We start from the raw sequence: 56,929 nt of genomic DNA on the forward strand, positions 1-56,929 counted from the left end.
AACAAGCCCAACGTGATCGGCTCGACCTTGAGCGCCATGGAGTGGGTCAACCTGTTCGCCCTGGCGGTCAACGAAGAAAACGCCGCTGGCGGGCGCATGGTCACGGCACCGACCAATGGCGCGGCGGGGATCATTCCGGCGGTGTTGCACTACTTTATGAAGTTCAGCGAGGTGGTGACCGACGCCAACGTGGTCGACTATTTCCTCAGTGCGGCGGCGGTAGGGATTCTGTGCAAGAAGAACGCTTCGATTTCCGGTGCCGAAGTCGGTTGCCAGGGCGAAGTCGGTTCGGCTTGCGCCATGGCGGCGGCCGGGTTGGCGGAGATTCTGGGGGCGACACCGGAGCAGCTGTGTAACGCGGCGGAAATCGGTCTGGAACACAACCTCGGCCTGACCTGCGACCCGGTGGGCGGGTTGGTGCAAGTGCCGTGCATCGAGCGCAATGCGATTGCCGCGGTGAAAGCCATCAACGCGGCGCAGATGGCGCTGCGTGGCGACGGTCAGCACTTTATCTCGCTGGATCGGGTGATCCGCACGATGCGTGATACCGGCGCGGACATGCATGACAAATATAAAGAGACATCGCGCGGTGGATTGGCGGTTAGCGCGGTTGAGTGTTGATTCAGTAAGACCGAGTTGTCTGCTTCGCGAGCAAGCCCGCTCCCACATTCGACCGCATTACCCTGAGAGAACTCGGTCACCTGTGGGAGCGGGCTTGCTCGCGAAGGCGTCAGACCAGTCAAAACTGCGCGCAAAATGAACACCCGATTCAAAACGCGCCACGTTTTGGCGCGTCGCTTACAGACAAGCGGCTTCACCTGGATCACGGATCCAGGTTGGCCATTACCGCCTGTCACCTGTGCTTGCGGTGACACTCTTCACCAGGTCGCTGTAGCCCTGTTCCCACAAGTGCTACCGATTTGCTCACGCCCAACGAGGCAGAGCGTCTCCCGCCGATAATGGCACTTATATCCCCTACTCGCGACGCGGCTTATATAGACGCGGCGCGACGTCGTTTTCAGGAGTTATTGAACAGCCATTCAACTTTAGGCATGGCATTTGCTCTGTCATTACAAAGCCCGTCTCCCACGCGAGAACGATGGCAATAACAAGAGCCTCCGCCTGAGGCCATCACCCGCTTTGTGTGAGGAGATACCGCGATGACGACGTTCAACTCCGGGGCTCAACCCCAGAACCGTGCGCCTCAATCCATCGGCTTTTTGCTGCTGGACAATTTCACGCTTATTTCTTTGGCCTCCGCAGTAGAACCCCTGCGTATGGCCAACCAGTTGTCCGGTCGTGAGCTGTATCGCTGGACCACGATCACAGTCGATGGCGGTCAGGTCTGGGCCAGTGACGGTCTGCAGATCACCCCCGACTGCTCCATGCACAAAGCACCCGCCCTGGACACCATCATTGTCTGTGGCGGTATCGGCATCCAGCGCACTGTTACCCGGGAACACGTTTCGTGGCTGCAAAGCCAGGCGCGTCAGTCGCGCCGTCTCGGTGCGGTCTGCACCGGCAGCTGGGCCCTGGCGTGCGCCGGCCTGCTGGATGGTTTCGATTGCAGCGTCCACTGGGAATGCCTGGCCTCGATGCAGGAAGCTTTCCCGCGTGTGGCCATGAGTACCCGTCTGTTCACCCTCGACCGTAACCGTTTCACCAGCTCCGGTGGCACCGCGCCGCTGGACATGATGCTGCACCTGATCAGCCGCGATCACGGTCGTGAACTGTCGGCCGCGATTTCGGAGATGTTTGTCTACGAGCGTATTCGCAACGAGCAGGATCACCAGCGTGTGCCGCTCAAGCACATGCTCGGCACCAACCAGCCGAAGTTGCAGGAAATCGTCGCGCTGATGGAGGCCAACCTCGAAGAGCCGATCGACCTCGACGAACTGGCGGTGTATGTCGCCGTGTCGCGTCGTCAGCTGGAGCGGCTGTTCCAGAAATACCTGCACTGCTCGCCGTCGCGTTACTACCTGAAACTGCGCTTGATTCGCGCCCGGCAGCTGCTCAAGCAAACGCCGATGTCGATCATCGAAGTGGCGTCGGTGTGTGGTTTCGTGTCCACGCCGCACTTCTCCAAGTGCTACCGCGAATACTTCGGCATTCCGCCGCGTGACGAGCGCGTAGGTTCCAACACCACGCAACAAGTGGCGATGATGCCGCTGCCGCAAGCACTGGTGCTGTCGCCGTTGTCCGGGCCGTTGTCGGCGTTGAGTCAGGCGCGCAATGAGTCGACGTTTGCCAGCGTAAGGCTCTAAACCGAGGCGCCTGCTTCGCGAGCAAGCCCGCTCCCACATTTAACCGAGTTCTCTCTGGGGGAATGCGGTCAAATGTGGGAGCGAGCTTGCTCGCGAAGACGGTTTATCAGGCGCTACGGCTCTGCTGATACTCCGCCAACGCGGGCAGCAATTGCTTGTCGATGGCCTGGCGCACGGCCGGCAGAATGGTCGCGCTGCTGGTGTACATCTGCTTGACCATAGTCCGCAGCGTCATCGCCCGTTCATCGTTCAAGCCTCGCACTGCACATTCGCAAGCCTGCTCAGCTGTAGAGCCACTCGGTACTTGAAAACCCAACGATTTCAGCTGGCCCAACAGGTCTTCCTGGTCAATCAAATCAGCGTGCATCATGACGCAATCCTTCTTCAGGGAACGGTGTCGTGGCTCGATTCTCGTAGGGGGGCGGGGTGGCGGCAAGGACGATTTGTCGCAATGGCCGCAATACCTATGAACAGGTCGTTTTCGGCTAACTTGCTGCGGATAGGAGTGGGCACACTGGAGTCAGCTGGCTTCACGAAGGTTTGGTCACCCTCGCGCAACGGCTCCTCAACAGTACCCACCTCTGCCCCGATCCTGTCACGGCTTGATCGGGGTTTTTTTTGCCTGTGAATCAGGGATAGAGGTGGTGTCTGGGCTGACGCCTTCGCGAGCAAGCCCGCTCCCACATTCGACCGAGTGCTCTCAGGAGAATGCGGTCAACTGTGGGAGCGGGCTTGCTCCGGGCGGCGTTCCGACGAAGAACGATTACGCGGTTTTAGCGTTGCAATACGAGGATGCGCGACAACAATTCATCACGGTCGACATAGCAACCCTGAAAATGCCGGGCGCCGGTGGCGGGGTCGAAGGCGTTGCGGGCGTGGAGGGTGCGGCGGTTGTCGAAACACCACATTTCGCCGGGGTTTAACCGCGTCATCACCCGGAATCGTGTTTCCCGGGTCATCGCAATAAAGCGGCGGTAGGCGTGATAGAGAGCGGGCATCTGCTCGACCGACGCATCGAACGGACCGCGCAGAAAGTTCGCCATGCGGATTTCCGAAACCTGCCCAAAGGCATCCAGCGCGATGATCGGCGCGAGACGGCGGTAGTCGCTGTGGCGGTCTTTGTTGCGGAACTCCACAGGTATTTCGCAAAGGCTTTTGAACGCCTCGGGATCTTCATCGCGCAAGGCTTCGGCAATGGCAAAACCGTCGACGAAAATACTCTCGCCACCGTCAGCGTCATTCACCAGGCAATGCAGAAACTGCAGCCCCGGTTGCAACTCCCGGGTCGGCAGGTCGCTGTGCAGCGGCAGGTTGAAAGCGGTGTAGGCGTTGCTGTCGGCATCAGCCTTGGATTGCACGTTGAACAGCACGCCAAAATTGCTCTCGCGGATGAAGGAAATCCGCTGGGCGATCAGCTTCAACGAGCCCGGCTCGGTGGGCACACCGCGGACCTGGGTCAGGCCGAGATCGCGCACGGCCAGCAGCCATTGCAGCAAGGCGTCGTTGTCGTTCATCAACGCCTGGTAGTCGAATACCGGCAGCTTCAGGTTGCTGTTCCAGAGCTGGCTTTTGGGCTTGGATGCCCGGCGTTCGGCGCGGGACTGATCATCGTAGGCGTGGGCCCGTAACCAGCCAGGATCGAAGCGGCTGAGGTGGCCGTCCTGCCAATCGACACGCAGGCAGCCTTCGGCATCAATGCTGACGTTCGAGGGCTTCAGGTTTTCGGCGACGTCGACGATTTCCAGCACTTGCTCGCGGGTGACGGTGTAGACGCACAGCGGGCACGGGCAGTTGTCCCGCAACCACTGATGATGAAACGGGCTGACACGGTCATCGGCCCACTTCACTTGAATTCGGTCCGCCAGGGTGTGTACGGCGGTCAACGCGCTGATCAACGGGTAGGTACGGAAGTCGGCAAAAGCGGCGGCGGTGTTCAATGGCGATCTCCTTGTTATTTTTTAGGGGGTAACGCGATCACTCGGCCAATGTAGTCGGGGGCGGGAAGGTCGGTTTGCTCGGCGACGATGGCTTGCAGCTTGCTCAAGGTGTCTTCGCTGAACGGTGCGGAGCGCGGCCCGGCGAGGTCGACGTGCAGCAGCATTTGCTCGTTGCCCGCCAGCTCCTTGTCATCGCCTACCCAATGCAGGCTGTGATAGAGGTGCAGGCGTTTACTGTCGTGGCCGATGATTTGGGTGTGCACTTCGACGTCGGCGTCGAGCTTCACTTCGTGCAGGTAATTGAGGTGCAATTCGAGGGTGAACAGCGAGTTGCCGCTGGCTTCGCGGTTGTTGCTGTCCATGCCCAGACGATCCATCAGCGCGTCGGTGGCGTAGCTGAAGATGAGCAGGTAGAAGGCATCGCGCAGGTGGCCGTTGTAGTCGACCCAGTCGGGGATGATTTTGGTTTGGTAGGTGGTGAGGGTGGGCATGATTCTCTCCAGACATGATCGGGGATGATCGTTCCCACGCTCCGCGTGGGAATGCAGCCCGGGACGCTCCGCGTCCCAAGAGCGGACGCAGAGCGTCCATTGAGGCATTCCCACGCAGAGCGTGGGAACGATCAGAGGGGAGGTTTACTCGCTGAAAGCCATCCCATGCTTCTCTTTGGTGGTCTTCACCGCTTCCAGCACCGCCAGCAAGCAATCATCACGATAGCGCTCCAGCGCCGAAATGCTGTGCGTGCCCAGCTGATCGCTGGTGCCATCCACCACATCATCAATCAACTTGTCGGTCAGCTCCGGTGCCGGCAGATACGTCCACGGCAACTGCAACGCCGGCCCGAATTGCGCCATGAAGTGCCGCATGCCCGCATCGCCACCCGCCAGGGTGTACGTCAAGAATGTGCCCATGAACGACCAGCGCAGACCCGCACCAAAGCGGATTGCATCATCGATTTCACCGGTGGTCGCCACACCGTCGTTGACCAGGTGCAGTGCCTCACGCCACAGCGCTTCGAGCAAGCGATCGGCGATAAAACCGGGTACTTCCTTGCGCACATGCAACGGACGCATGCCCAAGGATTCATAGACTTTCATTGCTGCTTGAACGGCTTCCGGGGCGGTGTTTTTGCCGCCAACCACTTCCACCAGCGGCAGCAAATAAACCGGGTTGAACGGGTGGCCGACCACGCAACGTTCCGGGTGTGTCGAACTCTCGTAGAACTCGCTCGGCAACAGGCCGGAAGTACTGGAGCCGATCAAGGCATTGGGCTTGGCCGCCGCGCTGATTTTGCTGTGCAGTTCCAGTTTCAGGTCCAGACGCTCAGGGGCGCTTTCCTGAATGAAATCCGCGTCGCGAACGCATTCTTCGATGGTTGCGACAAAGCGCAGCCGATCCTGCGATGCACCCGGCGCAAGGCCCTGTTTCTCCAACGCGCCCCAGGCATTGGCGACGCGTTTGCGCAGCGCGACTTCGGCACCGGGCGCCGGGTCCCAGGCCACCACGTCGAGGCCGTGGGCGAGGGCGCGGGACACCCAACCGCTGCCGATGACACCGCTGCCCAAGGCTGCGAAGGTTTTGATTTCAGTGATAAAGCTCATGGCGACGTCCTAAAAGAATTCGGTGATCCCCTGTGGGAGCGGGCTTGCTCGCGAAAGCGGAGTGTCAGTCGACAGAAATGTCGAATGTACCGGCCTCTTCGCGAGCAAGCCCGCTCCCACAGGGTTAGGTGTAGGCGTGGGTTAACCGCGCTTGGTCAGGCCCATTTTTGCCCGGCCTTCCGCCGGCGTCAGAACACGGGCGCCGAGACGGCTGAGGATTTCCGAGGCGCGTTCGACCAGTTGGCCGTTGGTCGCCAGTACGCCCTTGTCCAGCCAGATGTTGTCTTCCAGACCGACCCGCACATTGCCGCCGAGCAACACCGCTTGCGCAGCCATCGGCATTTGCATGCGACCGATGCCGAAACCGGCCCAGACCGCATTGGCGGGCAGGTTGTCGACCATGGCTTTCATGGTGGTGGTGTCGGCCGGCGCACCCCACGGGATGCCCAGGCAGAGTTGGAACAGCGGGTCGTCGAGTAACCCTTCCTTGATCATCTGCTTGGCAAACCACAGATGGCCGGTGTCGAAGATTTCCAGCTCGGCCTTCACGCCCAGCTCTTGAATTCGCTTCGCGCCGGAACGAAGTTGCGCCGGGGTGGAAACGTAAATGGTGTCCCCGTCGCCGAAGTTCAGGGTGCCGCAATCGAGGGTGCAGATTTCCGGCAGCAGTTCTTCAACGTGGGCCAGACGGGTCAGCGGGCCGACCAGGTCGGTGTTCGGGCCGAACTCCATCGGGTTCTCGCCCGCGCCGATTTCCAGGTCGCCGCCCATGCCGGCGGTGAGGTTGACGATGATGTCGACGTCCGCCTCGCGGATGCGCTCCATCACTTCGCGATACAGCGCGACATCACGGCTGAATTTGCCGGTTTCGGGGTTACGCACGTGGCAGTGGACTACGGTGGCGCCGGCCTTGGCGGCTTCCACGGCGGCAGCGGCGATTTGTTTCGGGGTGACCGGCACGTGTGGGCTTTTGCTGGTCGTGTCGCCAGCACCGGTGAGTGCGCAGGTGATGATGACGTCGTGGTTCATGAGGCGGGTTCCTTGCAGGCGTGATGATTCCGTTCGCAGCCCGGACGGGCTGCGAGTCGGTGGTTCAATCGGGTTTATTTAGTGGTCAGTTTCAGGTTGTCAGCCGCCGGTTTGCCATCGAAGGTGGTCACGCCTTCGAGCCAGCGTTGCTTGTCTTGCGGGTGATCTTTCAGCCATTGCTTGGCCGACTCGAAAGCGTCCTTGTGATCCAGCAGCGGCTGCATCATCCGGCTCTCGTCTTCGGCGGTGTAAGTCAGATTGCTCAGCAAACGACCGATGTTCGGGCATTGCTGTGCGTAGTTTGGCGAGGTGACGGTCCAGACCGTGGCCATGCCTTCGTTCGGGCCCAGAGCGTCTTCGCTGCCGGTGAGGTAAGTCATCTGCACGTTGACGTTCATCGGGTGCGGCGCCCAGCCGAAGAACACCACAGCCTCTTTGCGTCGCACGGCTCGATCCACCGCCGCGAGCATGCCGGCCTCACTGGACTCGACCAGCTGGAACTTGCCGAGGCCAAACTGGTTCTTGGCGATCATCGCCTTGATCTGGGTGTTGGCGCCCGAACCAGGCTCGATGCCGTAGATTTTGCCGCCCAGTTCCTTTTCAAACTTGGCGATGTCGGCAAAGGTTTTCAGGCCCTTGTCGGCGAGATACGTCGGTACCGCGAGTGTGGCGCGGGCATCTTTCAGGCTTGGCGCCTCAAGCACCTTGACCTGATTGGCCGAAACGAACGGCGTGATGGTCTGGGTCATCAGCGGGTTCCAGTAGCCCAGGAACAAGTCCAGGCGCTGGTCGCGGATCCCGGCGAAGATAATTTGCTGGGAAGCGCTGGTTTGTTTGGTGTTGTAGCCGAGGCCATCAAGCAGGACTTGGGTCATGGCACTGGTGGCGATCACGTCGGTCCAGTTCACGACGCCCATGCGCACGTTCTGGCATGAAGCAGGTTCGGCCGCCATGACGCTGGCGCTCAGGAAAGCGGTACCGCTGAGTGCAAGAACACAGCTGCTGATCAGTCGTTTCATCTCAGGTTCCTCGGCAGACGTTATTGTGGGTTCCGGCATCTTTGTGCGCCGGTGATGCCAAGTTACGCAGCTTAAGGCCCGCTAAAGCGCACTGCGGCGACCAGCTCTTGCACTGCAGCGACCTGCGCTCTTGAATGCCGCGTGCAAGTGGCGTATCAACGTCAACACGCTACCCGCCCTCTCGCTACCTGCCATCGAGTGCGCTCAATGTCCCAGGATTTCTACTTCATGTTGATGCCGGGTTTCTCGGCCATCGGTTTTATCTCGGCCATCGAGCCGCTGCGGGTCGCCAATCGCTTTCGTGGCGAGCTCTACCGCTGGCATGTGCTCAGCGCGGACGGCGGGGCGGTGCTGGCCAGCAACGGCATGTCGGTCAACGCCGACGCGGCGCTGGAGCCGCTGAAGAAAGGTGCAACCCTGCTGGTGGTCGCCGGTTTCGAACCGCTGAAATTCGCCACGCCCGCGCTGGAACACTGGCTGCGCCGCCTGGACAACGAAGGCGTGACCCTCGGCGCCATCGACACCGGCAGTTTTGTCCTCGCCGAAGCGGGCCTGCTCGACGGCCATCGCCTGACCCTGCACTGGGAAGCCATCGACGCGTTCAAGGAATCCTACCCACAGCTCAGCGTCACCCAGGAACTGTTCGAGATCGACCGCCGACGCATTACCTCCGCCGGCGGCACCGCTTCCATCGACCTGATGCTCGACCTCATCAGCCAGGCCCACGGCCCGGAACTGGCGATCCAGGTCAGCGAACAATTCGTGCTCGGCCGCATCCGCCCGCGCAAAGACCACCAGCGCATGGAAGTCGCCACGCGTTATGGCATCAGCAACAAGAAACTGGTGCAGGTGATTGGGGAGATGGAGCAGCACAGCGAACCGCCGCTGAGCACGCTTGAGTTAGCCGAATCGATCAAGGTGACCCGACGTCAGCTGGAACGCCTGTTTCGCCTGCATCTGAATGACACACCGAGCAACTTCTACTTGCGCCTACGCCTGGAGAAGGCGCGGCAGTTGCTACGCCAGACCGATATGAGCGTGCTGGAGGTAAGCATTGCTTGCGGGTTTGAATCGCCGTCGTATTTCACCCGAAGCTATCGGGCGAAGTTTGAGCGGTGTCCGCGGGAAGACAGGCGCACCGCCAAGGCATGAACAGCAGAAAAACCTGTGGGAGCCGGGCTTGCCCGCGATGAGGCCGCCACTTTCAACATTGATGTTGACTGACACACCGCAATCGCGGGCAAGCCCGGCTCCCACAGGTTCTATGTGTTGGCGGTAATTGAGTTACTTCTTCATCAACGCCGAGCAGGCCGCTTTAAACGCTTCATGCTGATACTTGTTCAGCGTTGCCGGAAGTTCGAAGTCGAATTTCTTGTTCTGCGCATTGATGGTTTGTGGCGACAGCAGCGTGACCTCGCAATTTTCCAGCAACTGGAAAACGCCCTCGATCTTGAACGTGGTCGGCCCACCGGCGAACTCGCCTTTCTTGCTGCGCTTCTTGATCGCAATCCGGTCGATGGAGTTCTCGCGTACAAACGACGCCACCTGAGCGGCAAACACTTTGACGTTCGCGGCTTCGTCGTCATCGTCGAGGGCGATTTTCTTGGTGGCCAGGGCGACGTGGCTCAGCGCCTGACCGTCGAGAGAAGCCACGGCGATGATCGCTTCGCTGCCTTTGATTTCGATGCCGCAAATTTTCATGTAAATCCCTTTCTCGGATGGTGGCATGCAGCTTACAGCTCAAGCTGATCGGCGTTGATGCCAAAAGCCGCGGCAATTTTCTCACGGGTCGCCTTGCGAGGCTTGGCGACGGTCTCTTGCTGGGCGAAGGCTGGTTGGGAAATACCCATGCGTTTGGCGACTTCGTCTTGGGTCAGGTTCAGGTGCTCGCGCCAAGCCCGAATAGGCGTTGCTCCGTTGACGATACGACTGACCACCTCGTGGGGAATAAGATCGGGTTCAATTCTCTGCGCCACATATTGCGCATAGGGAATGACCACGAATGCAGGGTTTCCATCTGCGTCATTGATGATCTGAACGTCAGTAGGTACGTTCATCGTGTTTTTGGTCTCTCGAATATAAGTCTTTTATAAGATTATGAATCTTTACTTATATTTTGCTATCGGCCAATTAACGAAGCATGTCGGGATGTTGCCCGACCACAACATCACTCCTGCCCAATCGACTCCAAAAACTCCGACCGCTCATCGCTCATCCGCGCCACGCAATCATTCTGCGCAATCGTGAATGCCTTGCTACCGGTCGTCGCCGGAAACGCCTCTACCGCGCAATCCGCATCCCGGGTCTTCAGCCACTGCTGTTGAGCTGCCTTGAGCTTGGCGGTGATGTCGGTCAGTTGTGCCGGGTTCTTGCCGTAGAGCGTTTGCATGCGCTCGGTCAGGCTTTGGTAGTTGGCTTTCAGCAGGTCTTCGGCGGTGGTTCTGCTGTAGGTCGAGCATTCCAGGGTCTGGACTTCGTTTTCGACTTTGTCGCAGGGGTTATCGTCGGCCTCTTCAGCCGCGTGTACGCCGGTCGCTATCAGTGCCAAAGCCAGGAAGATCGATTTCATTGCGCCGCCGCCCCTTATTCCAGTAAAGCATCCAGTGAAACATCCAGTAATGGCGCGAATTCTGGCCCATGCGCAGGCCCTTGAACAGGTGCTCCATGACGTCCGTCGACGACCCTTTGTCGCGGATTGACGCTTTCGGCAAACCCCCTGTCGTTTTTGCACCCGGCTGCCCCCTCCCTCAGGCATATGCTGGCCCCAAAGCGCCGGCACACGATTCGGCGCATGAATCGCTAATAGGGGACAGCCTGATGAGCCCAGCCGAATTGCACGCCGACAGCATCGTTATCGACGGTCTGATTATTGCCAAGTGGAACCGTGAGCTGTTCGAAGACATGCGCAAGGGCGGTCTGACCGCGGCCAACTGCACCGTGTCGGTGTGGGAGGGCTTTCAGGCCACTGTGAACAATATCGCCGCCAGCCAGAAGCTGATCCGCGAAAACAGCGACCTGGTGATTCCAGTGCGCACCACCGCCGATATCCGCAAGGCCAAGGAGCAGGGCAAGACCGGCATCCTCTTCGGCTTCCAGAATGCTCACGCCTTTGAGGACCAGATCGGCTACGTCGAGGTGTTCAAGCGGCTGGGCGTCGGTATCGTGCAGATGTGCTACAACACCCAGAACCTGGTCGGCACCGGTTGTTACGAGCGTGATGGCGGCCTGTCGGGTTTCGGTCGCGAAATCGTCGCCGAGATGAACCGCGTCGGTGTCATGTGCGACCTGTCCCACGTAGGTTCGAAAACCTCCGAAGAAGTCATCCTCGAATCCAAGAAGCCGGTCTGCTACTCCCATTGCCTGCCGTCGGGTCTGAAAATTCACCCGCGCAACAAATCCGATGAAGAACTGAAGTTCATCGCCGATCACGGCGGTTTCGTCGGCGTGACCATGTTTGCGCCATTCCTGGCCAAGGGCATCGATTCGACCATCGACGATTACGCCGAAGCCATCGAATACACCATGAATATCGTCGGCGAAGACGCCATCGGTATCGGCACCGACTTCACCCAGGGCCATGGCCAGGACTTCTTCGAATACCTGACCCATGACAAGGGCTACGCCCGCCGCCTGACCAGCTTCGGCAAGATCATCAACCCGCTGGGCATCCGCACCGTCGGCGAGTTCCCGAACCTGACCGAAACCCTGCTCAAGCGCGGCCATTCCGAGCGCGTGGTCCGCAAGATCATGGGCGAGAACTGGGTGAGCGTCCTGAAGGACGTCTGGGGCGAGTAACGCCACTTTCAAACAACAAATTCTGTAGCAGCTGCCGAGGCACGAGGCTGCGTTGCGGTCCGCAGGACCGCCCTCGGGGGGCTGCTTCGCAACCCAACGCAGCCTCGCAGGCTCGGCAGCTGCTACAGGGCTAGCACGACAACACAACGAATTTTTCTGGAGTTAAGTTTCCATGGCCAAGATCGCCCCGCAATTGCCAATCGAAGTCGACAGCGAAACCGGTGTCTGGACCTCCGACGCCCTGCCAATGCTGTATGTGCCGCGTCATTTCTTCGTCAACAACCACATGGGCATCGAGGAAGTGCTGGGCGCCGACGCCTACGCCGAAATCCTCTACAAGGCCGGCTACAAATCCGCCTGGCACTGGTGTGAGAAAGAAGCTGAATGCCATGGCCTGGAAGGCGTTGCGGTGTTCGAGCACTACATGAAGCGCCTGTCGCAGCGCGGCTGGGGCCTGTTCAAGATTCAGGACATCGACCTCGACAAAGGCACTGCCAGCGTCAAGCTTGAACACTCGGCGTTCGTCTACGTGTACGGCAAGGTCGGGCGCAAGGTCGACTACATGTTCACTGGCTGGTTTGCCGGTGCCATGGACCAGATTCTGCAAGCCCGTGGCAGCAAGATCCGCACCGTTGCCGAACAGGTTTACGGTGGCTCAGAAGAAGGCCACGACGACGGCCTGTTCACCGTCAAGCCGTTGTAAGTCGAGGAACCCGCCATGGCTTTCGAAGCAATGTTCCAGCCGATCCAGATCGGCAAACTGACCATCCGCAACCGCGTGCTCAGCACCGCGCACGCCGAGGTCTATGCCACCGACGGTGGCATGACCACCGACCGGTACGTCAAGTATTACGAAGAGAAAGCCAAGGGCGGGATCGGCCTGGCGATTTGCGGCGGTTCCTCCAGTGTGGCCATCGACAGCCCGCAAGGCTGGTGGAAGTCGGTCAACCTCGCCGACGACCGGATCATTCCGCACTTCCAGAACCTGGCCGATGCCATGCACAAGCATGGCGCCAAGATCATGATCCAGATTACTCACATGGGCCGACGCTCGCGTTGGGACGGCGAGCATTGGCCAACCCTGCTGTCGCCGTCGGGCATCCGCGAGCCGGTGCACCGTGCGACCTGCAAAACCATCGAGCCGGAAGAGATCTGGCGGGTGATCGGCAACTACGCCAGCGCCGCCGCGCGGGCCAAGGCCGGTGGCCTGGATGGCGTCGAGCTGTCCGCCGTGCACCAGCACATGATCGACCAATTCTGGAGCCCACGCGTCAACAAACGTACCGACGAATGGGGCGGCAGCTTCGAGAACCGCATGCGTTTCGGTCTGGAAGTGATCAAGGCTGTGCGGGCTGAAGTCGGCCCGGATTTCTGCGTCGGCATCCGTCTGTGCGGTGATGAATTTCACCCGGACGGCTTGTCCCACGAGGACATGAAGCAGATCGCCAAGTACTACGACGACACCGGCATGATCGACTTCATCGGCGTCGTGGGTTCGGGTTGCGACACGCACAACACCCTGGCCAACGTTATCCCGAACATGAGTTATCCACCGGAGCCGTTCCTGCACTTGGCCGCCGGTATCAAGGAAGTGGTCAAGGCCCCGGTGCTGCACGCGCAGAACATCAAGGACCCGAACCAGGCGACCCGGATTCTGGAAGGCGGCTACGTGGACATGGTCGGCATGACCCGCGCCCACATCGCCGACCCGCACCTGATCGCCAAGATCAAAATGGGTCAGGTCGACCAGATCAAACAATGCGTCGGCGCCAACTACTGCATCGACCGTCAGTACCAGGGTCTGGACGTGTTGTGCATCCAGAACGCCGCGACCTCCCGTGAATACATGGGCGTGCCGCACATCATCGAGAAATCGACCGGTGTGAAGCGCAAAGTTGTGGTGGTCGGTGCCGGTCCTGCCGGGATGGAAGCCGCTCGCGTGTCGGCCGAACGTGGCCACGACGTGACCCTGTTCGAGAAGAAAGAATTCATCGGCGGGCAGATCACCACCGCCTCGAAAGCCCCGCAACGGGACCAGATCGCCGGTATCACTCGCTGGTTCCAGCTTGAGCTAGCGAGGTTGAAAGTTGACCTGCGCCTGGGCGTGGCGGCCGATGCGGCAACCATTCTCGACCTGCGTCCGGACGTGGTGGTGCTCGCCGTTGGCGGTCATCCGTTCCTGGAGCAGAACGAACACTGGGGCGCGGCTGAAGGCCTGGTGGTCAGCAGCTGGGACATCCTTGACGCCAAGGTTGCACCAGGCAAGAACGTGCTGGTCTACGACACCATTTGCGAGTTCACCGGGATGTCCGCCGCGGACTTCCTCGCCGACAAGGGCAGCCAGGTCGAGATCGTCACCGACGACATCAAACCGGGCGTTGCGATTGGCGGCACCTCGTTCCCGACGTACTACCGCAGCATGTACCCCAAAGAAGTGATCATGACCGGGGACATGATGCTGGAGAAGGTCTACCGCGAAGGCGACAAGCTGGTGGCGGTGCTGGAAAACGAATACACCGGCGCCAAAGAGGAGCGGGTGGTGGACCAGGTCGTCGTCGAAAACGGCGTGCGTCCGGACGAAGAAATCTACTACGCCCTGAAGGAAGGCTCGCGCAACAAAGGCCAGATGGACATCGAAGCCCTGTTCGCGATCAAGCCGCAACCTTCGCTGAGCCAGGCGGGCGACGGCTACTTGCTGTTCCGCATCGGCGACTGCGTGGCGCAGCGCAACACCCACGCGGCGATCTACGACGCGTTGCGGTTGTGCAAGGATTTCTAAGAGCTTGTGGATAACCCGTAGGAGCAAGGCTTGCCCGCGATAGCGTTGGAACATCCGATGCATTCCTGGCGGTAGGAATACCGCCATCGCGAGCAAGCTTTGCTCCTACAGGGAATCGAGCAAGGCATCCAGGTCGTCAGGCCTGCAAGACCCGAGGTCTTTGGGAGCTCCACCATGTTGAACACCCTTCTTCCAATCCTGTTGTTCGCAGCCCTGGGCCTCGCTGTCCTCGGCGCGTTGCGGCGGGTGGCTATGTGGCGCCGAGGCCGGGCTTCGAAAGTCGACCTGATCGGCGGCCTGTTCGCCATGCCCAAACGTTACATGGTCGATTTGCACCATGTGGTCGCGCGGGACAAATACATCGCCAACACTCACGTCGCCACGGCTGGCGGTGCGGTGGCGTCCATTGTGCTGGCGATCCTGGTTCACGGTTTCGGCCTGCAGAGTCGCATTCTCGGTGTTGCCCTGTTGATTGCCTCGGCGGTGATGTTCGTCGGTGCGATTTTCATGTTCCTGCGTCGTCGCAACCCACCAGCTCGCCTTTCCAAAGGGCCATGGATGCGCCTGCCAAAAAGCTTGCTGGCGTTCTCGGCGTCGTTCTTCCTGTTGACCCTGCCGGTCGCCGGCATCCTCCCGGAAAACTTCGGCGGTTGGGTGGTGGCTGCGATCCTCGGCGTCGGTGTGCTGTGGGGCGTTAGCGAACTGTTCTTCGGCATGACCTGGGGCGGGCCGATGAAGCACGCCTTCGCCGGTGCTTTGCACCTGGCCTGGCACCGTCGCGCCGAGCGTTTTGGTGGCGGCCGTTCCACCGGTTTGAAACCGCTGGACCTGAACGACCCAACCGCGCCACTGGGCGTGGAAAAACCCAAGGATTTCACCTGGAACCAACTGCTCGGCTTCGACGCCTGCGTGCAGTGCGGTAAATGCGAAGCTGCGTGCCCGGCGTTCGCCGCCGGCCAGCCGCTGAACCCGAAAAAACTGATTCAAGACATGGTCGTCGGCCTGGCCGGTGGCACCGACGCCAAGTTCGCCGGCAGCCCGTATCCAGGCAAGGCGATCGGCGAACACGCGGGTAACCCGCATCAACCGATCGTCAACGGCCTGGTGGACGCTGAAACCCTGTGGTCCTGCACCACTTGCCGCGCCTGCGTCGAGGAGTGCCCGATGATGATCGAGCACGTCGACGCCATCGTCGACATGCGCCGTCACCTGACCCTGGAAAAAGGCGCGACCCCGAACAAGGGCGCTGAAGTCCTGGAAAACCTGATCGCCACCGACAACCCTGGCGGCTTCGCCCCAGGCGGGCGGATGAACTGGGCGGCGGACTTGAACCTCAATCTGATGAGCGAGAAGAAGTCGGTCGACGTGCTGTTCTGGGTCGGCGACGGTGCCTTCGACATGCGCAACCAGCGCACCTTGCGCGCGTTCGTCAAAGTGCTGAAAGCAGCCAAGGTCGACTTCGCGGTGCTGGGCCTCGAAGAGCGTGACAGCGGTGACGTGGCCCGACGTCTGGGTGACGAAGCCACCTTCCAGTTGTTGGCCAAACGCAACATCCAGACCCTGGCCAAGTACAGCTTCAACCGCATCGTCACCTGCGACCCGCACAGCTTCCATGTGCTGAAAAACGAGTACGGCGCCTTCGACGGCAACTACCTCGTGCAGCACCACAGCACTTACATGGCAGAAATCATCGGCGCTGGCGCCCTGAACCTCGGCCAGCACAAAGGCAGCAGCGTGACCTATCACGATCCGTGCTACCTCGGCCGCTACAACGGCGAATACGAGGCGCCGCGTGAAGTGCTGCGCGCCCTGGGTATCGAGATCAAGGAAATGCAACGCTCCGGTTTCCGCTCGCGCTGCTGCGGCGGTGGCGGCGGTGCGCCGATCACCGACATTCCGGGCAAGCAACGGATCCCCGACATGCGCATGGAAGACATCCGCGAAACCGGCGCCGAACTGGTGGCCGTGGGTTGTCCACAGTGCACCGCGATGCTCGAAGGCGTGGTCGAACCCCGGCCGCTGATCAAGGACATCGCCGAACTGGTGGCGGATGCGTTGCTCGAAGACGCTGCCCCGAGCAAGCCGACCAAACCGGCCCAACGTGAACCTGCGGAGGCCCACTGATGAGCGACATTATCCGCCGCGACCCACGCGCCGAATGGATCGCCCGTAACCGTTTGCACCCGCTGCACGCGGCCATGCAACCGGCGCAACACAGCTGGATGGGGCCTAACGGCGTCATCCGCAAGAATCCCCATGGCATCGGTTTTATCGGTCCCAACGGCATCAAACGCATTGACCGCAGCGGCGCTCAACAGGGCGGGGCGAGCAAACGCTCGGCTGCGGTTGAAGTGCAGTTGCCACTGCATCAAGTGCCTGCACCTGCGTTTTACATCAACGTGGTGCCGGACATGGTCGGCGGCCGCTTGAGCAGCCACGACCGCGACTTGCTGGGTCTGGCTCACCAGTTGGCCGGCAAGGACGGCGCGGTATTGGCCGTGGTCTTCGGTGAACATAAAGAAAACGCCTTCGCCACCGCTGGCGTTGATCGCTTGCTGGTGCTCGACGGTGAAGAATTCAACGGTTATGCACCGGAACAACGGGTCCAGGGCCTGCGGGCTGTGGATAACCAGTTCAGCCCGCGTCACTGGTTGCTGCCGGACAGCCGCAGCGGTGGTGGTGAACTGGGTCGACGCTTTGCCGCCGCGCTGGGCGAACGCCCGGCCACGCGGGTCTGGCAGGTCAAGGATCAGGAATGCATCGGCCGCGCCGGCGCTGGCTTACAGGACCTTGCGCGCCCCGTTGCACGCTTGATCCTGGCCGCCGTCGAATGCGCCGAACCGGTCAGCGAAACCCGTCACGAAGCCTTGCCGGTGGAGTTATCCACAGCGGTGGCCCGCAGTCTCTCGCGCATCGAGGATTTGGGCGCCGTGGCAGTGGATCCGGCGGCGATTCCGATGGCCGAATCCGAGTTCATCTTCTCCGGCGGCAACGGGGTCAAGGACTGGGGACTTTTCCACAGGACGGCCGAAGCGTTGGGTGCTACCGAAGGCGCCTCCCGTGTGGCGGTGGACGATGGCTTTATGGCCCGCGACCGTCAGGTCGGTGCGTCCGGCACCTGGGTCACCGCGCGGGTTTACGTGGCGGTGGGGATTTCCGGGGCGATCCAGCACCTGCAAGGCATCGGTGCCTGCGACAAGGTGGTGGCGATCAACCTCGATCCTGGTTGCGACATGATCAAACGGGCCGACCTGTCGGTGATCGGCGAGAGTGCCGAGATTCTTCAAGCCTTGATCGATGCGGTAGAGGCTTACCGCAATGAAGCCAAGCGCGATGCGGCTTAAGGAAAGGAAAGGGTTATGAGCACGAAAATCATCAGCCTGGTGTCCATCGGCGCCCACCCGACCTCCGGCCGGCCACGTCGCGCGGAGCAGGATGCGCGGGCGGTGGAGCTGGGCCTGCAACTGGCTGGGGATAACCTGCAAGTGCTGCATGCCGGCGACGTCGCAGAACCGGCGTTGCGTGCGTATCTGGGCATGGGTCTGGAACAGCTGCATGTGCTTGAGCAGCCGGAAGGCGCCGATGCACTGCCGGCATTGACCGCGTATTTGCGTGACGCCGGGGCTCAGGTTGTGCTGACCGGTAGCCAGGCGGAAACCGGTGAAGGCTCGGGCATGTTGCCGTTCCTGCTGGCGGAAAGTCTGGGCTGGCCGCTGGTCGTCGGGCTGGCTCAAGTTGAATCCATCGACGGTAATTCAGCACTGGTGCTGCAAGCTTTGCCGCGCGGTCAGCGCCGCCGCCTGAAAGTACGGCTACCGTTTCTCGCGACTGTGGATAACGCCGCGCCGAAGCCTCGGCAGAGCGCTTACGGTCCGGCCCGACGCGGCGTGTTGCAGGCTGATGAAGTCGAAGTGATCGACGATGAACTGCTGGCAGTCGCCACGCTGCAACCGGCCAAGCCACGGCCTAAGCGCTTGAAGGTGATCAAGGCCAAGAGCGGCGCGGACCGGATGAAAGCCGCGACGGCCAAGGCCAGCGGTGGAGGCGGGCAGGTGCTAAAAGGGTTGAGTGCCGAGGCGGGGGCCGAGGCGATTCTCAAGTTACTGATCGAAGAAGGCGTGGTCCGCTAGCGGATCACCAGCGCAGATCTAAAAATGTGGGAGCGGGCTTGCTCGCGAAAGCGATGGCTCAGTCGACATCAATGTTGAATGTGAGTCCGCCTTCGCGAGCAAGCCCGCTCCCACAAGGAAAAATAATGACCGTTGAGTTTCGTTCGGCCCTGCGCGCGGATGCGCGGGAGATTGCTCGTTTGTTTCAGATTTCATCAGAAGGCGCTGCGGATTACATCTGGAGCCAACTGGCGCAACCCGGTCAGGATTTACTGGACGTGGGCGCCAGTCGTTACGCCCGTGACGACGTAGATTTTTCTTATCAAAACTGCCTCATTGCCGAGGTTGATGGAAACGTCATTGGCATGATGCACAGCTACGTGATGCGTCACGATCCGCTGGCGGAGCCCGTGACCGATCCAGTCCTGGCGCCGTACGCCAAGATGGAAATCCCCGACACCCTCTATATTTCCAGCCTGGCGCTCCATGAAGGCTGGCGAAACCAGGGCCTGGGCAAGCAATTCCTTGCCTACGCTTACGACCGTGCCAACCAGCTGGGGCTCAATGGCTTGAGCCTGATCGACTACGCGGTGAACACCGGCGCCCGTCGGTTTTACGAGCGACATGGTTTTCGTATCGTCGATACCTGCCAGATCACGCCCCATCCGATGATTCGGGTCACGGGTGAGGCCTATCTGATGTATCGGCCCTAGTGAGCTACATTTCTCTATGAGCTGCTAAGGGTTGCCGCAGCGCTAGTTCATAAAACTCGTTTTCAAGAATGGGTTGAACATGAGGGCGGTCAGTCGGCGTGAGACATGTCTGATCGGCGGCGTGAGTTCAAAGTCGTCTCTGGTGCTGCTTGCATTTTTTATCTGTGCAGCAACAAGTTCGATGGCTGATACCCGGCCGGCAGCTCCGGATTTCTACACATGGTTAGCGTCCGAACAGGGACAAAAAGCGTCCTTGGCGCAGATGAAACAGCAATGCGCCAAGGTGTTGGATGCTGAAGAAAACCTGAATTGTTCAGTGTCTGTTCTCGCCCGAATGTTCGAGGCCAAAACCGCAAACCAGATCCCTGAATACTATCTGGCGATCAAGCGACGTCACGCTCAGGCAATCGCGAATGATCCTGAACTCAACGCAATGTTTTCCATGTTCGGCAGCGAATCCCTCGCGACCCTGCGGGCGGTCGGCGATTTCTCGGTGACAAGAGCGAAGCGGCACGAGGTACTTGTCATCCATCCTTACGCCAGTGACGGTCACGTGACTGACGAGGTGCTGCCCTACCTCGATGTCAAAGCAGCCAATGGTGTCTCGTCGCGCTTCATTCTGGACACCGGCGCACCGCAAACCCGGGTCAACCACGACACCGCGAAGCTGTTGGGGATCAGGTTATTAACCGACTCTCACTACGGCTACAGCACGTTTTATGGTGAACGCGACCTGTCTGCCAAACTCGGGATCTTTGAGTCTTTAAAGATAGGTTCAAGCGAGTTCAGAAACGTCCTGGTGTTTGTCAGCGACCGGGAAAACCTGTTGGGGCTTGATCTGATCGGTAAGTTGGGGCGTTTGAAGGTCACCAAAAAGACCCTTGAGCTTAACGCCGAACCTCCCGCGCGATGTGATTCGCCAATTACCTATGCGCGCATCGACATCAATCAACGACTGACCATTGCCGCACGCCTGGATCGTCGGGCCACGCCGGCGATTATTGACACCGGCAATGTTGATTACCTGACGTCGTCCTCGCCGGGCAACTCACCCATTCATGTCACTGATAAGCCGCGTTCCCAAACCTTCAAGGGTGAATTGAGCCTGGCGGGACATATCCAACGGATCACCTACAACTACTACCCGGACTTTACGATTCCTCCGTCGTTGTTGCTGGGTCAGTACGTGCCTTCGCTTTTGCTTGGGTGGGGTGCATTCAATGACCATGAGTTGAATCTGGACATCGACTCGGGCCGGTCGTGTTTCAACAGGACCTGATCGTGGTTACCCACAATCCCTGTTAGCGCTTCTGTGGATAACGTGTTCGCCCATCGCTACACCCCATACAAATCAAGCCCTGCAACCCTTCGTACAAAAAACAACCAGCCTAACTCGCGGTTTTTTCAAGCTTTTTCCAGAGGATAACTTTGTGCGCGAGCCAATACTTGCCCCCAATCTCTGTTAGCGCATCTGTGGATAAGATGTTCGCTGTCCTCTACAGATCATATAAACCGGGCTTATCAGGCGAGTGATCAAAAAACGATCAAATCGTCGTTTTAGACCGAGAAACTTCGCGCAAACCCCGATTTATCGCGGCTTCCAACGGTTTTCCACAGATCCGCCCAAGTTGCCCCCAAAGTCTGTTGGCGCTTCTGTGGATAAGGTGTTCGCCATCCTCTGCAAGCCACGTATAACGTGCCTTTCAAGCTTTCGATCAAAAAACAACCAATCGTTACTCAAAACCCTGCTTCTGCATAAGTCACGGATTTTCTTCAGTTTCTGTGGAGAAAATTTGCACCGTAAACCGAGTTGTCCCCATTTGCTGTGGGCGAAGGTGTGGATAAGTTGTTCGCGAACCGCTACAGCCCCATGCCAGCGGTAGCTCTAAAGCGATTGATCGAAATTTGAACAATAAAAAACCGCGAAACATGTTCGCGGTTTTTTTTCAGCGGGATCGGTCAGCCTTGAACCGGAACCCCTTTGAGGTAAGGCGCAGGTTCCGCGCCCAGATTGTTCAGCAAACGCTCGCTGTACCAGTCCACGAAGTTCACCACGCCAAACTCATAGGTCTTGGAGTAAGGGCCTGGCTGGTAAGCCGTGGAGTTGATGCCGCGCTGGTTCTCTTCGGCCAGGCGACGGTCCTGGTCGTTGGTCGCATCCCAGACCTGGCGCATGCGCTCCACGTCGTAGTCCACGCCTTCGACGGCGTCCTTGTGGACGATCCACTTGGTGGTGACCATGGTTTCCTGCGCGCTGATCGGCCACACGGTGAACACGATGATGTGGTCGCCCATGCAGTGGTTCCACGAGTGCGGCAGGTGCAGGATGCGCATCGAGCCCAGGTCCGGGTTTTTGATCCGGCCCATGAGTTTGGCGCAGCCTTGTTTGCCGTCCAGGGTCATCGACACGGTGCCTTTGAGCAGCGGCATGCGCACGATGCGGTTACGCAGGCCGAAGCTGGCGTGGGCGTAAGGGATCTTCTCGGCTTCCCAGGCAGCAGCGGAGGCGGCGACGTGGTCCTTGAAGGCCTGATCGGCACGCGGGTCGGTGACGTCGTCCCATTCCAGCAGGGTTTTCAGCAGTTCCGGGTGCGACGCGTTGCAGTGGTAGCACTCGCGGTTGTTTTCCAGCACCAGTTTCCAGTTGGCTTTCTCCATCAAGGTGGTGGTAATCGCCACCTTGGTGTTCTCCATGTCGTACGGTTCCATGTAATGGTTCAGCGTCGACAGGAAGTCATCAATGGCTGGCGGGTTTTCCGACAGGCTGATGAAGATGTAGCCGCCGGCGGTCTTCACGTTCACCGGTTTGAGGCCGTACTCCTTCATGTCGAAGTCGGCGCCCATCTCGGTGCCGGCGAACAGCAGGCGACCGTCCAGTTCGTAGGTCCACTGGTGGTAGTGGCAGACCAGTTTGGCGACTTTGCCTTTTTCACTGGTGCACAGCCGCGAACCACGGTGACGGCAGACGTTGTGGAACGCATGGATCACGCCTTCGGCGCCGCGAATCACGATGATCGGGTTCTTGCCGACTTGCAGGGTCAGGTAGTTGCCCTTGGTCGGGATTTCGCAGGCCATGCCGGCGATCAACCACTCTTTCTGGAAGATTTCCTGCATGTCGATATCAAACAGCCGCTCGTCAGAGTAAAACGGCTGCGGCAGCGAGAAAGTGCGCTCGCGCTCTTGCAGCATCTGCGCGGTGGCCTTGCGTGCGGGTTCCAGCGGATCGCCCAGGCTGATTTTTGCGGTGACGTCCATCGATTTGATCCTCAAGGCCATTCTGTGTGGCCGGCGAAAGTGGCTAATCAGGTTTGCTACGCAAGGTGTAAAGATTGTGTCTTGGTATGGAGCGAGTGTGGGGCCGGCGCTGGGCAGAACCTTATCCATGGGCGACATGGCCCAATCTGTTCCCGACGCGCAACCCCCGGTAGATGCAGGCTGGTCGCGATAAGTATGTGAATGTCGCAGATAGGTAAATGGGTGGTTCGCACGTTACGCAGAATCGCCAACATAAGGCCGACCATCGGCGGTGGAGAACAGCATGTCCAACAGCTTCCTGAATCCGGTAACCACCCAGACCTGGGCCAATGGTCGACACATCGTCCGTTGCGTCAAAGTCATCCAGGAAACCTGGGATGTGCGCACCTTCTGCTTTATGGCTGACCAGCCGATCCTGTTCTTCTTTAAGCCGGGGCAGTTTGTCACCCTGGAGCTGGAAATCGAAGGGGTGCCGATCATGCGCTCCTACACCATTTCCAGCTCACCGTCGGTGCCATACAGCTTTTCGGTGACGATCAAGCGCGTGCCGGGCGGCAAAGTCTCCAACTGGCTGCACGACACCCTGCACGAAGGCCAGGAGCTGGCGGTGCACGGGCCGGTCGGGCTGTTCAACGCCATGGACTTCACCGCGCCGAAGGTGCTTTACCTCAGCGGTGGCGTCGGTATCACGCCGGTCATGTCAATGGCGCGTTGGTTCTATGACACTAACGGCAACGTCGACATGGTGTTTATCCACAGCGCCCGTTCGCCTAAGGACATCATTTACCACCGCGAACTGGAACACATGGCGTCGCGGATCGATAACTTCAGCCTGCACCTGATCTGCGAGAAGCATGGTCTGGGCGAGCCGTGGGCGGGTTATCGCGGTTACCTGAACCACAAGATGCTGGAGCTGATGGCGCCGGACTTCATGGAGCGCGAAGTCTTCTGCTGTGGCCCGACGCCGTATATGAATGCGGTCAAGCGCATGCTGGAAGCGGTCGGCTTCGACATGTCGCGTTATCACGAGGAGTCCTTCGGTGCTACACCAGCGGAAGCCCGTGCTGATGCGGTGGAACAAGCCGAAATGGCCGCAGACGCACCGGACATCGACGCGGCGGACCTGCACCAGGTGGAATTCACCGCGTCCGGGAAAAGCATTCGTGTGGCGCCGGGTGAAACCGTTCACGCCGCCGCTGCCAAGTTGGGTCTGTTGATTCCGAAGGCTTGCGGGATGGGGATCTGCGGGACGTGCAAGGTGATGAAGCTGGGCGGGGAGGTCGAGATGGACCACAACGGCGGGATCACCGAGGAAGACGAAGCGGAAGGGTTCATTCTTTCGTGCTGCAGCGTGCCGAAGGGCGACGTGCGCATCGAGTTTTAAGCAACATCGTGCCCATCCCGAGATCGGGATGGGCACCTTCCATTCAGTCGACGAACAGGTCCGGCATCAGCGGGTCGGTTGTGTCAGGCGCGAACCGATACGGTTCAAAATCCGTCACCCCGTGTTCACCCAGAATTTTCTCATCAATCAGCAATCGCCCAGTAATGCTGCGACCGCTGCTGCTCAGAATCGCATGGGCGGCATCGGCCATGATCGCGGGCGTGCGCGCATGCTTGAACGACTCGCGTGACCCCAGCTGAAACTCGATGGCGGCGGTGGCGATCATCGTCTGCGGCCACAGGGAATTGACGCTGATGCCGTAGTTTTTGAATTCCTCGCTCATGCCCAGCGTCAGCATGCTCATGCCGTATTTGGTCACGGTGTAAGGGCTGTACTGAGCAAACCATTTGCTCGCCAGATTCAGTGGCGGGGAAAGGCTGAGGATGTGTCCGCCGCTTTTCTTCAGATAGGGCAGGGCGGCCTGGCTGCACAGGAGCACGGCACGGGTGTTGATCTGGTGCATCAAGTCGAAGCGCTTGAGTTCGATGTGTTGAACCCCGGTCAGCTTGATCGCGCCGGCGTTGTTGATCAGCGCATCAATGCCGCCGAAATGCTCGTTGGCCTTGGCCAGAGCCTCGCGCACCGCGACTTCATCACGCACATCCACCTGCAAGGCCAACGCCTTGCCGCCCGCGGCTTCGACTTCCTTGGCCACACTGAAAATCGTGCCTGGCAACTTGGGGTGCGGCTCGGCGCTTTTAGCGGCAATCACAATGTTGGCCCCATCGCGCGCAGCCCGTAGCGCGATCTCACGACCAATCCCGCGGCTGGCGCCGGTAATGAACAGGGTTTTGCCTTTCAATGACATGCGTACGCTCCTGATTATTGTTATCTGAGCGGATCAAAACAGCTCGCAGTCAAATGTAGACCAACTCTCCAGCCGCCACTGATCGTTCCCACGCTCCGCGTGGGAATGCCTCTCGGGACGCTCCGCGTTCCTGCCTCACCGCTGATGCAATGCCGAACACCGTTGTGACGCAGAGCGTCACGGGCTGCATTCCCACGCGGAGCGTGGGAACGATCAGGTGGGGGAGTGCCATGAGCCTCAATACCAGCGCTGAATCTCGATCAACCCCTCCATACCCGCATAGTTCCTCGCGCTGGAGTAACGCCAGTGCTCCGGCAAATCCACATACCCGCGCTTCACCGGGTTGTAGTGGATGTAATCCAGCTTCTGGCGCATCACCGCTTCGCTGTACACCATTTCCGCGTGCGAACCTTCCTGCAACAGCTGATAAACCCTGTCCTGCTTGTGCGCGCGTTTGCTGAAACGCAGGCGTTGCAAAGCGCGATCGGCGCCTTTGCTTTGCAGGTCGTCGAGGATTTGTCGGGCGGTGAAGGATTTGAATTGGCTGAGGCATTTGTTGAGGTCTGGAGCTTCTGCGACAAAGTGCAGATGGTTCTCCAGGACCACATAGCCAAACAGCTTTAAATCATGATGGGTTTGCTGATAGCGCCAGCAGTTGAGCAGATGATCGACAATGTAGGGGCGGATGAACAGCGGCAGCCATTCCATGAGTGTGCAGGTGAGGAAGTGTGGTTTGTCGGGTTCAGTGATGGTGTAACGACTTCGGCCCATGGGTGCATTCCTTTGCGCGGGAATGACTAGGGTGAGCGCGGTTGTGTGGTGGCGCTAGCGGACAGCGCTGCTGTGTGAGTGGGAAATTGCGACACGCCCGTAATGATCGTTCCCACGCTCTGCGTGGGAATGCAGCCCGTGACGCTCTGCGTCACAACGGTGTCCGACTCTGCGACGGAGGTGAGGCAGGAACGCGGAGCGTCCCGAGAGGCATTCCCACGCGGAGCGTGGGAACGATCAGTAGGCTGGCGGGGGTTAGCGGGACATGACTTCGCGAATATCCGCCGCCAATTCGCGTACGCGTTCTTCTTCGGTGTCCCAGGAGCACATGAAGCGTGCGCCGCCGTTGCCGATGAAGGTGTAGAAGCGCCAGCCCTTGGCCGTCAGTGCAGCGATGGCCGGTTCCGAGAGTTGCAGGAACACGCCGTTGGCCTGTACCGGGAACATCAGTTCCACACCTGGAATGTCGCTCACCAGTTCCGCCAGCAGCTGCGCGCAGTGGTTGGCGTGGCGGGCGTATTTGAGCCAGGCGTCGTTTTCCAGAATCCCGACCCACGGCGCCGACAGGAAACGCATCTTCGAGGCCAGTTGCCCGGCCTGTTTGCAGCGGTAGTCGAAGTCTTCAGCCAGTTTGTGGTTGAAGAACAGAATCGCTTCCCCCACCGCCATGCCGTTTTTCGTGCCGCCGAAGCACAACACGTCGACGCCGGCCTTCCAGGTCAGGTCGGCCGGCGAGCAGCCGAGGAAAGCGCAGGCGTTGGAGAAACGCGCGCCGTCCATGTGCAGGTTCAGGCCCAGTTCTTTGCACGTGGCGCTGATGGCGCGGATTTCTTCCGGGGTGTAGACGCTGCCAACTTCGGTGGCCTGGGTCAGGGTGACTACGCGCGGTTTCGGGTAGTGGATGTCCTGGCGCTTGAGCGCGATTTCGCGGATCGATTTCGGGGTCAGCTTGCCGTTTTCAGTGCGGGCGATGAGCAGCTTTGAACCGTTGGAAAAAAATTCCGGTGCGCCGCATTCGTCGGTTTCGACGTGGGCGGTTTCCGAGCAGATCACGCTGTGGTAACTCTGGCACAGCGACGACAGGGCCAGGGAGTTGGCCGCGGTGCCGTTGAAGGCGAAGAATACTTCGCAGTCGGTTTCGAACAGTTTGCGGAAATCGTCGGACGCGCGAGCGGTCCATTCGTCGTCGCCGTAGGCGCGTTGGTGGCCGTGGTTGGCCTGTTCCATGGCGGCCCAGGCTTCAGGGCAGATACCGGAATAGTTGTCGCTGGCGAATTGTTGGCTCTTATCGGTCATGGCCCTGCTTTCCGTGATCGAGACTCTTATGGTGAAGAGCCTCGTGGTCAATGATGGTGCGCACTTTACCGAAGATCATCCGGAGAGCACACGCGATGCGTCTGACAGAAAAATACAAAGACGACAGGCGATTATGCACATGACGCAAAGGGATGGGGCACTGGATCTGCTCAAGTGGCTGGCGCTATTGAGTATGGTGCTCGATCACCTGCGATATGTTGGTTATTCCGTCGATCTGCTGTATGTGCCGGGGCGGTTGGCGTTTCCGTGGTTCTGTTTGGCGATGGCCGCAAACCTGGCGCGGGCCCACACGGTGACGACGGACGGCCAGTGGCGTTATCTGGGCTGGTTGCTGCTGTTTAGCGCCATCAGCGAAATTCCTTACCGGATGTACATTCCTGATCCCGGCACCTTGAACGTGTTGCCCACGTTGGTGCTGGGATTGCTGGTGGCCCGTGGCTGGCAGGACCGAACCCTGCAAGCGCGACTGTTGGCGGCAGGCGCCTTGCTGCTGGCGGCGCTGTTCCCGGAGCGACTGATGTTCGGCTTCTTCGGCGTCCTGTTGCCGCTGGCGATGTTGCTGGTGATCAGGCGGCCCTGGTATTTCAGCCTGTTGCCGGGGCTGGTCTGCCTGGCGGCCAATCAATGGGAAGTGCTGTATCACTCCGCCCGGTTCGGCAACCGTGAAGCCATCCTTGGCATTGCCACTTGTCTGATTGCGCCACTGGCCGGCCTGCTTTTGCTGCGTTACGCCGGCCGACTTAAACCGCCGCCTCCAATGCGCCGCTGGGCGTATGCCCTATATCCGCTGCATTTTTTACTGTTGCTACTTGTCCGCCAAGTCGCCTCATAACCCTGTGGGAGCGGGCTTGCTCGCGAATGCGGTGTGTCATTCAGCATTGTTGTCGACTGGCACACCGCATTCGCGAGCAAGCCCGCTCCCACAAGGGTTCCTTATTGATTTGAGGAGTGTGTTCGGCATGCCATTTTCCGCCATGTCGTAAACGCACCTTTGCGTGGCGTCCGTAGGCATTTGGCCTGTCTGCGCCGGTCATACCATCGCATTCAAAGGGCACTGTCGAAACACCAGTGCCTTACCGAGACGAATGGCGCATAGATGCCGCTGGGAGAGACGCGATGTTCAGCAAGCAAGACCAGATCCAGGGTTACGACGATGCACTGCTGGCGGCGATGAATGCCGAGGAGCAACGCCAGGAAGATCACATCGAGCTGATCGCGTCAGAGAACTACACCAGCAAACGCGTCATGGAAGCGCAAGGCAGTGGCCTGACCAACAAATACGCCGAAGGCTATCCGGGCAAGCGCTACTACGGTGGCTGCGAGCATGTGGATAAAGTTGAAGCGCTGGCCATCGAACGCGCCAAGCAGCTGTTCGGTGCTGATTACGCCAACGTGCAGCCGCATTCCGGTTCCTCGGCCAACAGCGCCGTGTACCTGGCTCTGTTGCAAGCCGGCGACACCATTCTGGGCATGAGCCTGGCCCACGGCGGTCACCTGACCCACGGCGCCAAAGTGTCGTCCTCGGGCAAGTTGTACAACGCCGTGCAGTACGGCATCGACACCAAAACCGGTCTGATCGACTACGACGAAGTCGAGCGCCTGGCCGTCGAGTGCAAGCCGAAGATGATCGTTGCCGGCTTCTCTGCTTACTCCAAGACCCTCGACTTCCCACGCTTCCGTCAGATCGCCGACAAGGTCGGTGCGCTGCTGTTCGTCGACATGGCTCACGTTGCAGGTCTGGTCGCTGCCGGCCTGTACCCGAACCCGCTGCCGTACGCCGATGTGGTCACCACCACCACCCACAAGACCCTGCGCGGTCCACGTGGCGGCCTGATCCTGTGCAAGTCCAACGAAGAAATCGAGAAGAAGCTCAACGCGGCAGTCTTCCCGGGTGCCCAGGGCGGCCCGCTGATGCACGTGATTGCCGGTAAGGCCGTGTGCTTCAAGGAAGCTTTGGAACCTGGTTTCAAGGCTTACCAACAACAAGTGATCGACAACGCCCAGGCGATGGCCGGCGTATTTATCAAACGCGGCTACGATGTAGTGTCCGGCGGTACCGATAACCACCTGTTCCTGGTCAGCCTGATCCGTCAGGGCCTCACCGGCAAAGAGGCGGATGCAGCACTCGGTCGCGCCCACATCACCGTGAACAAGAACGCTGTCCCGAACGATCCACAGTCGCCGTTCGTGACCTCCGGCCTGCGCATCGGCACCCCGGCGGTGACCACTCGCGGCTTCAAGGTTACCCAGTGCGTCACGCTTGCCGGCTGGATCTGCGACATCCTCGACAACCTCGGCGACGCCGATGTCGAGGCCAATGTTGCGCAGCAAGTTTCGGCCCTGTGCGCGGACTTCCCGGTTTATCGCTGAGCGCGGTTTTGGAGTAAATGACTATGCAACGCTACTCGGGCTTCGGCCTCTTCAAACACTCCCTCAGCCATCACGAAAACTGGCAGAAGATGTGGCGCACGCCGACCCCTAAAAAGGTCTATGACGTGGTCATCGTCGGCGGTGGCGGGCATGGTCTGGCGACCGCCTACTACCTCGCCAAAGAGCACGGCATCACTAACGTGGCCGTGGTCGAAAAAGGCTGGCTGGGCGGCGGTAACACCGCGCGCAACACCACCATCGTTCGCTCCAACTACCTGTGGGACGAGTCGGCGCACCTGTACGAACACGCAATGAAATTGTGGGAAGGCCTGTCCCAGGACCTGAACTACAACGTGATGTTCTCCCAGCGCGGCGTTTACAACCTGTGCCACACCCTGCAAGACATCCGTGATTCCGAGCGTCGTGTCAGTGCCAACCGCCTCAACGGCGTCGATGGCGAACTGCTCGACGCCAAACAAGTGGCCGACGAGATTCCGTACCTCGACTGCTCGAAAAACACTCGCTACCCGGTGATGGGCGCTACGGTCCAGCGTCGCGGCGGCGTGGCCCGTCACGATGCCGTGGCGTGGGGCTTTGCCCGTGCCGCCGACGCCTTGGGCGTGGACCTGATTCAACAGACCGAAGTGATCGGCTTCCGCAAGGAAAACGGTGTGTGCATCGGTGTTGAAACCAACAAGGGCTTCATCGGCGCCAAGCGCGTTGGTGTGGTCACTGCCGGTAACTCCGGGCACATGGCCAAACTCGCCGGTTTCCGTCTGCCGATCGAATCGCACCCGCTGCAAGCGCTGGTGTCCGAGCCGATCAAGCCGATTATCGACAGCGTGATCATGTCCAACGCCGTACACGGTTACATCAGCCAGTCCGACAAGGGCGACCTGGTGATCGGCGCCGGTATCGACGGCTACAACGGCTACGGCCAGCGTGGTTCGTACCCGGTGATCGAGCACACCATTCAGGCCATCGTCGAGATGTTCCCGGTGTTGTCCCGCGTGCGCATGAACCGTCAGTGGGGCGGCATCGTCGACACCACGCCGGACGCATGCCCGATCATCTCGAAAACCCCGGTCCCGAACATGTTCTTCAACTGCGGTTGGGGCACCGGTGGCTTCAAGGCAACACCTGGCTCGGGCAACGTGTTTGCCGCGAGTCTGGCCAAGGGTGAAATGCACCCATTGGCGGCACCTTTCTCCATCGACCGTTTCCACAACGGTGCGTTGATCGACGAACACGGCGCTGCTGCGGTTGCCCACTAACAGGAGAAATCCCCATGTTGCATATCTTCTGTCCTCACTGCGGCGAACTGCGCTCCGAAGAGGAATTCCACGCATCCGGCCAGGCGCACATCCCGCGTCCACTGGATCCGACCAACTGCACCGACGAGGAGTGGGGCGACTACATGTTCTTCCGCGATAACCCTCGCGGTCTGCACCACGAACTGTGGGATCACGTCGCCGGTTGCCGTCAGTACTTCAACGCCACCCGTGACACCGTGACCTACGAGATCCTCGAGACTTACAAGATCGGCACCAAGCCACAATTCACCGACAAGACCGATAGCCCGAAAGCGGCCGCCACGGCTCTGGGAGAGAAGGTATGAGCCAGATCAATCGCCTGTCCAACGGCGGACGGATCGACCGCAACAAAGTGCTGAACTTCACCTTCAACGGCCAGACCTACAAAGGCTTTGAGGGCGATTCCCTGGCCGCTGCCTTGCTGGCCAACGGTGTGGATATCATCGGTCGCAGCTTCAAGTATTCCCGTCCGCGCGGCATCTTTGCCGCCGGTGCCGAAGAGCCGAACGCCGTGCTGCAGATCGGCGCGACCGAAGCCACGCAGATCCCGAACGTACGCGCCACGCAACAAGCGTTGTATCAAGGTTTGGTCGCTACCAGCACCAACGGCTGGCCGAGCGTGAACAACGACATGATGGGGATTCTCGGCAAGGTCGGCGGCAAGCTGATGCCGCCGGGCTTCTACTACAAAACCTTCATGTACCCGCAATCGTTCTGGATGACGTACGAGAAGTACATTCGTAAAGCCGCCGGTCTTGGCCGCTCGCCGACCGAGAACGATCCGGACACCTACGACTACATGAACCAGCACTGCGACGTGCTGATCGTCGGCGGTGGCCCTGCTGGCCTGGCCGCTGCACTGGCGGCTGCCCGCAGCGGTGCGCGCGTAATCCTCGCCGATGAACAGGAAGAGTTCGGCGGCAGCCTGCTCGATTCCCGCGAAAGCCTCGACGGCAAGCCTGCTGCCGAATGGATCGCCAGCGTCATCGCCGAACTGAAAGACACCCCGGACGTGCTGCTGTTGCCGCGCGCCACAGTCAACGGTTACCACGACCATAACTTCCTGACCATTCACGAGCGCCTGACCGATCACCTCGGCGACCGCGCCCCGATTGGCCAGGTCCGTCAGCGCATCCACCGCGTTCGCGCCAAGCGTGTAGTGCTGGCGACCGGCGCTCACGAGCGTCCGCTGGTTTACGGCAACAACGACGTGCCGGGCAACATGCTCGCCGGCGCTGTGTCGACTTACGTGCGTCGTTACGGCGTGGCTCCGGGCAAAAAACTGGTGCTGTCGACCAACAACGATCACGCCTATCGCGTGGCTCTGGATTGGCTCGACGCCAGCCTGCAAGTCGTCGCCATCGCCGATGCCCGCAGCAATCCGCGCGGCGCGCTGGTTGAAGAAGCACGCGCCAAAGGCATCCGCATCCTGACCGGCAGCGCCGTGATCGAGGCCCGTGGCAGCAAGCACGTGACCGCCGCTCGCGTTGCCGCGATCGATGTCAAAGCGCACACCGTGACCAGCCCTGGTGAGTGGCTCGATTGTGACCTGGTTGCCAGCTCCGGCGGTTACAGCCCGGTGGTTCACCTGGCGTCGCACTTGGGTGGCAAGCCGATCTGGCGTGAAGACATCCTCGGTTTCGTACCGGGCGAAGCACCGCAGAAACGCGTGTGCGTCGGTGGCATCAACGGTGTGTACGGTCTCGGCGATTCCCTGGCCGATGGTTTTGAAGGCGGTGCTCGCGCCGCAGCCGAAGCCGGGTTCCAAACGGTCGAAGGCGTACTGCCTAAAGCCCTGAGCCGTCTGGAAGAGCCAACCCTGGCGTTGTTCCAGGTGCCACACGAAAAAGCTACCGCACGTGCGCCGAAGCAATTCGTCGACCTGCAAAACGACGTCACCGCGGCCGCCATCGAACTGGCAACCCGCGAAGGCTTCGAGTCGGTCGAGCACGTCAAACGCTACACCGCACTGGGCTTCGGCACTGACCAGGGCAAGCTCGGCAACGTCAACGGTCTGGCCATCGCCGCCCGTTCGCTGAACGTGACCATCCCGCAGATGGGCACCACCATGTTCCGCCCGAACTACACGCCGGTGACATTCGGCGCTGTGGCCGGTCGTCACTGTGGGCACATCTTCGAGCCGGTGCGTTTCACCGCGCTGCATCACTGGCACGTGAAGAACGGCGCCGAGTTCGAAGACGTCGGTCAGTGGAAGCGTCCTTGGTACTTCCCGAAAAACGGTGAAGACCTGCATACCGCCGTGAAACGCGAATGCAAAGCCGTGCGTGACAGCGTCGGTCTGCTGGACGCTTCGACCCTGGGCAAAATCGACATCCAGGGCCCGGACTCGCGTGAGTTCCTCAACCGCATCTACACCAACGCCTGGACCAAGCTCGACGTGGGCAAGGCCCGCTACGGCCTGATGTGCAAAGAAGACGGCATGGTGTTCGACGACGGCGTAACCGCCTGTCTCGCCGACAACCATTTCGTGATGACCACCACCACCGGCGGCGCTGCACGCGTGCTGCAATGGCTGGAAATCTACCACCAGACCGAATGGCCAGACCTGAAGGTGTACTTCACTTCCGTGACGGATCACTGGGCAACCATGACCCTGTCCGGGCCGAACAGCCGCAAGCTGCTCAGCGAAGTCACCGACATCGACCTGAGCAACGAAGCCTTCCCGTTCATGACCTGGAAAGAAGGCCTGGTCGGCGGTGTGCCGGCGCGGGTGTTCCGGATTTCGTTTACCGGTGAACTGTCGTACGAAGTCAACGTGCAAGCCGACTACGCCATGGGCGTGCTCGAGAAAATCGTCGAGGCCGGCAAGAAGTACAACCTGACCCCGTACGGCACCGAGACCATGCACGTGCTGCGAGCCGAGAAGGGCTTCATCATCGTCGGTCAGGACACTGATAGCTCGATGACCCCGGACGACCTGAACATGGGCTGGTGTGTCGGTCGCACCAAACCGTTCTCGTGGATTGGCCAGCGTGGCATGAACCGCGAAGACTGCGTGCGTGATCAGCGCAAACAGCTGGTTGGCCTGAAGCCGATCGATCCGACCAAATGGCTGCCGGAAGGTGCGCAACTGGTGTTCAACACCAAGCAAGCGATCCCGATGACCATGGTCGGTCACGTCACCTCCAGCTACTTGCACAACTCCCTGGGCTATTCGTTTGCCATGGGTGTGGTCAAGGGCGGCTTGAAGCGCATGGGTGAGCGGGTGTTCGCACCGCTGGCCGATGGCAGCGTGATCGAGGCGGAAATCGTTTCTTCGGTGTTCTTCGATCCAAAAGGCGATCGCCAGAACGTGTAATCGATCGCTCCCGCGCCTGGCGCGGGAGCGATACAGAATTCAGGACAGGTGCTTTATGACCGCAGCCAATGTTTACCAACAACGCCCAACCACTGGGGCCAAGGCCGAGTCGTCGCTGCATCATGCCGACCTCGCCAGCCTGGTGGGCAAGGGCCGCAAAAGCGCCGGCGTGATCGTGCGTGAGAAAAAACTCCTCGGCCACCTGACCATTCGTGGCGATGGCCATGATGCGGCGTTCGCTGCCGGTGTGCACAAAGCACTCGGTATCGAATTGCCGGGCGCGCTGACCGTCATCGTCAAAGGCGAAACCAGCCTGCAATGGATGGGGCCGGATGAATGGCTGCTGATCGTGCCGACCGGTGAAGAATTCGCCGCCGAGAAGAAACTGCGTGAAGCGCTGGGCGACCTGCACATCGCGATCACCAACGTCAGCGGCGGCCAGCAGCTCCTCGAACTGAGCGGCCCGAACGTGCGCCAGGTGTTGATGAAGTCCACCAGCTACGACGTGCACCCCAACAGCTTCCCGGTGGGCAAGGCTGTGGGCACGGTGTTTGCCAAGTCGCAACTGGTGATCCGCCATACCGCTGAAGACACCTGGGAACTGCTGATTCGTCGCAGCTTCTCGGATTACTGGTGGTTGTGGTTGCAGGATGCGGCCGCCGAATACGGCCTAAGCGTCCAAGCGTAATGATCGTTCCCACGCTCTGCGTGGGAATGCATCCCGGGACGCTCCGCGTCCCAAAGCGGACGCAGAGCGTCCATGGCGGCGTTCCCACGCAGAGCGTGGGAACGATCAGATAGGAGTCACCGCACTATGAGCCGCGCCCCAGACACATGGATTCTGACCGCCGACTGCCCAAGCGTTCTCGGCACCGTGGACGCGGTGACCCGCTTTCTGTTCGAGCAGGGCTGCTACGTCACCGAACACCATTCCTTCGATGATCGGCTTTCGGGCCGTTTCTTCATTCGTGTGGAATTCCGTCAGCCCGACGGCTTCGACGAACAAGCCTTTCGTGCCGGTCTCGAAGAACGCGGCCAAGCCTTCGGCATGATCTTCGAACTGACCGCGCCGAACTACCGCCCGAAAGTGGTGATCATGGTCTCCAAGGCCGATCACTGCCTCAACGATTTGCTCTACCGCCAGCGCATCGGTCAATTGTCGATGGACGTGGCCGCCGTGGTTTCCAACCACCCGGACCTCAAGCCGTTGGCGGACTGGCATCAGATTCCGTACCACCACTTCCCGCTTGACCCGAACGACAAACCGTCCCAGGAGCGTCAGGTCTGGCAGGTGATCGAAGAGTCTGGCGCCGAACTGGTGATCCTTGCCCGCTACATGCAAGTCCTGTCGCCAGAGTTGTGCCGCAAACTCGACGGCAAGGCGATCAACATCCATCACTCCCTGCTGCCGGGTTTCAAGGGCGCCAAGCCTTATCACCAGGCCTACAACAAGGGCGTGAAATTGGTGGGTGCCACGGCGCATTACATCAACAACGACCTGGACGAAGGCCCGATCATCGCCCAGGGCGTAGAGGCTGTGGACCACAGTCATTACCCGGAAGATCTAATCGCCAAAGGGCGGGATATCGAAGGGCTGACCCTGGCCCGGGCAGTTGGTTATCACATTGAACGACGAGTGTTTTTGAACGCGAACAGAACGGTCGTTCTTTAGATTTTGGGGCCGCTTCGCGACCCATTCGCGAGCAAGTCGAATCGTCGCACCGCCGCTCCCACAGGGATTTGTGTCGGGACACAGATTTCAGACACACCCTAAATCCAATGTGGGAGCGGGCTTGCTCGCGAAGAGGCCCTCTCAAACAACACAAGACACACAAGCAATAACCCGAGCAATCAACGCGCCGCCGTTCCATGGCGACGCGACCGCTACATAAAAACAACAGCGAGGTGAAAGCATGTCTGGCAATCGTGGTGTGGTGTATCTCGGCAATGGCAAAGTCGAAATACAGAAAATCGACTATCCAAAAATGCAGGACCCGCGCGGCAGGAAGATTAACCACGCTGTCATCCTGCGTGTGGTTTCCACCAACATCTGTGGTTCCGACCAGCACATGGTGCGTGGCCGTACTACCGCTCAAACCGGCCTGGTACTGGGCCACGAGATCACCGGTGAAGTGATCGAGAAGGGCAGCGACGTCGAAAACCTGCAAATCGGCGACCTGGTGTCGGTGCCGTTCAACGTGGCTTGCGGGCGCTGCCGTTCCTGCAAGGAAATGCACACCGGCGTTTGCCTGAGCGTTAACCCGGCGCGTCCGGGCGGTGCTTACGGTTATGTCGACATGGGCGACTGGACCGGTGGTCAGGCTGAATACGCGATGGTGCCGTATGCCGACTTCAACCTGCTGAAACTGCCGGATCGCGATCGCGCGATGGAAAAAATCCGCGACCTGACCTGCCTCTCCGACATCCTGCCGACCGGTTACCACGGCGCAGTGACTGCGGGCGTTGGCCCGGGCAGCACCGTGTACATCGCCGGTGCCGGTCCTGTCGGTCTGGCTGCTGCCGCTTCCGCTCGCCTGTTGGGCGCAGCGGTAGTGATCATCGGTGACGTCAACACCGTCCGCCTGGCGCACGCCAAGGCTCAGGGTTTCGAAATCGCCGACCTGTCCCTGGACACCCCGCTGCACGAACAGATCGCTGCACTGCTGGGCGAGCCAGAAGTGGATTGCGCCGTCGACGCCGTGGGCTTCGAAGCGCGCGGTCATGGCCATGACGGCGTGAAACACGAGGCTCCGGCCACCGTGCTCAACTCGCTGATGGGCGTGGTTCGGGTTGCCGGCAAAATCGGTATCCCAGGCCTGTACGTGACTGAAGATCCGGGTGCAGTCGATGCAGCCGCGAAGATGGGCAGCCTGAGCATCCGCTTCGGTCTGGGCTGGGCCAAATCCCACAGCTTCCACACCGGCCAGACGCCAGTGATGAAGTACAACCGCCAGCTGATGCAGGCGATCATGTGGGACCGTATCCACATTGCCGACATCGTGGGTGTGGAAGTCATCAGCCTGGATGACGCGCCACGTGGTTATGGCGAGTTCGATGCGGGCGTGCCGAAGAAGTTTGTGATCGATCCGCACAAACTGTTCAGCGCAGCGTAAGGCTTCACGCAAAACAAAACGGCGACCCTCGGGTCGCCGTTTTTTGTTCGATGATGATCGTTCCCACGCTCCGCGTGGGAATGCAGCCCGGGACGCTCCGCGTCCCAAAGCGTGACGCAGAGCGTCACAGGAGGCATTACCACGCAGAGCGTGGGAACGATCATTTACAGGGCTGCAAATGCGCCTTGATATAGAACGGGTCCCGTCGGCTGCCCCGTCGGCGAACCGCCCTCCGGCTCAAGACTGACCGCCAACGCAATCGGTTTGCCAATCAGCGCCTAATTCTTTTTCGACTGTTCGTCGGGGGCTCGCCAAGACTCGGAACAATCCTCTGGGATGCCAGTCCAACACACGGTTTTTCGCTGCCCATTGCCGGGCGGTTTTCATGGCACATGAGGATGTCTGGATGAAGATTTCACGCGGTTTTGCACTGGCTTCGCTGATGTGTCTGGCGGCCAGTCCGGTCTTTGCTCAGTTCAGCCTGTTCGATGCGGCCAATGCCCTCTCCGGCACGCAGGACGATGACGCAGCCGCAGCCGCGCCGACTGCGACGACCGCGCAGACGGCCGGTCTGCTGAGTGCCCTCAGCCAGTTAAACGTGACGCCAGAACAAGCCATTGGCGGTGCCGGGGCGATGCTCGGTCTGGCGAAGAATCAATTGAGTTCGACCGACTACTCGGAGTTGTCCAAAAGCGTGCCCGGAATCGACTTACTGTCCGGTGGCGGTCAACTGGGCCTCCTCAGCGGCTTGCTTGGCTCGTCCGGTCAAGCGGCAGGTCTGGACAACGTCTTGGGCAACCTGAATAACACCAACGACCTGAACAGTGCCTTCAGCGCGTTGGGCATGGACACTGGCATGATCGGCCTGTTTGCCCCCGTGCTTCTGCAATTTTTTGGTCAGCAGGGCGTCGGCGGGTCGCTGCTGACAAACCTGGGCGGGATCTGGGGCGCAGGCACCGGTACCTGATTCAGCGGCGCTCGGCGCGCAACGCGTCGATGCGCTGGTCCTTCTCGATCCAGAGCTGGTTGACCCAGTTCTGGATCGTTTCGCGAAACTGCGGATCGTTTTCGTAATCGCCCTGCCACAGCGCCGGGTCGAGTTCGCGGGTCTTGATGTCGATGATGACCCTCGGCACGTTGCCGCTGAGCAAATCCCAGAACCCCGGAATCGTCTGCTGCGGATACACCACCGTCACATCAAGGACGGCGTCCAGCTGTTCGCCCATTGCCGCCAGAACAAACGCCACGCCGCCAGCCTTGGGCCTGAGCAGGAGGCTGAAGGGTGATTGCTGCTGGGCACGTTTCGCAGCGGTAAAGCGTGTGCCTTCCAGGTAATTGACCACCGTCACCGGCTGACGTTTGTACAACTCGCACGCCGCTTGGGTGATCTCCAGATCCTTTCCGGCCAGCTCAGGGTGCTTCGCCAGGAATGCCTTGGTGTAGCGTTTCATGAACGGATAATCCAGCGCCCACCACGCTAGCCCCAGGAACGGCACCCAGATCAGCTCTTTCTTGAGGAAGAATTTGAAGAACGGCGTGCGGCGATTCAGCGTCTGGATCAGCGCCGGGATATCGACCCAGGATTGATGGTTGCTGATCACCAGATACGACGTGTCGACCCGCAGGTCATCGCCACCACGGATGTCCCATTGTGTGGGGATGCACAGGCGGAAAATCAGCTTGTCGATTTCGGCCCAGGTTTCGGCGATCCCCGTCACCGTCCATGAGGCGTAATCACGCAAGCGGCCGGGCAGGACCAGTTTGAGCAAGGCGAACACCATCAGCGGCCCGAACAGGACCAAGGTGTTGAGCAACAGCAGCAGGGTAACGAAACAGCCGGTGAGCAGGCGGCGCATAAATAACTCTTGAAAGCATTTGGGCGCGCAATGATAAGCAGCTTCGGACGGCAGGCCAAATCGGCGACGACGAATGTTTCACGTTCGAACCGCTAACCTCTTCACACTGATCGTTCCCACGCAGAGCGTGGGAACGATCTACTCGATAACGGTCTAAAATTCCGCTGCCCACTCCTCAAGGAAGCCCATTACGTGAAATCTCTCCTTGCACTGCTTTCCCTCGTGGCCCTGCCGGTCCTGGCCGCTGAGCCGACCCTGTACGGGCGCTATGAATACATCGCGCTGCCGGAAATCGGTGGCGAAGTCCTCAAGGCCAAGATGGACACCGGCGCCCTGACCGCGTCGCTGTCGGCCAAAGACATCGAAACCTTTACCCGCGATGGCGACGAGTGGGTGCGTTTCCGCCTCGCCACCAAAGGCGCGAGCAACAAGGTCTACGAACACAAGGTCGCGCGGATCAGCAAGATCAAGACCCGCTCCGAAGAAGACGAGGACGACAACGAAGCGGTCGAACCCACCAAGCGTCCGGTGGTCGATCTGGAACTGTGCCTGGGCAACGTCAAGCGCACCGTTGAGGTCAACCTCACCGACCGCAGCAGCTTCAACTACCCATTGTTGATCGGTGCCAAAGCCTTACGTGAGTTCGGCGCGGCGGTGAACCCGGCACGACGCTTTACGGCGGACAAGCCCGACTGCTGATTTCAAGTGGTCTCATTGACGTGACGTGAGCCTTGGGGCACCGTTCGCCCACTTAACTCCCGGGCTCGGACGCCATGCCTCATATCCTGATTGTCGAAGACGAAGCGGCGATTGCCGACACCCTGATTTTCGCCTTGCAGGGCGAGGGCTTCACCACCACCTGGCTGAGCCTTGGCGCCGCTGCGCTTGAGCATCAGCGCCAGACCCCGGCCGACCTGATCATTCTCGACATTGGTCTGCCGGACATCAGCGGCTTCGAGACCTGCAAGCAATTGCGGCGTTTCAGCGAAGTGCCGGTGATTTTTCTCAGTGCCCGTGATGCTGAAATCGATCGCGTCGTGGGCCTGGAAATCGGTGCCGACGATTACGTGGTCAAGCCGTTCAGCCCAAGGGAGGTGGCGGCGCGGGTCCGGGCGATTCTCAAACGCATGGCGCCGCGAGCGACCGCCGAGGTGTCATCGGCGCTGTTTCGCATTGACGGCGAACGAGTGCAAATCAGCTATCGCGGTCAGCTTCTAACCCTGACCCGCCATGAGTTTCGTCTGCTGCAATGCCTGCTGGAGCAACCCGAGCGGGTCTTCAGCCGCGAGCAATTGCTCGATGCGCTGGGCGTCGCCGCCGATGCCGGGTACGAGCGCAGCATCGACAGCCACATCAAGAGCGTGCGCGCCAAACTGCGCCAGGTGAAGGCTGATGCAGAACCGATCCAGACCCATCGCGGCCTCGGATACAGCTACAGCCCGGGGCGTAGCTGATGCCTCTGGGGATCCGGATATTCCTGGTCTACGTGCTGTTTATCGGCCTGACCGGTTACTTCGTGCTGAACACCGTGATGGAAGAAATCCGTCCCGGCGTGCGCCAGTCCACCGAAGAAACGCTGGTCGACACCGCCAACCTGATGGCCGAAATCCTGCGCGACGACTTCAAGGCCGGCACCCTGAATCAGAACCGCTGGCCCGAGCTGCTCAAGGCTTATGGCGAACGGCAACCGAAGGCGAGCATCTGGGGCTTGCCGAAGAATCAGGTCAACCACCGGATCTACGTCACCGATGCCAAGGGCGTCGTGGTGCTGGACTCCAGCGGTGTGGCAGTGGGGCAGGATTACTCGCGCTGGAACGACGTTTTACTGACCCTGCGAGGCGAATACGGCGCTCGTTCCAGCCGCAGCGATCCGGACGATCCGAACTCCTCAGTGATGCACGTCGGCGCCCCGATTCGCGACAACGGCCAGATCATCGGCGTGGTTACCGTGGCCAAACCCAACAGCTCGTTGCAGCCATACGTTGATCGCACCGAACGGCGATTGCTTGCCTGGGGTGCCGGGCTGATCGGCCTCGGTCTGCTGTTCGGCGCGTTGTTGTCGTGGTGGTTGAGCGCGGCACTGCGGCGATTGACGGCTTATGCACAGGCAGTCAGTGAAGGCCGGCGGGTCGAGGTTCCGCACTACCGTGGCGGCGAACTGGAACAGCTGGCGACGGCGGTGGAGCAGATGCGCACACAGCTAGAAGGCAAGGCCTACGTCGAGCGTTACGTGCACACATTGACCCACGAACTGAAAAGCCCGCTGGCGGCGATTCGCGGCGCAGCAGAGTTGCTGCAAGGCGAGATGCCGCTGGCTCAGCAGCAGCGTTTTGTCAGCAACATCGACACCGAAAGCGCGCGGATGCAGCAGTTGATCGAGCGCCTGTTGAATCTGGCACTGGTCGAGCAACGCCAAGGACTGGAGGAGCGGGTGGCGGTGCCGCTGGCGAAGTTGGTAGATGAATTGCTGAGCGCTCAGGCGGCGCGCATCGAAGGCAAGCAGTTGCGCGTGGAACAAACCATTGCAACAGATCTGGTGCTGACCGGTGAACCGTTCCTGTTGCGTCAGGCATTGGGTAATTTGCTGGAGAATGCGTTGGATTTCACGCCTGCAACGGGCGTGTTGCGATTCAGTGCCGCGAAGGTCGGCGAGCAAATCGAATTCAAACTTTTTAACCAGGCCGAGGCGATTCCCGACTATGCGTTGCCGCGTTTGAGCGAACGTTTTTATTCTCTGCCGCGACCGGACAGCGGGCGCAAGAGCACTGGACTGGGGCTTAACTTTGTTGAGGAGGTGTTGAAGCTGCATGGCGGAGAACTGTGCATCGGCAATGTCGAGGGCGGTGTTGAAGTAGGTTTGCACTTCCCCGTGTGATCGTTCCCACGCTCTGCGTGGGAATGCCTCAATGGACGCTCTGCGTCCGCTTTTGGGACGCGGAGCGTCCCGGGCTGCATTCCCACGCAGAGCGTGGGAACGATCAAAATCAAAACACTCTCCACACACTCTCCACACACTCTCCACATTCCCCCCACAAATCCCCCACACACCCATCCCAGACTCTCCCCATCCAAACAGGGAGAGTCCCATGAACCGCAGCCTGACCATAAAACTCGGGGCAATTGCCCTTCTGATTCTGTTGTTGCTGATCCCGCTCCTGATGATTAACGGTGTGATCCAGGATCGTCAGCAACTGCGCGACGGTGTTCTCGAAGACATTGCCCGCAGTTCCAGCTACAGCCAGCAACTGAGCGGGCCGCTGATGGTGGTGCCGTATCGCAAAGTGGTGCGGATCTGGAAGACCAATGAGAAAACCAACAAGCGCTACCAGGAAACCGGCGAAGAACGCGGCCATCTGTATTTTCTGCCGGAGCGTTTCGAGCTCGACGGCAAGGTGCAGACCGAGTTGCGCTCGCGGGGTATTTACGAGGCGCGGCTGTACCACGCCGACAACCACATCAGCGGCCTTTTTTCGATTCCCGCGCAGCTGGGTATCAAGGAAGATTTCGCCGATTATCAGTTTGATCAAGCGTTTCTGACGATAGGCATCAGCGATATCCGCGGGATCGAAAATGCCCTGAAACTGGACCTCAATGGTCAGAGTCTGGACTTTGAACCGGGCACGCAACTGGGCTGGCTAGGCGAGGGGGCACACGTCATGTTGCCCGCGCTGGACAGGCACAAAGGCGCGGAACTGGCGTTCGCCTTTGACCTGCGCCTGCAGGGCACCGGCCAGTTGCAGATCACTCCGGTCGGCAAAACCAGCAAGGTGCAACTGGCGGCCAACTGGCCTCACCCGAGCTTTATCGGCAACTACTTGCCGGCTCAGCGTGAAGTCACCGGGACAGGTTTTACCGCGAATTGGCAGACTTCGTTCTTTTCCACCAACCTGGAAGAAGCCTTGACCAACTGCCTGACCAGCGACCGTTGTGACGAGTTCAAGAGCCGCAACTTCGGGGTGAGTTTCATCGATCCGGTGGATCAGTACCTCAAGAGTGATCGGGCGATCAAATACGCGCTGCTGTTCATTGCCCTGACCTTCGCCGGATTCTTCCTGTTCGAAGTGCTCAAAAGCATGGCCGTGCATCCAATCCAGTACGCGTTGGTGGGCGTGGCCCTGGCGTTTTTCTACCTGCTGTTGCTGTCGCTGTCCGAGCACATCGGCTTTGCCCTGGCGTACCTGCTGTCGGCGGGCGGCTGTGTGTTGTTGATCGGTTTTTATGTCTGCCATGTGCTGCGCAGCGTGCGTCACGGCTTGAGTTTTTCGGCGGGATTGGCGGCGTTGTATGGCTTGCTCTATGGCTTGCTCAGTGCAGAGGATTACGCGTTGTTGATGGGTTCGCTGCTGTTGTTCGGGTTGCTGGGCGTGTTTATGGTGCTGACCCGCAAGCTGGACTGGTATGGGATTGGGCAGAAGTCGGCCAAGCCGTTGGTGTTTGATATGGGAGCGGTGGAATGAGCCGGTCGTTGGGGTTGCGCGAGGATCAGCGCGAGGGAGAGGTGTTGGCGACGCTGATATTCGGGTTGTTTCCAGTCGATTCGGTGTGGTGCATTCGCGAGCAAGCCCGCTCCCACACTGGATCTCCTGTGAACACAAAAAATGTGCACACCACAGATCAAATGTGGGAGCGGCGGTGCGACGATTCGACTTGCTCGCGAAGAGGCCCGGACAACCAGTGAAAATCTAAACCTTGGGCATCGTCGCCAGCATCGAAGCCCGCTGACTCACCTCAAAGTACCAGTTCGCCAGCTTCGGATTCACCGTGCGCCATTCCAGATCCGGATGGCGCAAATCCAGGTAGCCCAACGCACAGGCAACACTGATCGCCGCTACATCGAAATGGCTGGTCAGCTCGGCAATCGCGTCCGCTTCCAGCAATGCCAGGCCGCGACGAATCTTCTCGCGCTGGCCATCGAGCCACTCGTCCCAGTGTTTTTCCGGGGCGCGCAGGGCGACTTCATAACGAATCAGCACCGCAGCGTCCATGATCCCGTCGGCCAGGGAGGCCAGGGTCAGGCGCCGCCAGCGGGCCGAGCCGTTACGCGGTATCAGCGGGTTGCCGACGTGCTGGTGATCGAGGTAATCGAGGATCACCCGGCTGTCATGGATGACGTTGCCATCGGCCAGGCGCAAGGCCGGGATTTTACCCAGCGGATTGTCTTCGTTGAGTATCAGGTCAGGGCTGACCGGCGTGAGCACGCAGTCTTGCAGCGCCACGCGGTCCTGTTGACCGGTTTCGTGCAGCAGCACCATGACTTTGCGAACGAAGGGCGACAACGGGTTGTGGAACAGGGTCATGCTGGGGGCGGACATGGCAGCGTCTCGGTGTGGGGCAGTGCTGGGCAGCATAGCGCGTTGGTCCGAGAGCTCAAGATTAACCCATGTGGGAGCGGGCTTGCTCGCGAAGGCGGTGTGTCAGTCAGCATCAATGTTGACTGACACACCGCCTTCGCGAGCAAGCCCGCTCCCACAGGGTTTTAGTGGCGTTGCAGCAGGCCGCGCAGGGCGAGGATTGCGGGAACGCCCAGGCCAAGCCAGCTCAATGCGTCCCACACACCATCCCCCAGCAACGCGGCAAACAACCCCGCGGCACTGAGCAGGGCGATAACCGTGGGGGTGGAAAAGACCTTCCAGAAATTCGACTGCCGCGGCCTCATGCTGGACTCTCCGCGTTCTCGAACGCAGGTTTCGCAGCCTTGCGCCGCACCACCCACAGGTAAACCCCGCTCCCGAGCACGATGATGGTCAGCCCATCCAGCGTCGCCCAGAGGATCTTCATCGGCATGCCGCCGTAATCACCGAAGTGCAACGGTTGAGACATGCCCATGGCGTCCATGTACCACGGGCGTTCGGCCACGGCGGTGACTTGCAGGGTGCTGGCGTCGATCAGCACCGGTGTCAACAAGTGCGAGGTCAGGTGGGTGCTGCCTTTCATGAACACCGCGTAATGGTGTTCGCTGGAGAAGCGTGTGCCGGGGAAGGCGATGAAGTCCGGCTGCATGCCCGGTGCGACTTCCTTGGCGATGTCGAGCAAGCGGGTCGCGGGTGCCAGTTGTGTCAGTGGCGGCGCGTCGCGGTACGGCGCGACCATCGCGCTCAGGCTGTCGTTGCGCCACGCGGCAATCAACAGGTCGGCGCAGGCGCTGATGACGCCGGTGACACCGACCACCAAGGCCCAGGTCAGCGTCACTACACCGATCAGGTTATGCAGATCGAGCCAACGCAGGCGGGTGGATTTGTCCTGGCGCACGGTGGCGAATTTCAAACGCCGCATGAACGGCAAGTACAGCACCGTCCCGGAGATAATCGCCACCACGAACAGAATCCCCATGAACGCCAGCAGCAACTTGCCCGGCAGACCGGCGAACATGTCCACGTGCAGGCGCAACATGATCATCATGAAGCCGCCATTGGCCGATGGCATCTCCAGCGCTTCGCCGGTACGGGCGTCGAGCATGAAGGTGTGAGACGAATTCGGTTCAGTGCCGGCGGTGGCCGCCATGATCGTAATCGCGGCGTTGGGCTCGTCTTCATCGAATCCGAAATACTGCATGACCTCGCCGGGACGATGCTGTTCAGCCGCCTGCACCAACTGCTGCAAATTCAGCAGCGGGGTGTCCGCCGGCATCGCCTTCAACTCAGCGGCATCGCCCAGCAGGTGGTCGATCTCGTGATGGAAGATCAATGGCAGGCCGGTCAGCGCGAGCATCAGCAGGAACACGGTGCAGATCAGGCTGGTCCAGGTGTGGACGAAGGACCAGCGGCGAATTGTTTTGCTTTTCATTTCATAGCCTTCAGAAATACCAAAGCCGTCCATGTCGGACGGCTCTGGTCTTGGGCGTGTCAGGTCAGGCCATTACCACTTGTAAGTGGCACTGGCGACGACGCTGCGTTGGTCGCCGTAGTAGCAGTAGAAACTGTCGCACGTGGAGATGTAGTCCTTGTCGAACAGGTTGGTAGCGTTCAGTGCCAGGGAGGCGCCTTTGAGGCTGTTGTCCAGGCGGCCCAGGTCGTAATGAACCGCGGCGTCGAACACGGTGTAGGCGTCAGCCTTGCCGAGCGAGGTATTGCCCTGGTCGCCGTAGGTATTGCCGGTGTAGCGAGCGCCGGCGCCGATGCCGAAACCGTCCAGCACACCGTTGTGCCAGGTGTAATCGGCCCACAGCGAAGCCTGCTGGTTAGGCATCAGTTGCAGACGATTGCCTTTAAAGTCGCCTTTCTGCACTTCGGATTTGGCCAGGGTGTAAGCGGCGATGACCTTGAGGTTCTCGGTCACATCGGAAACGGCTTCCAGTTCCAGGCCTTTGACTTTCACTTCACCGGTCTGGCTGGTGACCGAAACGTTGTCCGAGTTGGTCGTGGTGACGGAGACGTTTTTCTGGGTCAGGTCGTAGACCGCAGCGGTCAGCAGGGTGCTGCTGCCAGGCGGTTGGTACTTGATGCCCAGTTCCCACTGCTTGCCTTCAGTCGGCTTGAACGAATCGGTCGGCGATGCCGTGGCGTTGCTGGTCGGCTGGAACGACTCGGCGTAGGACAGGTACGGCACGATGCCGTTGTCGAACACGTAGCTGATCGCCGCGTTGCCGCTGAAGTTCTTGTCGCGCTCGGTGTTGGTGGCGTCGCCCTTGTTGAAGAACCTTGTGCCGGTGTGGACCCAGTCTTCACGACCACCCAACGTCAGGCGCCATTGGTCGAGGGCCATTTGGTCCTGGACGTACAGGCCGGTCTGGTAGGTCTTCTGGTTGTAGTCGTAAAACGCCGCCGAACGTGGCGGACGAACGATGGGCTGGCCATAGATCGGGTTGTTGACGTTGGTGGTCAGACCGTCACCGAAGATCGAGGTGTAGTTGGTGTTGGTGCGCTGGTGATCGAGGCCGATCAACAGGGTGTGACGGATGTCGCCGGTCGCGAAGTCGCCCTGGAAGTTGTTGTCCACGGCGAACTGGCTGATGTCCTCGTCGACACTGGTGCTCGAGCGGCCAACGTTGCCGTCGGCATCGACCTGGGTGAACGGGTAGGCGCCGGGGGTGAGGGCCTGGAAGGACAGGTCCGATTTGGTGTAACGCAGGTTCTGCTTGAACTGCCAGACATCGTTCAAACGATGTTCAAAGGCGTAACCCAGTGCGTAGTAGGTGCGGTCGTAGAATTCCCAGTCCGGGTCGCCGAGGTTCTTGTGATGGGAAATCTTGCCAAGCGGCGAGTGGATCTTGGTGCCCTGCACCGGCAAGAACTGGCTGGTGATCCCGGTATCGTCGCGGGTGAACTGCGTCAGCAGGGTGAATTTGGTGTCTTCGTCGATGTTCCAGGTCAGGCTCGGCGCGATGTTGTAGCGTTTGTTGTCGACGTGGTCGATCTGCGTGCCGCTGTCGCGCACCACACCGCTCAAACCGTAGAGAAACTGGCCTTCGTCATCGATCTTGCCGGTGCTGGCAAAGTTGATCTGGCGATGGTTGTCGCTGCCATATTGCACCTGGATTTCGCTGCTCGATTCGGCGCTGGGGCGACGACTGACCATGTCCAGCAAGCCACCTGGCGGGGTCTGGCCGTAAACCGATGAGGCCGGGCCGCGCAGCAGGGCGAGGCGGTCGAGGTTCCAGGTCTCCTGTTTCGGGTTGGCGTACACGCCTTTTGGCAGTGGCAGGCCGTCGAGGAATTGCGTCGGTTCGAAACCGCGTACACGCAACCAATCGGCACGGGTGTCGCTGCCGTAGCTGCTGGCGGTGATGCCGGGCATGTAGCGCACCGCGTCATCGAGGCTGTGCACATTGCGGTCGTCCATTTGCTCGCGGGTGGCGATCGAAATCGAGCGCGGTGCCTCGACCAGCGCGGTATCGGTCTTGGTGCCGGCGGCGGTGCGGGTCGCCAGGTAACCTTGCACCGGGCCCCAGGCACTTTCGGTGTTTTCCACGCCAATGACGGCGGTTTCCGGCAGAGCCATCACGCCTTCAGGCACGGCCACCAGGCTATAAGTGCCAGCGCTGCTTTGTTCCAGTTGCAGACCAGTGCCGCGCAAGGCTTCGCGCAGGGCGCCGGCTGCGTCGAATTGGCCTTTGACCGGCGCCGAGGTCTTGCCCGCTGCCAGTGAAGGATTCAACGACAGCGCCAGACCCGCCTGGCTGGCGATCTGGTTCAGGGTGCTGGCCAATGGCGCGGCCGGCAGGTTGTAGGCGCGAACGCTGGACGCCTGTTCAGCGGCAATCAGCTGACTGCTGGCCAGAGGGGCACAAAGGGCAATGGCAATCGCCAGCAAACTGGGGCGCAACAAAGTGTCTAGCGAACGGGACATACAGCGGCTCCTGAATGGAAATATTTCTCAATTGCCTAGGTGCCGGACGAGAATTCAAAAGTGATAGGGCAAGATGAAAATAATTTCGATTCAGTAAACGGGGATCGTTCCCACGCTCTGCGTGGGAATGCCTCAATGGACGCTCTGCGTCCGCTTCGGCATGTGACGCGGAGCGTCACGGGCTGCATTCCCACGCAGAGCGTGGGAACGATCATTTAGCTTCAGTCTTCGCTGCCACCGTCACCCACCACGGTGTGTGCTGTTCGATCTGCACCGGCAGGGTCGGCAGCAGGGCGCTCAGGGCCAGATCGGTGTCGTGCAGCGGAAAGCTGCCGGTGATCCGCAGGTCGGCGATTTCGGGCGCAACGCCAAGATGCCCGCGGCGATAACGACCGAGTTCATGGACCAGGTCCTCCAGCCGCGTGTTGTCCACCACCAGCATGCCGCGGGTCCAGGCATCGGCGCCGAGGTTGAGCGCGACGATCGGCCCCAGGCCATTGCTGCGCATCAGGACTTGCTGGCCTTCACGCAGAATCTGCTCTTCAGGACTCGACTCGGGATGGGCCGCCACCGCCGATTTCAGCACGCTAAGGCGCGTGCCTTCTTCTTCACGCTTGACCAGGAACCGCGTCCCCAGTGCACGCATGCTGCCTTCGCGGGTTTCGACGATAAACGGCCGGGCGTCGCCATGGCCGGTTTCGACGAGGATCTCCCCTTCCTGGAGGATGATCAGCCGTTGTTTTTCATCGAAACGCACATCCACGGCACTGTGGGTGTTGAGGTTGAGCAGCGTGCCGTCGGTCAGGCGCAGGGTGCGTTGCTCACCGGTGGCGGTGCGCTGGTCGGCCAGCCAATAGTCGATCGGCAGATAGCGATCACCGGCGAACAACGCCAACCCGATCACCGCAACGATGCTGGCCACGCCGCTGCCGAGTTTGCGCACGCGCCGGCGAATGCTTTCGCGCGATTGCAGTAACGCGGTGCGTGCCGGGCCGCTGGCAACGCTGAAGCGCTGGTCGAGCATGCCCAGTTGGCGCCAGGCCCGCGCATGTTCTTCGTGGGCGGCGTGCCATTTGGCGAACTCTTCGCGCTCCACCGGGTTGCCGGAATCCAGGGACAACTGCCAGGCAATCGCGGCATCCAGCACCTGTGCCGAGACGGGTTTGGAGCTGACCGGACTCATACCGGCTCACCGTACAGCGCGATGTAGCATTGACGAATGCCTTGGGCCAGATACTGACGCACCCGCGGCACTGACACGCCCAGGCGCTCGGCGATTTCGGCGTGGCCGAGGCCGTCGAGACGGTTATAGAGAAACGCCGCCCGGGCCTTGCTTGAAAGCTTGCCGAGCAGGCGGTCGATGGCTTTGAGGTCTTCGAGGATCAGTTGCTGTTCCTCCACCGACGGTTGTTCACCTGCGGGGATCAGCATCAGTTCGGTGAGGTAGGCCTGTTCCAGTGCGGCGCGGCGGAAATAGTCGAACAGCAGACCCTTGGCAATCGCCACCAGAAACGCTCGCGGTTCACGCGGTTCCTTCAGTTCTTCACGACCCAGCAAACGCACGAAAGTGTCCTGACTCAGGTCTTCGGCCCGTTGCGGACAGGCTACATTGCGTCGCAGCCAGGCCAATAGCCAACCGCGGTGGTCGCGATACAACGCACCAACGAGCTCACTTTGAGGGCTTTGGACTGACGACACGTAGCATCACCGATTGGGAAGTATTAACTAACGAGAATTGTTCGCGATTGTGTCAGAGGCGGGGGAGGTAAGCAATTGGCGCTGGTCGGGTGGACCGCGTCATCGTTCATCGCGGCGGTGCGGCGATCCGACAAGCCTTGCTCCTACGGGTTTTGTGTCGTTAACCAGTTTCGTGAACAACACCCAACCTGTAGGAGCAAGGCTTGCCCGCGATGGCGTCAGTCAATACACCGAATATCTAAAAGGAAGGCGCTCGCTGTCTGCGTTTCCACTGATTCATCCGCTGCTGCAAATTCAACGGACTATGAATCTGCATCTGCCGCGCCCGGCTGAATAAAATCAACGCCAGCTCAGCGGTGGCCAACGCATCGGCACTGGCATTGTGGCGCTCGAACACTTCGAGTTTGAACCAGTCGATCCACTGATCCAGCCCGGCGTCGCGAATGTGCGCCTGAGGGCAAAGCAGCGGTGCGATATCAGCCACATCCAGAAATGGATGCTGCAACTTGTAGCCCAGATGGTCTTTCAAGGCGCGCCCGAGCATGTGCTGATCGAATGGCGCATGAAACGCTAGCACCGGGCTGTCGCCAACAAATTCCATGAACTCGACCAGAGCCTGAGCCGGATCGCTGCCCGCAGCAATTGCACTCGGCCCCAGGCCATGGATCAACACGCTGGGAGCCAACTTCATGTCGGTGCATTGCAACGTGCGCTCGAACTGCTGGCTGAAATCGATCGCGCCGTCCTCGATCACTACCGCGCCGATGGACAACACTCGATCCTTGTTCAGGTTCAGCCCGGTGGTTTCCAGGTCGAGCACCACCCAGCGTTGTTCGCGCAGGCTGCATTCGCCCAGCACTGCCGCCGAAGGCAAGCGTTGCAGACGTTGTTGAAGTTCGCAGGGAAGGCTGGGACCCGCCGGGCGCAGCCATGAAAACAGGCTCATAGCTGATACCGCAGGGCGAGGCTGCTTTGCAGGCGTTGTGCCTGGCGCAGGGATTCACGCAGGATCCGTCGATCCAGATGATTGAGGCTGTCTGGATCGACCCGGTTGGAGTAGGGCAAGTTCTCCCGGGTCTGTAGCTGATGTTGCTGCATGCGGGCTTGCTGGATGAAGTGATAGGCCTCTTCGTACGCCGCACCGTCCAGCCGTTCGATGACTTCTTTATCCACCAGTTGGCGAAAGCGCTCCAGCGTGTTGTTCGCCTCGATCCCATGGGCCAACGCAAGCAGTCGGGCACCGTCGACAAACGGCGTCAGCCCCTGGATTTTCAAATCCAGGGTGGCTTTCTCGCCATTCTTGCGAGCCAGTACGAACTCACGGAAACGTCCTACGGGCGGACGGTTACGCAGGGCGTTCTCGGCCATCATCCGTTGGAACAGTCGGTTGTCATTCACCTGATCAAGAATGCCCTTACGCAGCTGCTCGCAGCCTTGCTCGTCGCCCCAGACCACGCGCAAGTCGAAATAAATGCTCGAGCCCAGCAGGTTCTCCGGCGTTGCCTCGCGGATAAACGCCGCAAAACGTCGCGACCATTCGGCCCGGGACAGACACAGCTCTGGGTTGCCGGCCATGATGTTGCCCTTGCACAGGGTGAAACCGCAGAGCGCCAGGCTCTGGTTGATCTGCTGGGCAATGGGCAGCAATTTGCCGCGAATCTCGGCGGCGTGGGCCGCGTCCCGGGCTTCGAACAGAATGCCGTTGTCCTGATCGGTGTGCAGCGTCTGTTCGCGACGGCCTTCGCTACCGAAGCACAGCCAGCTGAACGGAATGCCGGGATCACCTTTCTCGGCGAGGGTCAGTTCGATCACCCGGCACACGGTGTGGTCGTTGAGCAAGGTGATGATGTGCGTGATCTGAGTTGAAGAGGCACCGTGGGCCAGCATGCGTTCCACCAGTTGGCCGATCTCGCCGCGCATCGCGACCAGATTTTCCACCTTCTGGGCGCTGCGGATCGTCCGCGCCAAATGCACCAGATCGACCCGTTGCAGGGAAAACAGATCACGTTCCGAGACCACGCCACACAGGCGATGATCCTTCACCAGACAGACGTGGGCGATGTGCCGCTCGGTCATGGCAATCGCTGCATCGAAGGCGCTGTGGTCCGGCGACAGGTAAAACGGCGCCCGGGTCATGTGGCGCTCGATGGCTTCGTTGAAATCGTCAGTGCCGTCGGCCACCACGTGGCGCAGGTCGCGCAGGGTGAAAATGCCCAGCGGCGATTTATGTTCGTCGACCACCACAATGCTGCCGACCTGCTGCCCGTGCATCAGGGTCACGGCTTCACGCAGTGGCGTGGCCGGGCTGCAGGTCACCGGGTGGCGCATGGCCAATTCGCCCAGGCGGGTATTGAGCGAGTACTGGGTGCCGAGGGTTTCCACGGCTTTTTGCTGGACTTGCTGGTTGACCTGATCCAGCAGGCTGCTCACGCCGCGTAGGGAAAAGTCGCGAAACACGTTGGAAAGCGCGAACAGTTTGATGAACGCCAGCTTGTTCAGCTGTAGGCAAAAGGTGTCTTCGGAGGCCAGATGCTCGGTTCGAGTCGCGCGCTCACCCAGCAGCGCGGCGAGGGGGAAACACTCGCCGGTGGTGATTTCGAAGGTGGTTTCGGTGCCGCCCTTGGCCGTATGGGGGCGTTCACCCACGACCCGGCCTTGCTTGACGATGTAGAAATGCTCAACCGGGCCGTCGGCGGGCTTGAGGATGCTCTCGCCGGGCGCATAAAAACGCAGCTGACACTGCTCGACCAGGTACGCCAGGTGGGCGTGTTCCATTTGATTGAAGGGCGGGAAGCGCTGAAGGAATTGCAAAGTGCCCTGGATATTCTGCAATACCGCGGTTTTCCCTGCCTGTGTGAAGGCGTCCTCTTTACTCATAACCAATACCGCAGTCTTTTTTGAATTGTTGTTGTCGGATGACTCAGCCATGGTCGGCCCCTGCGCGCAGGGTGCCCATTGGACGTAAGTCTAGGTAGGCAGTGAACCTGTCGGTATTTGGGAAATGTCTTACGCAACTGTGGGAAAAACCTCCTACATTGGCTATAGGAAACCTTTCCGACGAAGTGCACCCTGAAGGTCTGCTGGGTGATGTCACACGGAAGTGATAGGCAATTGAATTGGAAAAGCAGAGAAAGCCATGTCCGACCACGATATTTTGAGTGACGCCGAGCGCAAGGCGCTGAGTGACGTCATGCTGGAACCTGACCTGCCGCCGCAGCGAGTGCTGATCGTCGACGACGATAAAGACGCGCGCGAGTTGCTGTCGGAGATTCTGGCGCTGGACGGGGTGCGCTGCATGACTGCCGCCAGTGGCGAAACTGCACTCAAGATGTTGGAGACGATGCCATCGATTGGCCTGGTGATTACCGATCTGCGGATGAGAAATGTCGATGGTCTGGACCTGATCCGGCAGGTTCGTGAATCGGTTCGGGCGGCTATGCCGTTCATCATCGTTTCCGGCGACGCCGACGTGGAAGACGCGATCGCTGCGATGCATTTAAGCGTGGTCGACTTCCTGCTCAAACCTGTCGATACCGGCAAGCTGTTGGCGCTGGTCAAGCATGAGTTGGGAATGGATGTGCAGGAACCGATTTGAAACAAAAAAAGCCCTGATCTTGCGATCAGGGCTTTTTTTGTCCGGCGTCAGCGCTTAGTTACAGGCCATTGGCAGCCTTGAACTCGCGGCGACGACGGTGCAGGACCGGCTCGGTGTAGCCGTTCGGCTGCTTCGTGCCTTTGACCACCAGTTCGACCGCCGCCTGGAAGGCGATGTTGCTGTCGAAGTTCGGCGCCAATGGACGGTACAGCGAGTCATTGGCGTTTTGACGGTCAACCACTGGCGCCATGCGCTTGAGGCTTTCCATGACCTGATCTTCGGTGACGATGCCGTGACGCAGCCAGTTGGCGATGTGCTGGCTGGAAATCCGCAGCGTCGCACGGTCTTCCATCAGGCCGACGTCGTTGATGTCCGGCACTTTCGAGCAACCGACGCCTTGGTCGATCCAGCGCACCACGTAACCGAGAATGCCCTGGGCGTTGTTGTCCAGTTCGTTCTTGATCTGTTCCGCGGTCCAGTCTGGATTGACGGCCAACGGGATGGTCAGGATGTCATCCACCGAAGCGCGTGCACGTTTGGCCAGTTCGGCCTGACGGGCGAACACATCGACCTTGTGGTAGTGCAGCGCATGCAGCGCAGCAGCGGTCGGCGATGGAACCCAGGCAGTGTTGGCACCGGCCATCGGGTGAGCGATTTTCTGTTCGAGCATCGCTGCCATCAGGTCCGGCATGGCCCACATGCCTTTACCTATCTGGGCGCGACCTTGCAGGCCGGTGCTCAAACCGATATCGACGTTCCAGTTCTCGTAGGCGCCGATCCACTTCTCAGCCTTCATGTCCGCCTTGCGCACCATCGGGCCGGCCTCCATGGAGGTGTGAATTTCGTCACCAGTACGGTCGAGGAACCCGGTGTTGATGAACACTACACGCTCGCTGGCAGCCTTGATGCAGGCCTTGAGGTTGACCGTGGTACGGCGTTCCTCGTCCATGATCCCGACTTTCAGCGTGTTGCGCGGCAGACCGAGTACTTCTTCGATGCGACCGAACAGCTCGTTGGTGAACGCCGCTTCTTCCGGGCCGTGCATCTTCGGCTTCACGATGTAGACCGAGCCGGTACGGCTGTTCTTGCGCGAATTGTTGCCGTTGAGGCTGTGGATTGCCGCGAGGCTGGTGACCAGACCGTCGAGGATGCCTTCCGGCACTTCGTTGCCATCCTTATCGAGGATCGCGTCGATGGTCATCAGGTGACCGACGTTGCGCACGAACAGCAGCGAACGACCATGCAGGCTCAGTTCTTTACCATCGACACCGGTATAAGTGCGGTCGGCGTTCATGGTGCGAGTAAAGGTCTGATCGCCCTTGGAGACTTCTTCCGACAGATTGCCCTTCATCAGGCCGAGCCAGTTGCGGTAGATCACCACTTTGTCATCGGCATCGACGGCGGCGACCGAGTCTTCGCAGTCCATGATGGTGGTCAGCGCGGCTTCCATCAGGATGTCTTTGAGGCCGGCAGCGTCGGTCTGGCCGACCGGGGTGCTGGCATCGACCTGGATTTCGAAGTGCAGGCCGTTGTTTTTCAGCAGGATCGCGGTCGGTGCGGCTGCATCGCCGTGGAAACCGATCAGCTGTGCATCGTTGCGCAGGCCCGAGCTCTTCAAAACGGAGTTGCTGCCGCCTTTAAGGGCGACCACCAGTTTGCCGTCAACGATCTTGTAGCCGGTGGAATCGACGTGAGTCCCGGCAGCCAATGGCGCCGCTTCGTCGAGGAAGGCGCGGGCGAAGGCGATGACCTTGTCGCCGCGAACCTTGTTGTAGCCTTTGCCTTTTTCCGCGCCGTCAGCTTCGCTGATGGCATCGGTGCCGTAGAGCGCGTCATACAGCGAACCCCAACGGGCGTTCGAGGCATTGAGCGCAAAACGGGCGTTCATCACCGGAACCACGAGCTGTGGACCGGCCATGCGGGCGATTTCGTCATCGACGTTTTGCGTCGTTGCCTGGAAATCGGCCGCTTCTGGCAGCAGATAACCGATGTCTTGCAAGAAGGCTTTATAAGCCACGGCGTCGTGCGCCTGACCGGCACGGGATTGGTGCCAGCCATCGATACGAGCCTGGAAATCATCGCGTTTGGCGAGTAGGGCTTTGTTCTTCGGCGCCAGGTCATGAATGACCTTATCGGCACCGCCCCAGAACTTATCGGCGGTGAGGCCGGTACCGGGAATGGCTTCGTTGTTCACGAAGTCGAACAGGACTTTGGCGACCTGCAGGCCACCGACTTGAACGTGTTCAGTCATTGCTTGCCTCACTCTGCTCAGCTATTTCGCTTTTCAGCTCTTCAATTTAACAATGAAGCCTCTGGCCATTTAAACCACAAACCCATCTACCAGTGCATGCCATTGCTGGCGGCTGGGTTCGATCCGATCAACGGCTTTACGGCCTTGCTGACAGGGCTTTCAGGGTTGTGGCTGCACCTGCGGCAGACATCGATCCAGCGTTATGTAGTGCGCGCTGCGGCATACTACATGATGAATTGCGCTTGTGAAAATTAGACTAATTACGTCGTTCTGCGACGCCATGACGCATTGCAGTCACGTCGGGGAACGGGATGTTCTCAAAAAACTATTGGATTGTTCCAGTTAAATATAAAAACTTGTACACATAATCTTCATTGCCCTGCTATGGGGCTTTGGTTTTCTGAGACGCCGAGCCGATTCCCGGCCCTTGCCTATACTTGGTCTTCTATAACAAAAGTCATGACAAGAGGGCTGCGCCATGGACCACCTCGTACTCACTGTTTTCGCTCCGGACAAGCCAGGGCAGGTCGAGCGCATTGCCCAATGCATCGCCGAGCACGGCGGCAACTGGCTGGAGAGCCGCATGTCGCGAATGGCCGGGCAGTTCGCCGGGATTCTTCGTGTGGGCGTGCCGGCCGAGGCCTACGATGAATTGGTAGATGCCTTACAGGCATTGTCCGCCCATGGCATTCGCGTGCTGATTGCCGAAAGCGGCATCGAGCAATCCTGCACCTGGAAGCCGATAGCCATGGAATTGGTGGGCAATGACCGCCCGGGGATCGTACGTGACATCACGCGTCTGCTGAGTGAACAGGGGGTGAACCTGGAAAGTCTGGTGACCGAAGTACGTCCGGCGCCGATGAGCAGCGAGCCTTTGTTCCACGCAGAAGCGATTCTCGCCGTGCCGCTGACGCTGTCCCTGGACGTGCTGCAATCGCGCCTGGAAACCCTGGCGGATGATTTGATGGTCGAATTGGTACTGCGCAGTGAACCCTGAGCAGGTTATCCAAGTTATACGTGCACCTGCCTGTGGATAACCTGTAGAGACAGCCCGCCAGGCCACGTCGGCCGGGGTTCTTCAGGATTTGATCAAAAAACCAGCAGTTTCAGGGACTTGCGCACAAACGCCGGGGATCACGTTGTGGATAACCTTGGGAAGGATCGATGCAGGCCACGGTAGCCGTGGCCTGTAGAGGTTTGTGCGTTTTTTGATCAGCGGCGGCGTCGCAGACTTATCCACGCGTCGACGCTGTAAACCGCCAGACCCGCCCAGATAAAGATGAACGCT

At 60.0% G+C, this 56,929-nt stretch carries 52 protein-coding genes and 1 pseudogene (2 of these 53 only partly in view); 28 read left to right on the forward strand and 25 right to left on the reverse strand.

Translation table 11 applies throughout. From position 1 onward, the window contains the following. Positions 1 to 621, forward strand: the end of a protein-coding gene (locus tag CKW16_RS02980; RefSeq protein WP_046045295.1) for an L-serine ammonia-lyase. 756 nt of this gene lie to the left of the window's left edge; only the last 621 of its 1,377 coding nucleotides appear in the window; the start codon falls outside the window, past its left edge; its stop codon occupies positions 619 to 621. A 539-nt stretch (positions 622 to 1,160) separates the two neighbouring features. Then, on the forward strand, positions 1,161 to 2,264 hold the full coding sequence (locus CKW16_RS02985; protein ID WP_046029844.1) for a GlxA family transcriptional regulator: 1,104 nt from the start codon (positions 1,161 to 1,163) through the stop codon (positions 2,262 to 2,264). Positions 2,265 to 2,370: 106 nt separating this feature from the next. Here CKW16_RS02985 and CKW16_RS02990 read toward each other — a convergent pair whose 3' ends face one another. The 6 genes from CKW16_RS02990 to choX all read right to left on the reverse strand — a co-directional run bounded on the left by CKW16_RS02990 (position 2,371) and on the right by choX (position 7,850). After that, positions 2,371 to 2,634, reverse strand: a complete 264-nt coding sequence (locus tag CKW16_RS02990) for a hypothetical protein (RefSeq protein WP_007937979.1) — start codon at positions 2,632 to 2,634, stop codon at positions 2,371 to 2,373. A gap of 403 nt (positions 2,635 to 3,037) precedes the next feature. Next, positions 3,038 to 4,201 carry a gamma-butyrobetaine dioxygenase gene (locus CKW16_RS03000; protein WP_095127147.1) on the reverse strand — a complete coding sequence of 388 codons (1,164 nt, stop codon included), beginning with the start codon at positions 4,199 to 4,201 and terminating at the stop codon, positions 3,038 to 3,040. Between the two features lie 14 nt (positions 4,202 to 4,215). Continuing rightward, positions 4,216 to 4,692 (reverse strand): thioesterase family protein, encoded by a 477-nt coding sequence (locus CKW16_RS03005; protein ID WP_046045298.1) that lies wholly within the window; start codon positions 4,690 to 4,692, stop codon positions 4,216 to 4,218. A gap of 144 nt (positions 4,693 to 4,836) precedes the next feature. Then, positions 4,837 to 5,802, reverse strand: a complete 966-nt coding sequence (locus CKW16_RS03010) for an L-carnitine dehydrogenase (protein ID WP_095127148.1) — start codon at positions 5,800 to 5,802, stop codon at positions 4,837 to 4,839. 141 nt (positions 5,803 to 5,943) lie between these two features. After that, the gene (locus tag CKW16_RS03015) at positions 5,944 to 6,831 is read right to left on the reverse strand and encodes a 3-keto-5-aminohexanoate cleavage protein (RefSeq protein ID WP_046045300.1); all 888 of its coding nucleotides are present in this window, start codon (positions 6,829 to 6,831) and stop codon (positions 5,944 to 5,946) included. Positions 6,832 to 6,905: 74 nt separating this feature from the next. Beyond that, complete coding sequence (gene choX / locus CKW16_RS03020) at positions 6,906 to 7,850, reverse strand: choline ABC transporter substrate-binding protein (protein WP_095127149.1); 945 nt, start codon at positions 7,848 to 7,850, stop codon at positions 6,906 to 6,908. A gap of 207 nt (positions 7,851 to 8,057) precedes the next feature. Here choX and CKW16_RS03025 point away from each other — a divergent pair, with 207 nt between their 5' ends. Further along, on the forward strand, positions 8,058 to 9,002 hold the full coding sequence (locus CKW16_RS03025; RefSeq protein ID WP_095127150.1) for a GlxA family transcriptional regulator: 945 nt from the start codon (positions 8,058 to 8,060) through the stop codon (positions 9,000 to 9,002). Positions 9,003 to 9,134: 132 nt separating this feature from the next. Here the strand turns inward: CKW16_RS03025 and CKW16_RS03030 are convergent, their stop codons facing one another. From CKW16_RS03030 to CKW16_RS03040, 3 genes are all read right to left on the reverse strand, one after another. After that, positions 9,135 to 9,551 (reverse strand): DUF3010 family protein, encoded by a 417-nt coding sequence (locus CKW16_RS03030; RefSeq protein WP_095127255.1) that lies wholly within the window; start codon positions 9,549 to 9,551, stop codon positions 9,135 to 9,137. 32 nt (positions 9,552 to 9,583) lie between these two features. Next, positions 9,584 to 9,907, reverse strand: coding sequence for a helix-turn-helix domain-containing protein (locus tag CKW16_RS03035; protein ID WP_095127151.1), 324 nt, complete (start codon positions 9,905 to 9,907; stop codon positions 9,584 to 9,586). A 110-nt stretch (positions 9,908 to 10,017) separates the two neighbouring features. Further along, on the reverse strand, positions 10,018 to 10,419 hold the full coding sequence (locus CKW16_RS03040) for a lysozyme inhibitor LprI family protein (protein WP_095127152.1): 402 nt from the start codon (positions 10,417 to 10,419) through the stop codon (positions 10,018 to 10,020). A gap of 248 nt (positions 10,420 to 10,667) precedes the next feature. Between CKW16_RS03040 and CKW16_RS03050 the strand changes: the two genes are divergently transcribed. The 8 genes from CKW16_RS03050 to CKW16_RS03085 all read left to right on the forward strand — a co-directional run bounded on the left by CKW16_RS03050 (position 10,668) and on the right by CKW16_RS03085 (position 20,525). After that, positions 10,668 to 11,645: a dipeptidase gene (locus CKW16_RS03050; RefSeq protein ID WP_095127154.1), complete on the forward strand. Its 978-nt coding sequence runs from the start codon at positions 10,668 to 10,670 to the stop codon at positions 11,643 to 11,645. A 172-nt stretch (positions 11,646 to 11,817) separates the two neighbouring features. Beyond that, positions 11,818 to 12,348, forward strand: coding sequence for a DUF5943 domain-containing protein (locus tag CKW16_RS03055; RefSeq protein WP_008033249.1), 531 nt, complete (start codon positions 11,818 to 11,820; stop codon positions 12,346 to 12,348). Between the two features lie 15 nt (positions 12,349 to 12,363). Beyond that, positions 12,364 to 14,424, forward strand: coding sequence for a dimethylglycine demethylation protein DgcA (dgcA, locus tag CKW16_RS03060; RefSeq protein ID WP_095127155.1), 2,061 nt, complete (start codon positions 12,364 to 12,366; stop codon positions 14,422 to 14,424). Between the two features lie 174 nt (positions 14,425 to 14,598). Beyond that, positions 14,599 to 16,548, forward strand: coding sequence for a dimethylglycine demethylation protein DgcB (gene dgcB, locus CKW16_RS03065; RefSeq protein WP_095127156.1), 1,950 nt, complete (start codon positions 14,599 to 14,601; stop codon positions 16,546 to 16,548). Continuing rightward, positions 16,548 to 17,768 carry an electron transfer flavoprotein subunit alpha/FixB family protein gene (locus CKW16_RS03070; protein ID WP_095127157.1) on the forward strand — a complete coding sequence of 407 codons (1,221 nt, stop codon included), beginning with the start codon at positions 16,548 to 16,550 and terminating at the stop codon, positions 17,766 to 17,768. The genes dgcB and CKW16_RS03070 overlap by 1 nt, the downstream gene beginning before the upstream one ends. A 15-nt stretch (positions 17,769 to 17,783) precedes the next feature. Beyond that, on the forward strand, positions 17,784 to 18,554 hold the full coding sequence (locus CKW16_RS03075) for an electron transfer flavoprotein subunit beta (RefSeq protein ID WP_056739081.1): 771 nt from the start codon (positions 17,784 to 17,786) through the stop codon (positions 18,552 to 18,554). A 125-nt stretch (positions 18,555 to 18,679) separates the two neighbouring features. Beyond that, positions 18,680 to 19,246, forward strand: a complete 567-nt coding sequence (locus tag CKW16_RS03080; RefSeq protein ID WP_095127158.1) for a GNAT family N-acetyltransferase — start codon at positions 18,680 to 18,682, stop codon at positions 19,244 to 19,246. 79 nt (positions 19,247 to 19,325) lie between these two features. After that, positions 19,326 to 20,525 carry a retropepsin-like aspartic protease gene (locus CKW16_RS03085; protein WP_095127159.1) on the forward strand — a complete coding sequence of 400 codons (1,200 nt, stop codon included), beginning with the start codon at positions 19,326 to 19,328 and terminating at the stop codon, positions 20,523 to 20,525. A 680-nt stretch (positions 20,526 to 21,205) separates the two neighbouring features. On the opposite strand, the gene gbcA is transcribed toward CKW16_RS03085, so the two are convergent. Further along, positions 21,206 to 22,501, reverse strand: coding sequence for a glycine-betaine demethylase subunit GbcA (gene gbcA / locus CKW16_RS03090; protein WP_046045311.1), 1,296 nt, complete (start codon positions 22,499 to 22,501; stop codon positions 21,206 to 21,208). Between the two features lie 283 nt (positions 22,502 to 22,784). Between gbcA and gbcB the strand changes: the two genes are divergently transcribed. Further along, positions 22,785 to 23,885, forward strand: a complete 1,101-nt coding sequence (gbcB, locus tag CKW16_RS03100) for a glycine-betaine demethylase subunit GbcB (RefSeq protein WP_095127160.1) — start codon at positions 22,785 to 22,787, stop codon at positions 23,883 to 23,885. Positions 23,886 to 23,928: 43 nt separating this feature from the next. Here the strand turns inward: gbcB and CKW16_RS03105 are convergent, their stop codons facing one another. The 3 genes from CKW16_RS03105 to CKW16_RS03115 form a co-directional block, all read right to left on the reverse strand. Continuing rightward, complete coding sequence (locus CKW16_RS03105) at positions 23,929 to 24,753, reverse strand: NAD(P)-dependent oxidoreductase (protein WP_095127161.1); 825 nt, start codon at positions 24,751 to 24,753, stop codon at positions 23,929 to 23,931. 237 nt (positions 24,754 to 24,990) lie between these two features. Further along, positions 24,991 to 25,524, reverse strand: a complete 534-nt coding sequence (locus CKW16_RS03110; RefSeq protein ID WP_095127162.1) for a transposase — start codon at positions 25,522 to 25,524, stop codon at positions 24,991 to 24,993. A 255-nt stretch (positions 25,525 to 25,779) separates the two neighbouring features. Then, positions 25,780 to 26,820 carry a low specificity L-threonine aldolase gene (locus tag CKW16_RS03115; RefSeq protein ID WP_095127163.1) on the reverse strand — a complete coding sequence of 347 codons (1,041 nt, stop codon included), beginning with the start codon at positions 26,818 to 26,820 and terminating at the stop codon, positions 25,780 to 25,782. A gap of 133 nt (positions 26,821 to 26,953) precedes the next feature. Between CKW16_RS03115 and CKW16_RS03120 the strand changes: the two genes are divergently transcribed. The 8 genes from CKW16_RS03120 (at position 26,954) to fdhA (ending at position 36,956) form a co-directional block, all read left to right on the forward strand. Then, the gene (locus CKW16_RS03120) at positions 26,954 to 27,673 is read left to right on the forward strand and encodes a TraX family protein (RefSeq protein ID WP_095127257.1); all 720 of its coding nucleotides are present in this window, start codon (positions 26,954 to 26,956) and stop codon (positions 27,671 to 27,673) included. 284 nt (positions 27,674 to 27,957) lie between these two features. Then, positions 27,958 to 29,211: a serine hydroxymethyltransferase gene (gene glyA / locus CKW16_RS03125; RefSeq protein ID WP_033053962.1), complete on the forward strand. Its 1,254-nt coding sequence runs from the start codon at positions 27,958 to 27,960 to the stop codon at positions 29,209 to 29,211. Between the two features lie 23 nt (positions 29,212 to 29,234). Further along, positions 29,235 to 30,485: a sarcosine oxidase subunit beta gene (locus tag CKW16_RS03130; protein WP_007947735.1), complete on the forward strand. Its 1,251-nt coding sequence runs from the start codon at positions 29,235 to 29,237 to the stop codon at positions 30,483 to 30,485. 14 nt (positions 30,486 to 30,499) lie between these two features. Next, positions 30,500 to 30,829, forward strand: coding sequence for a sarcosine oxidase subunit delta (locus CKW16_RS03135; RefSeq protein WP_008147095.1), 330 nt, complete (start codon positions 30,500 to 30,502; stop codon positions 30,827 to 30,829). Next, positions 30,826 to 33,843 (forward strand): sarcosine oxidase subunit alpha, encoded by a 3,018-nt coding sequence (locus CKW16_RS03140; RefSeq protein WP_095127164.1) that lies wholly within the window; start codon positions 30,826 to 30,828, stop codon positions 33,841 to 33,843. Before CKW16_RS03135 ends, CKW16_RS03140 begins: the two co-directional genes overlap by 4 nt. A gap of 55 nt (positions 33,844 to 33,898) precedes the next feature. Continuing rightward, positions 33,899 to 34,531 carry a sarcosine oxidase subunit gamma gene (locus CKW16_RS03145; protein WP_095127165.1) on the forward strand — a complete coding sequence of 211 codons (633 nt, stop codon included), beginning with the start codon at positions 33,899 to 33,901 and terminating at the stop codon, positions 34,529 to 34,531. Between the two features lie 126 nt (positions 34,532 to 34,657). Next, positions 34,658 to 35,515, forward strand: a complete 858-nt coding sequence (gene purU, locus CKW16_RS03150) for a formyltetrahydrofolate deformylase (RefSeq protein ID WP_046045318.1) — start codon at positions 34,658 to 34,660, stop codon at positions 35,513 to 35,515. Between the two features lie 241 nt (positions 35,516 to 35,756). Beyond that, the gene (gene fdhA, locus CKW16_RS03155) at positions 35,757 to 36,956 is read left to right on the forward strand and encodes a formaldehyde dehydrogenase, glutathione-independent (RefSeq protein WP_007947729.1); all 1,200 of its coding nucleotides are present in this window, start codon (positions 35,757 to 35,759) and stop codon (positions 36,954 to 36,956) included. A 164-nt stretch (positions 36,957 to 37,120) separates the two neighbouring features. On the opposite strand, the pseudogene CKW16_RS32435 reads toward fdhA, so the two are convergent. After that, positions 37,121 to 37,231 (reverse strand): annotated as a pseudogene (locus CKW16_RS32435) (anti-sigma factor); the annotation flags it as partial. A 131-nt stretch (positions 37,232 to 37,362) separates the two neighbouring features. Between CKW16_RS32435 and CKW16_RS03170 the strand changes: the two are divergent. Beyond that, positions 37,363 to 37,923, forward strand: a complete 561-nt coding sequence (locus CKW16_RS03170; RefSeq protein WP_095127167.1) for a DUF2780 domain-containing protein — start codon at positions 37,363 to 37,365, stop codon at positions 37,921 to 37,923. Position 37,924: 1 nt separating this feature from the next. On the opposite strand, the gene CKW16_RS03175 is transcribed toward CKW16_RS03170, so the two are convergent. Beyond that, a complete protein-coding gene (locus tag CKW16_RS03175) occupies positions 37,925 to 38,812 on the reverse strand; it encodes an acyltransferase (RefSeq protein WP_095127168.1) in 888 nt (295 codons plus the stop codon). Between the two features lie 192 nt (positions 38,813 to 39,004). Here CKW16_RS03175 and CKW16_RS03180 point away from each other — a divergent pair, with 192 nt between their 5' ends. From CKW16_RS03180 to creD, 4 genes are all read left to right on the forward strand, one after another. Then, on the forward strand, positions 39,005 to 39,511 hold the full coding sequence (locus tag CKW16_RS03180) for an ATP-dependent zinc protease (RefSeq protein ID WP_095127169.1): 507 nt from the start codon (positions 39,005 to 39,007) through the stop codon (positions 39,509 to 39,511). Between the two features lie 74 nt (positions 39,512 to 39,585). After that, positions 39,586 to 40,266 carry a two-component system response regulator CreB gene (gene creB, locus CKW16_RS03185; protein WP_095127170.1) on the forward strand — a complete coding sequence of 227 codons (681 nt, stop codon included), beginning with the start codon at positions 39,586 to 39,588 and terminating at the stop codon, positions 40,264 to 40,266. After that, complete coding sequence (creC, locus tag CKW16_RS03190) at positions 40,266 to 41,687, forward strand: two-component system sensor histidine kinase CreC (RefSeq protein ID WP_095127171.1); 1,422 nt, start codon at positions 40,266 to 40,268, stop codon at positions 41,685 to 41,687. The genes creB and creC overlap by 1 nt, the downstream gene beginning before the upstream one ends. A gap of 211 nt (positions 41,688 to 41,898) precedes the next feature. Next, complete coding sequence (creD, locus tag CKW16_RS03200; RefSeq protein WP_095127173.1) at positions 41,899 to 43,269, forward strand: cell envelope integrity protein CreD; 1,371 nt, start codon at positions 41,899 to 41,901, stop codon at positions 43,267 to 43,269. 225 nt (positions 43,270 to 43,494) lie between these two features. On the opposite strand, the gene CKW16_RS03210 is transcribed toward creD, so the two are convergent. The 8 genes from CKW16_RS03210 to CKW16_RS03245 all read right to left on the reverse strand — a co-directional run bounded on the left by CKW16_RS03210 (position 43,495) and on the right by CKW16_RS03245 (position 52,672). After that, positions 43,495 to 44,124: a glutathione S-transferase gene (locus tag CKW16_RS03210; RefSeq protein WP_095127175.1), complete on the reverse strand. Its 630-nt coding sequence runs from the start codon at positions 44,122 to 44,124 to the stop codon at positions 43,495 to 43,497. Between the two features lie 164 nt (positions 44,125 to 44,288). Next, positions 44,289 to 44,468 carry a hypothetical protein gene (locus CKW16_RS03215; protein ID WP_095127176.1) on the reverse strand — a complete coding sequence of 60 codons (180 nt, stop codon included), beginning with the start codon at positions 44,466 to 44,468 and terminating at the stop codon, positions 44,289 to 44,291. Further along, a complete protein-coding gene (locus CKW16_RS03220; RefSeq protein WP_095127258.1) occupies positions 44,465 to 45,595 on the reverse strand; it encodes a PepSY domain-containing protein in 1,131 nt (376 codons plus the stop codon). The genes CKW16_RS03215 and CKW16_RS03220 overlap by 4 nt, the downstream gene beginning before the upstream one ends. A 72-nt stretch (positions 45,596 to 45,667) precedes the next feature. Beyond that, entirely contained in the window at positions 45,668 to 48,097 is a 2,430-nt protein-coding gene (locus CKW16_RS03225; protein ID WP_095127177.1) for a TonB-dependent siderophore receptor, read from the reverse strand. Positions 48,098 to 48,308: 211 nt separating this feature from the next. After that, positions 48,309 to 49,280: a FecR domain-containing protein gene (locus tag CKW16_RS03230; RefSeq protein WP_095127178.1), complete on the reverse strand. Its 972-nt coding sequence runs from the start codon at positions 49,278 to 49,280 to the stop codon at positions 48,309 to 48,311. Beyond that, positions 49,277 to 49,795 carry an RNA polymerase sigma factor gene (locus tag CKW16_RS03235; RefSeq protein WP_046052410.1) on the reverse strand — a complete coding sequence of 173 codons (519 nt, stop codon included), beginning with the start codon at positions 49,793 to 49,795 and terminating at the stop codon, positions 49,277 to 49,279. The genes CKW16_RS03230 and CKW16_RS03235 overlap by 4 nt, the downstream gene beginning before the upstream one ends. A 238-nt stretch (positions 49,796 to 50,033) precedes the next feature. After that, positions 50,034 to 50,741 carry a PolC-type DNA polymerase III gene (locus CKW16_RS03240; protein ID WP_095127179.1) on the reverse strand — a complete coding sequence of 236 codons (708 nt, stop codon included), beginning with the start codon at positions 50,739 to 50,741 and terminating at the stop codon, positions 50,034 to 50,036. Then, a complete protein-coding gene (locus CKW16_RS03245) occupies positions 50,738 to 52,672 on the reverse strand; it encodes a putative nucleotidyltransferase substrate binding domain-containing protein (protein WP_095127259.1) in 1,935 nt (644 codons plus the stop codon). The genes CKW16_RS03240 and CKW16_RS03245 overlap by 4 nt, the downstream gene beginning before the upstream one ends. A gap of 259 nt (positions 52,673 to 52,931) precedes the next feature. Between CKW16_RS03245 and CKW16_RS03250 the strand changes: the two genes are divergently transcribed. Continuing rightward, positions 52,932 to 53,390, forward strand: a complete 459-nt coding sequence (locus tag CKW16_RS03250) for a response regulator (protein ID WP_095127180.1) — start codon at positions 52,932 to 52,934, stop codon at positions 53,388 to 53,390. A 58-nt stretch (positions 53,391 to 53,448) separates the two neighbouring features. On the opposite strand, the gene CKW16_RS03255 is transcribed toward CKW16_RS03250, so the two are convergent. Continuing rightward, the gene (locus CKW16_RS03255; RefSeq protein WP_095127181.1) at positions 53,449 to 55,641 is read right to left on the reverse strand and encodes a malate synthase G; all 2,193 of its coding nucleotides are present in this window, start codon (positions 55,639 to 55,641) and stop codon (positions 53,449 to 53,451) included. Between CKW16_RS03255 and CKW16_RS31575 the strand changes: the two genes are divergently transcribed. Continuing rightward, positions 55,624 to 55,896: a hypothetical protein gene (locus CKW16_RS31575; RefSeq protein ID WP_141232700.1), complete on the forward strand. Its 273-nt coding sequence runs from the start codon at positions 55,624 to 55,626 to the stop codon at positions 55,894 to 55,896. The two genes, CKW16_RS03255 and CKW16_RS31575, sit on opposite strands and share 18 nt — an antisense overlap. A 223-nt stretch (positions 55,897 to 56,119) precedes the next feature. Next, entirely contained in the window at positions 56,120 to 56,638 is a 519-nt protein-coding gene (locus CKW16_RS03260; RefSeq protein ID WP_095127182.1) for a glycine cleavage system protein R, read from the forward strand. A 215-nt stretch (positions 56,639 to 56,853) separates the two neighbouring features. On the opposite strand, the gene rarD is transcribed toward CKW16_RS03260, so the two are convergent. Further along, positions 56,854 to 56,929, reverse strand: the 3' end of a protein-coding gene (rarD, locus tag CKW16_RS03265; RefSeq protein WP_046045337.1) for an EamA family transporter RarD. The gene runs 812 nt beyond the window's last position; the window shows 76 of its 888 coding nt (coding positions 813–888); the start codon falls outside the window, past its right edge — the gene reads right to left on this strand; its stop codon occupies positions 56,854 to 56,856.

Source organism: Pseudomonas sp. Irchel s3h14 (assembly GCF_900187425.1).
In the GTDB taxonomy this organism is placed as follows: domain Bacteria; phylum Pseudomonadota; class Gammaproteobacteria; order Pseudomonadales; family Pseudomonadaceae; genus Aquipseudomonas.

Bases quoted from the DNA above. Each gene is read 5' to 3' on its own strand.
- CKW16_RS02985 (WP_046029844.1), top strand. From the start codon at position 1,161: ATGACGACGTTCAACTCCGGGGCTCAACCCCAGAACCGTGCGCCTCAA.
- CKW16_RS02990 (WP_007937979.1), bottom strand. From the start codon at position 2,634: ATGATGCACGCTGATTTGATTGACCAGGAAGACCTGTTGGGCCAGCTG.
- CKW16_RS03005 (WP_046045298.1), bottom strand. From the start codon at position 4,692: ATGCCCACCCTCACCACCTACCAAACCAAAATCATCCCCGACTGGGTC.
- CKW16_RS03010 (WP_095127148.1), bottom strand. From the start codon at position 5,802: ATGAGCTTTATCACTGAAATCAAAACCTTCGCAGCCTTGGGCAGCGGT.
- CKW16_RS03015 (WP_046045300.1), bottom strand. From the start codon at position 6,831: ATGAACCACGACGTCATCATCACCTGCGCACTCACCGGTGCTGGCGAC.
- choX (WP_095127149.1), bottom strand. From the start codon at position 7,850: ATGAAACGACTGATCAGCAGCTGTGTTCTTGCACTCAGCGGTACCGCT.
- CKW16_RS03025 (WP_095127150.1), top strand. From the start codon at position 8,058: ATGTCCCAGGATTTCTACTTCATGTTGATGCCGGGTTTCTCGGCCATC.
- CKW16_RS03030 (WP_095127255.1), bottom strand. From the start codon at position 9,551: ATGAAAATTTGCGGCATCGAAATCAAAGGCAGCGAAGCGATCATCGCC.
- CKW16_RS03035 (WP_095127151.1), bottom strand. From the start codon at position 9,907: ATGAACGTACCTACTGACGTTCAGATCATCAATGACGCAGATGGAAAC.
- CKW16_RS03040 (WP_095127152.1), bottom strand. From the start codon at position 10,419: ATGAAATCGATCTTCCTGGCTTTGGCACTGATAGCGACCGGCGTACAC.
- CKW16_RS03050 (WP_095127154.1), top strand. From the start codon at position 10,668: ATGAGCCCAGCCGAATTGCACGCCGACAGCATCGTTATCGACGGTCTG.
- CKW16_RS03055 (WP_008033249.1), top strand. From the start codon at position 11,818: ATGGCCAAGATCGCCCCGCAATTGCCAATCGAAGTCGACAGCGAAACC.
- dgcA (WP_095127155.1), top strand. From the start codon at position 12,364: ATGGCTTTCGAAGCAATGTTCCAGCCGATCCAGATCGGCAAACTGACC.
- dgcB (WP_095127156.1), top strand. From the start codon at position 14,599: ATGTTGAACACCCTTCTTCCAATCCTGTTGTTCGCAGCCCTGGGCCTC.
- CKW16_RS03070 (WP_095127157.1), top strand. From the start codon at position 16,548: ATGAGCGACATTATCCGCCGCGACCCACGCGCCGAATGGATCGCCCGT.
- CKW16_RS03075 (WP_056739081.1), top strand. From the start codon at position 17,784: ATGAGCACGAAAATCATCAGCCTGGTGTCCATCGGCGCCCACCCGACC.
- CKW16_RS03080 (WP_095127158.1), top strand. From the start codon at position 18,680: ATGACCGTTGAGTTTCGTTCGGCCCTGCGCGCGGATGCGCGGGAGATT.
- CKW16_RS03085 (WP_095127159.1), top strand. From the start codon at position 19,326: ATGAGGGCGGTCAGTCGGCGTGAGACATGTCTGATCGGCGGCGTGAGT.
- gbcA (WP_046045311.1), bottom strand. From the start codon at position 22,501: ATGGACGTCACCGCAAAAATCAGCCTGGGCGATCCGCTGGAACCCGCA.
- gbcB (WP_095127160.1), top strand. From the start codon at position 22,785: ATGTCCAACAGCTTCCTGAATCCGGTAACCACCCAGACCTGGGCCAAT.
- CKW16_RS03105 (WP_095127161.1), bottom strand. From the start codon at position 24,753: ATGTCATTGAAAGGCAAAACCCTGTTCATTACCGGCGCCAGCCGCGGG.
- CKW16_RS03110 (WP_095127162.1), bottom strand. From the start codon at position 25,524: ATGGGCCGAAGTCGTTACACCATCACTGAACCCGACAAACCACACTTC.
- CKW16_RS03115 (WP_095127163.1), bottom strand. From the start codon at position 26,820: ATGACCGATAAGAGCCAACAATTCGCCAGCGACAACTATTCCGGTATC.
- CKW16_RS03120 (WP_095127257.1), top strand. From the start codon at position 26,954: ATGCACATGACGCAAAGGGATGGGGCACTGGATCTGCTCAAGTGGCTG.
- glyA (WP_033053962.1), top strand. From the start codon at position 27,958: ATGTTCAGCAAGCAAGACCAGATCCAGGGTTACGACGATGCACTGCTG.
- CKW16_RS03130 (WP_007947735.1), top strand. From the start codon at position 29,235: ATGCAACGCTACTCGGGCTTCGGCCTCTTCAAACACTCCCTCAGCCAT.
- CKW16_RS03135 (WP_008147095.1), top strand. From the start codon at position 30,500: ATGTTGCATATCTTCTGTCCTCACTGCGGCGAACTGCGCTCCGAAGAG.
- CKW16_RS03140 (WP_095127164.1), top strand. From the start codon at position 30,826: ATGAGCCAGATCAATCGCCTGTCCAACGGCGGACGGATCGACCGCAAC.
- CKW16_RS03145 (WP_095127165.1), top strand. From the start codon at position 33,899: ATGACCGCAGCCAATGTTTACCAACAACGCCCAACCACTGGGGCCAAG.
- purU (WP_046045318.1), top strand. From the start codon at position 34,658: ATGAGCCGCGCCCCAGACACATGGATTCTGACCGCCGACTGCCCAAGC.
- fdhA (WP_007947729.1), top strand. From the start codon at position 35,757: ATGTCTGGCAATCGTGGTGTGGTGTATCTCGGCAATGGCAAAGTCGAA.
- CKW16_RS03170 (WP_095127167.1), top strand. From the start codon at position 37,363: ATGAAGATTTCACGCGGTTTTGCACTGGCTTCGCTGATGTGTCTGGCG.
- CKW16_RS03175 (WP_095127168.1), bottom strand. From the start codon at position 38,812: ATGCGCCGCCTGCTCACCGGCTGTTTCGTTACCCTGCTGCTGTTGCTC.
- creB (WP_095127170.1), top strand. From the start codon at position 39,586: ATGCCTCATATCCTGATTGTCGAAGACGAAGCGGCGATTGCCGACACC.
- creC (WP_095127171.1), top strand. From the start codon at position 40,266: ATGCCTCTGGGGATCCGGATATTCCTGGTCTACGTGCTGTTTATCGGC.
- creD (WP_095127173.1), top strand. From the start codon at position 41,899: ATGAACCGCAGCCTGACCATAAAACTCGGGGCAATTGCCCTTCTGATT.
- CKW16_RS03210 (WP_095127175.1), bottom strand. From the start codon at position 44,124: ATGTCCGCCCCCAGCATGACCCTGTTCCACAACCCGTTGTCGCCCTTC.
- CKW16_RS03215 (WP_095127176.1), bottom strand. From the start codon at position 44,468: ATGAGGCCGCGGCAGTCGAATTTCTGGAAGGTCTTTTCCACCCCCACG.
- CKW16_RS03220 (WP_095127258.1), bottom strand. From the start codon at position 45,595: ATGAAAAGCAAAACAATTCGCCGCTGGTCCTTCGTCCACACCTGGACC.
- CKW16_RS03225 (WP_095127177.1), bottom strand. From the start codon at position 48,097: ATGTCCCGTTCGCTAGACACTTTGTTGCGCCCCAGTTTGCTGGCGATT.
- CKW16_RS03230 (WP_095127178.1), bottom strand. From the start codon at position 49,280: ATGAGTCCGGTCAGCTCCAAACCCGTCTCGGCACAGGTGCTGGATGCC.
- CKW16_RS03240 (WP_095127179.1), bottom strand. From the start codon at position 50,741: ATGAGCCTGTTTTCATGGCTGCGCCCGGCGGGTCCCAGCCTTCCCTGC.
- CKW16_RS03245 (WP_095127259.1), bottom strand. From the start codon at position 52,672: ATGAGTAAAGAGGACGCCTTCACACAGGCAGGGAAAACCGCGGTATTG.
- CKW16_RS03250 (WP_095127180.1), top strand. From the start codon at position 52,932: ATGTCCGACCACGATATTTTGAGTGACGCCGAGCGCAAGGCGCTGAGT.
- CKW16_RS03255 (WP_095127181.1), bottom strand. From the start codon at position 55,641: ATGACTGAACACGTTCAAGTCGGTGGCCTGCAGGTCGCCAAAGTCCTG.
- CKW16_RS03260 (WP_095127182.1), top strand. From the start codon at position 56,120: ATGGACCACCTCGTACTCACTGTTTTCGCTCCGGACAAGCCAGGGCAG.